This window comes from Salinarimonas sp., from assembly GCF_046292825.1.
GTDB lineage: Bacteria > Pseudomonadota > Alphaproteobacteria > Rhizobiales > Beijerinckiaceae > Salinarimonas.
Genome location: NZ_JBKBQG010000021.1, coordinates 1 through 55,602 on the forward strand (window position 1 = coordinate 1; position 55,602 = coordinate 55,602).

Below are 55,602 nucleotides of genomic sequence, written 5' to 3' on the forward strand. Positions count from 1 at the left end.
GGGGGGGGGGGCGGCCCCCCCCCCGTGCAGGAGGAACCGCGACGGTGCCGCCTCGACGACCCCCATCCGACCCGTCGCCTTCGGCGCCGGGCCACCTTCCCCCAAGGGGGAAGGACAAGAGCGGCCTCGATTCGCAGAGATCACACCGAAAGAGGTTGATATGCGCACTCCGTAGCCCCTCAGGGGAAGGAGAGGGCCCGGGTGGAGACTGTGCCTGCACGCCTCGGGCCCCACCCGACCTCGGTCGCTGCCGCTCCCGAGGCCACCCTCCCCTCCGGGGAGGGATGCACGGCGGCAAGCGGGCGCAATCAAGACGCCCCTCCCCCGCGGATGGCCGTCACCTTCACCTCGCAGACGATGCCGGGCATCGAGAAGGCGGCGACGCCGAAGCCGGTCCAGGTGGGGTAGACCGGGCCTTTGATGAAACGATCCTTCACCTGCATGAAGAGCGGCAGGTCGGCGGGGAAGTCGAGGAACCAGCTTTCGAGCTCGACGATGTCGGCGAAGCCGAAACCGGCCGCGTCGAGCACCTTGCCGATATTGAGGAAGCAGCGCTCGAACTGCCGCTCCCGGTCCTCGATCACGGCGAGGCTCTCGTCGCGGCCGACCTGGCCCGACACGTAGAGCGTGTCGCCGACGAGCACGCCGGGCGCGTAGCGGAAGCGCTCGACGATCGCCTCCATCCCCTGCGGCACGATCATCCGACGCTGCGTCATGATTGGTCTCCTCGGGTTCAGCGGGCGAGGCTCGGCAGCCAGAGCGCGATCTGCGGGAAGGCGATCACCAATGCGAGGCCGACGATCTGGAGGGCGATGAAGGGCCACATCGCCGAGAAGATCTCGTCGAGCCCGATCTCGGGGGGCGCGACGCCCTTGAGGTAGAAGGCGGCGGGCGCGAAGGGCGGCGTGAGATAGGCGATCTGCATCGCGATGTTGAAGAGGATGCCGAGCCAGATCCGGTCGTAGCCGAGCGCCTCGGCGGCCGGCACGAAGATCGGCATCGTGAGCAGCATGATGCCGATCCAGTCGAGGAAGAACCCGAGCAGGATCCACACGCCGACCATCACGAGGATCAGCGCGAGCGGCGGCAGCGGCAGGCCGGTGAGCAACGAGCGGGCGAAGTCGATGCCCCCCATGAGATTGTACACCCCGATGAGCGCGTTGGTGCCGAGGACGAGCCAGAGCACCACCCCGCAGGTCGCCATCGTCTGGAAGGCGGCCGCGCGCACGAGGGAGAGCGTCAATTGCCCCCGCACCGCGATCGCGAGCGCGACGCCGGCGACGCCGATCGCGGCCGATTCCGTCACCGAGGCGAAGCCGAGATAGATCGAGCCGAGCACGACGACGGCGATCAGGATCGGGAGCGCCACCCCGCGCAGGAGGAGGAGCTTCTGCGCGAGCGGCATCGCGAGCTCGTGCTCGGGCGGCGGCGGACCCATCTTCGGATCGAGCATGCAGCGCGCGACGATGTAGGCGACGTAGAGCGCCGCGAGCAGCAGGCCCGGCATCAGCGAGGCGAGGAAGAGATCGCCCACCGACGCGCCCGCCGTGATGCCGAAGAAGACGAGGATGACGGAGGGCGGGATCATCGTGCCGAGCGAGCCCGACGCGCAGATCGTGCCGATCGCGAGCTTGCGGTCGTAGCCGAGCCGCAGGAGCTGGGGCAGCGCGACGAGGCCGAGGAGCACGATCTCGCCGCCGATGACGCCCACCGTCGAGGCGAGGATCACCCCGACGAAGACCGTCACCACGCCGAGCCCGCCCGGCATCCGCCCCGCCCAGACATTGAGCGCGTCGTAGAGGTCCTTCGCGATCCCCGATCGCTCCATCAACGACGCCATCAGGATGAAGAACGGCACCGCGACGAGGATGTAGCTGTCGAGGAACTCGACCGAGCGGCTCGCGACGAGGAAGAGGCTCTGCGGCCCGTAGAGGATGAGGCACAGGGCGACGGCGATCGAGCCCGTCGTGAAGGCGAGCGGCACGCCCGCGACGAGGAGGATCACCATCGCCGCGACGATGATCGCGCTCCAGGTGGCTATGTCGAGCCCGCCCAGCATCAGCGCCCCCGCCCGAGCGCGAGGCGCACGAGCCGCTCGATCGCCACGAGAGCGAAGAGCGCGGTCGCCAGGACGAAAACGCCCTTGAAGAGCGCCGGCAGCGGCCAATTGGGCGGGCCGGGCGTGCGCTCCGGCGTCCAGCCCATCGGCCCGAAGCGCATGATCGCCCCCTCGGCGACGATCCACAGCCCGTAGCCGAGCCCGGCGAGGTAGAACAGGCCGACGAGGAGCGCGAGCACCTCCGCACCCATGCGCATCCGCCCGCGCAGGCGGTCGAGCACGACGGTGATGCGCACGTGCTCGCCGCGCGCCATCGCATAGGCGCCGCCGAGCGCGAAGCCGATGGCGCACAGGCTCGTCACGAGCACGTGCGCCCAGGCGGAGGGCCGCCCGAGCCCGTAGCGCATCGCCACTTCGTAGACGGAGATCGCGGCGGCCGCGACGAAAAGCATCGCCGCCGCACGCCCGATCGCCTGGGCGAGACGCCCGATCGGCCCGGAGGATTCCACGACGCGCCCTCTCCTTTTCCAGTGTCGCAGCGATCGACGACGATGACGACGCCCCTAGTTCGACCCCAGCCCCTCTCCTTCCCCTCGGGATCTGTGAATCTGCCGACGGTTGTCATCCCGGGCCGCGAAGCGGACCCGGGACCCATATGCTCCGACGATCGTCCGAGCGCGCATGCCGCGCTCGTTCCGGAAGGTCCGAGCATCAGTCGTCGGAGAAACGCAGCCTACAGGCTGCGACCGACACGTTGTGGGTATGGGTCCCGGATCGCCTTCGGCGTCCGGGATGACACCTCTGGGAAGAAATCGAGAAGTCTCGGAGTAAAGGAGAAGGACGCCGTGTAAGCTTTACGCACTCCCGTGTCGCCGCGCCCTCACAAGCCGAGTTCGGCCTGGAAGGCGCGGTGGCTTGCGACGATGCGGGCGGCGATCTCGTCCTGGCCGGCGATCTCGTCCTGCTTCTGCGAGGTGAGCGCGCGCAGCTTCGCGACCTCGTCGGCCTCCCATTCGATGATCTCGACGCCCTCGGCGCGGATGCGCTCGAGCGCGGCCTCGTCGTCGGCGCGGATCTGCTCGCGCAAGCCCGCCGACATCGCGCGGATCTCCTCCTCCAGCGCGGTGCGATGCTCGTCGGAGAGCCCCTCCCACACGCGGCGCGAGAAGGCGATCTCGGTCGCGGGCATCGAATGGGCGGCGTCGACCGAATAGCGCGCGATGCGGTAGAGGCCGACCTCGTAATTCTGCCCCGGACTCGCCCAGTCGACCGCGTCGATGACGCCCGATTGGAAGGCGTTGAAGACCTCGCCGCCCGGCAGGTTGACGACGGCTGCGCCCGCCATGCCGAAGATCTCCGAGATCATGCCCGGCGGCACGCGGATCTTGAGGTTCTCGAGATCGGACACCCCGCGCAGCGGCACCCGCGACGGGATGTGCTCGGAGGGCCAGAAGACGTTGGCGACGTAATGCATGTTCTCGCGCGCATAGAGATCGCGCCCGATCGCCTCCCCCTCCCCTTCCGCATACCAGCGGTCGCGCGTCTTGACGTCGTCGTAGGAGGCGCCGGTGTCGCCGTAGACGATGAAGGCGGGATTGCGCGCGGCGAAGAAGGAGGAGGACGAATAATGCCCGTCGAGAATGCCCGCCTGCACCGCGTTGATCGTCTCGGGCGGGCCGACGACGGCGCCCGCGGGCAGCGTCTGCAGCGCGAGCGCCCCGCCGGTGCGCTCGGAGACCTTGCCCGCCATGGCCTCGAAGGCGCGGTGGGTGGGCGAGGCGGCGGCGAGGAAGCCCTGGATGCGCAAGGTCGTCTGCGCGCGGGCGGGGCGCGTCAGGACGGCCGGCGCGGCGAGGACGAAGGGCGCGGCCGCGGCCGCCTTGAGGATGTCGCGACGTGATGGCATGGCTTGCTCCTCCCTTGGTTCGTATCCCCTCTCGGCCGCGTCAGCGCATGCCGAGGATGTGCTTGGCTTCGTCGGGGCTCGCCACCTCGCGGCCGAGCTCGCGGGCGATCTCGCGGATGCGGGCGACGAGCTCGGCATTCGTCGGCGTGCCGAGCTCGCGATAGGTGTAGTCGCCGAGCCCGATCGAGATGTGCCCGCCCAGGCTGATGACGGTGGCGGCGAGCGCGAACAGGTTTCCGCCGAAATTGCACACCGTCCATTCGACCCGCCGGTCCTGCGGCAGGAAATCGAGATGGGCCTGCAGGCCCTTGAGCGTGCCCGGATGGCCGCCGAGGAAGGTGTTGTCGGTCAGGCAGAAGCAGAGATAAGCCGGCTCGTCGAGGAGCCCCATCTCGAGGAAGGCGCTCGCATAACGCGTGAAGCCGATGTTCCAGGAGACGAGATAGGGTTTCAGCCCCGCCGCGCGGATGTTGTTCGCGAAATATTCGAGCGTGTCGGTGCCGTTCTTGTAGATCAGCCCCTTCGTCTCGAAGCGGCGCGCCTGCGCATTGTAGCGGTCGACATTGACCGAGCCCATGTCCATCGGCGCGAAATGGGGCGCGCGCTCGCGATCCTGCGCCATGCGCAGAACGTGGTCGAGCCGCGACTCGCTCGAGGCGTCGAGCGTCACGTAGCCGAGCGTCGGGTGGACGAGGATGTCGGAGGCGGCGCGGATGCGCGCGACCGTTTCGGCATAGGCCTGCGCCGCATGTTCGGGCGCGCCGTCGGGGCGCCGCGCGTGGAAATGCAGCACCGCCGCGCCCGCCTCCCGGCAGGCGACCGCGTCCGCCGCGATCTCCTCGGGCGAATAGGGAACGTTGGGGTTTCCCTCCTCGCGGAGCATGTACTCGTTGACGCGGGCCTCGATGATCAGCTTGCGCATCGCGCTCCTCCCTGATCCCGCGACGCTCTGTCGGCGCCCTTGCGCAAGGAGGCTATCGGTATATGCTCTCTGGTCAAGAGGCATATGCCATCAGGAGAGACTCGGTGCCCAAGACCCGCGCCACCCACGGTCGGGGCTCCTCGCCGCCCTCGGTCGAGGTGCTGATCGAGAACCTGCCCGGCAACGTCTATCGGCGCGTGCGCACGCCCGACGGCGCCTACCATTTCGAGTTCCTGTCGAGCGGGCTCTTCCGGCATTTCGACATCGACCACGAGCGCCTCCTCGCCGAGGAGCGGGTGCGGTTCGACTGGATCCACCCGGAGGATCGCGAGCGCTTCGTCGCCGATCTCGAAGTGAGCGCGGCGACGATGGGGCTCCTCGATCATCGCGTGCGGGTGGTGGGGATGGACGGGCGGGTGCATTGGGCGCGCGGCATCGCCCGCCCGCATCTGCGCGAGGACGGCTGCGTCGTCTGGGACGGCATCGTCATCGACGTCACCCGGGAGGTCGAGGCGGAGGCGGCGCTGCGGGTCGCCAAGGGCGAGGCCGAGCGTGCGCACGGGCTCCTCGCCCAATCGCTCGGCGCGCTCGGCGCCCGTCTGCGCGATCCGCTCGCGCGGCTCGACGCGGCCGCGCAGGCGCTCGCGCCCGGCATGCGGCTCGACGCGGCGACCTGCGCCGCGATCAAGGCGGAGATCGCCCGCCTGCGGACGCTCGCGACCGGCGCGCCGGAGGGCCGCGGCGAGGCGATCGAGAGCGCGTCCGCCCGTCTCTCCCCGCGCCAGCGCGAGATCCTCGCCCTCGTGCGTCGCGGCCTGTCGAACAAGGCGATCGCCATCGAGCTCGGCATCTCCCCCGGCACCGCCAAGCTGCACGTCTCCGCGATCCTCAAGACGCTCGGCGTGCCCAACCGCAGACGCCTCGCGGGCGGCGCCGCGTGACGCGCCCAACCGTCACCGCGCCGGCCTCATCCGCCCCGAGGCGCGCGAGCGTTCGACTTGATCCGCGCCGTGCAGGGCTCGCGTCGAGACTTGCAATGAAGGCCGTCGTTCGACGTCCCGATGATCCACCGATGCGTTCACGAGTCACGACGCGCCCGACGACTCGAGATACGACAGGCACATCGCCGTGAGCTGCTCGCGGATCGCAATCTGCTCGGACGGGGGCAGATTGCGTTCGAAGACGTTCCGAACGGTCCCGAAAACGACCGACAGGAGGGTCACGTTCACGAGCTCGAGGTCGGTGTAGTTCGCCGTCGGCGCGCTCCGAAGCATCGCCATGGTCGCCGCATCCATGCGCGCGGCGAACGCGCCGATCAGCGCCTCGTTGTCGAGCTCGACCGCAGAGGCGTAGAGCGCCCGGGTGACGTCGATGCGCTCGGTCTTGGCATCCCAATAGGCGGTGACGAGCGCTTCGACCATCTCCCTCGTCGACCTGCCGTGTTGCGCGAGACAGGCCTCTTCCACGCGCTCGGCCAGCCGATCGAGGTATCGCTCGTTGAGCGCGTAGATCAGTGCCTGCTTGTGCGGGAAGTACTGGTACATCGTGCCGACCGACACGCCGGCACGCTCGGCGACGCGCGTCGTGGTCAGCCGGTTCCTCCCCTCGCCGATCAAAACCTGAATGGTCGCTTCGAAAATCGCGTCGACCGTCGCACTCGACCGCGCCTGCCGCGGCTTCTTGCGGGCTCTCAGACGATCCGGCGGCGTCGCGTCCATATGCGAATCCCAAATGCGAGCGATCCTTCATATTGTAGTCGGCGTGGTTCGCCAACAACCGAGAACGGAAATGACCGACACGAAGAAGATCGCCCTGGTGACGGGTGCCAACAAAGGCATCGGTCTAGAGATTGCAAAACAGCTGGCGGAAGCGGGCGTCACCGTCGTGATGGGCGCCCGCGATCCGCGACGCGGGCAGACGGCCGCCATCGCGCTGACGCAAGCCGGACTGCCCGTGGAAGCGATCGAGATCGACCTCGTTCGCGACGACACGATCGCAGCCGCCGCCGCCGAGATCTCCGCGAGGCACGGCCGTCTCGACATTCTCGTGAACAATGCCGGCATCGTCGATGCCGAAGACGGTCCGCCGAGCGGCGCGAGGGTCGGCGCGGCACGAAAGCTGATGGAGACGAACTTCCTCGGCACGTTGGCGGTGACGCAGGCGATGCTGCCGTTGCTGCGCCGGTCTGCGGCCGGTCGGATCGTCAACCTCGCCACGACATTGGGATCGCTGGCCGTCAACGGCGATCCCTCCTCGCCGTATTACGAGGCGCGGCTGATCGGATACAATGCGTCCAAGGCCGCGCTGAACATGCTCACCGTGCAATTGGCCGCAGAATTGAAGGGCACGGCGATCGTCGTCAACTCGGTGGCGCCCGGCTACGTGAAGACGGACCTGACCGGCGGCAATGGCTTCATGACGCCCGCCGAGGGCGCGCGCCTGCCCGTGCGCTATGCGCTGCTCGGCCCCGATGCCCCCTCCGGACGGTTCGTCGCGCCCGACGGCGCCGTCTCCTGGTGATCTCGGCAAGGCGGCGGCGACGAGAGAACCGCGAGACCGCTCCGGGCCTCGTCTGCGGCCGGGAGCCACGAGGGTCGTGGCGATCCCGGGAGGACTCGAACCTCCGACCAACGGTTTAGGAAACCGCTGCTCTGTCCTGCTGAGCTACGGGACCGCACGAGGCGTCCATACCACGCGTGCGCCGCTCTTTCCACCCGCCGCGGAGGCCCGCTCGCCGTCAGCCGCGGACGGCGAGCGTGCGGACGACCTCGTCGAGCTGGACGGTCGCGCGCTTCATGTAGAAGCCCTGCATGAACAGGTGGTTGGCGAAGATGCTGTCCTCGCCGGGCGCGTTCATGACGACGAGGGGCTGCAGCTGCGAGGCCTTGCGCAGGCTCTCGAGCGCCTGGGCCCAGACGAGACCCGCGCCGGCGGCCGCGATCGGCTGCTCGAAGTCACGCCCCAGCTCGCGCAGCAGCATGTAATAGGCGTAGAGCATGCCCTTGTTGAAGTAGAAGATGTCGTCCGAGACGAAGTCGATCGTCCGCCGGCTCGTCTGGACATGGCGGTCGAGGAGCGCCGCGCGGGCGTTCAGATCCGCGCCGAGCCGCGTGAGCGCCAGCGCGAGCGCGTCGGCGCGGCGCGCGAACATGGCGCCGCCCTGCGCGACGCGCGCATTGTAGCTCTCGAGCGCCCGCACGCCCGCGCGGAACTGGACCTCGGCGGGCACGATGGGCAGCCAGGACTTGCCGAGATCGATCAGCCAGACGTCGCCGGGGAATTGCAGGAAGCCCGTCGCGCGCTCGAGATCGGCGTCGATTTCCGCCGTGCCGCGGGTGCGCCCGATCGTGTCCATCAGCTCGATGGAGAAGCGCCCGATGGCGCGCATCATGCCGAGCTGGAAGTTCGGCATGTTGTCGAGGAGCCCCGTCGGGAAGAACCAGGGGTCGTTCGCCGTCCAGCGGTGGGTGGTGACTTCGCGCTCGACGAGCGCCGCCGCCATCCCGACCGCATGGCTTCCGCCGGGCAGGGCGCGCGGGGGCACGAAGTCCACGTCGGCATCGACGCGATGCATCACGAGCCCGCCGAGGACCCCGTAATAGAGCACGAGAACGGTCGCCAGCGCGACGAGGATGCGCCGCGCGGCGGTCGAGGGGCGGGTGCCGAACGCCCGGCGCAGGAAGCGCCGCAGCGGACCCGGTGCGGGGACGGGCAGGTTGACGCGCGCAGGCGCGCCCTCCTCCCGCGTCTCGACGAGCCCGCTCATGGCCCCCTCGCCGAGACATGCATCGTGAAGACATGACTCGCCGAGACATGACTCGCGTGCGACATCGTGTAGGCGCCATTCGTCATCGCAAACTCCGTCTCTTTCCGAGCATCGCCGCTCGACGAGAGCGGAGAAGCTCGGCCGTTCATCGGATCATCTACGAAGACAACGGGCGGCGCGTCGGCTTAATTCACGAAAACCGCAAAGACGTGACGATCCGCCTCGCCCGCGATACTCGCGACGACGGATGCGCCACACCGCTACAGCGCGCGTGCCGATTTCGTCAATCGAAGACGAGCCCGCCGTCGACGACGAGGTTCTGGCCGGTGACCGCGCGCGCCCAGGGGGAGGCGAAGAAGAGCACCGCGTCGGCGAGCTCCTCGGGCGTCGTCACCCGGCCGAGCGGGGTCTGAGCGGCGATGATGTCGAACACCGCCTCGGGCGTCGCCGCGCTCGCGTCCGTCACCCGCAGGAGACCGCCCGAGACCATGTTGACGCTCACACCGATCGGCCCGAGTTCCTTGGCGGCGGTGCGGGTGAAGGCGAGGAGCGCGGCCTTGGCGGCGACGTATTCGTGGTAGGGCACGACCGGGTTCTGCACGAGATTGGTGCCGATCGTCACGATGCGCCCAAAATTCTGCGCGGCGAAATGCGGGCGCAGCGCCTGGACGAGGGCGAGCGCGCCGCCCACCGCGGTCTGGGTCTGCGCCGCGACGTCCGCCCAGGCGAGCCGGTCGAGGGTCTTGCGGGCGTCGCCGTCGAAGGCGAAATCGGCGAGCGCGTTGTGGACGAGGACGTCGGGCGGCCCGAGTCGCTCGGTGATCCGCGCCACCATGTCGGCGACGGCGGGCGCGTCGGTGACGTCCGCCTGGAAGGCCGCGCAACGCGGGCCGAGCTCGTCGGCGAGCGCCTCGGCCTTCTCGCGGCTGCGCCGGTAATTGATGGCCACGCGCGCGCCCTCGCGGGCGAAGGCGCGGGCGATCGCCGCCCCGAGGCCGCGGCCGGCCCCGGTGACGAGTACGGTGGTGTCGGAAATGGGCTTTGCCACGTCGTCGCTCTCCTGACGCTCGGCGCGGAGAGCGGCGACGCGTTCGGACGCGGGGAGCCCGCGCACGGTGGCATCGCGGACTCCCTACGCCGGCATGATCCGGTTCAGGTTCGAAGGGTACCTCTCAGCCCGCGCGTCGTGCGCGGACGCCCCCGTCCTGTCGGCAGCGATACGCGCTCGCCCACGACCGCGTCAACCGCCCGGACGCGCTCCGCGAGGATCGGCGCGACGCGTCACATCCCGACGGGCGGCGCGTAGAAGCAGCGGTGCTGGCCGGCGAGGACGCAGCGGTGATAGTCGCCGTCCTGGCTCGTGCGCGCCTCGTCGAAGGGCACCAGCATGCCGTCGTGGAGGAGATAGCCCGTGTCCGTCACGGTGACGTTCTCGTGCGGGTAGGGTTGGCAATCCCGATCGTTGCAGCACCACGGATCGTACCAGGAATGCGCGGCGAGCGGCGTGGAGCCGAGGAGGAGGGCGACGAGCCCCGTCGCGAGGATGGCAGCCTTCATGCGTGTCTCTTCCGTCGAGAGCGCCCCGGGGTACTCGCGTCTTTCGTGAACTCGCGACGACAACCGACCAGAGCCGGCCTTTGTTCGGGGTCGTCCGATCTGACATGCGCCGCCGCCTCCCGCTAAGCTCCCCCGCGACGCCCCCTCGCGAGCCCCGCCCGGAGAGACGATGACCGCCAGAGCCCGCATTCTCGCCGCCGCAGCGGCCCTTCTCGTCGCCGTCGCGGGCTCGTCGGGGGCGATCGCGTGCGGGGGAGAGGCGCAGAGCGACCGAATCGTGGGGATTCCGGCGCGCGGCGAATTGAGGCTCGCGAGCGGCCGGACGGTGCGTCTGTCCGGGGTGCGGCTTGCGGACGCAGGCGCGATCGGCGCCGATGCACGCGCCGCCCTCGACGCTCTGGTCCAGGCACCCGTGACGGTGCGCCTGATCGACGCCGCGCCCGATCGCTGGGGCCGCGTGCCGGGCGTCGTCGCGCTCGCCGAAGACGCGGACGGCGCCGATCTCGCCCGACGCCTCGTCGCGCTCGGTCTCGCCTTCGTGGACGCGGGCGACATGGGCCGGCTCTGCGATCCGGGCCTTCTCGAGATCGAGACCAAGGCGCGCCGGGACGGGATCGGCCTCTGGGCGGAGCCGGACGCGCAGCCGATCGCCGCCGACGACGCGCCCGCGCTCGCCGCCGCGCGCGACCGCTTCGCCCTCGTCGAGGGGCGCGTGCGCAGCGTCGGCGTGCGCGAGCGGCGGGTCTATCTCGACTTCGCCGGACCCGATGCGGAGACCTTCACCGCCATCGTGCCGGCGGAGATCTTCGCGAGGCTCGAAGCGAGCGGGCTCGACGCGCGCGCGCTTCGGGGTCGACGAATACGCGTGCGCGGTATAATTCAGGACTGGCGGGGAGCGGCCGTGACGGTCACGGCCGCGGAGACGATCGAGATCTTGGAAGCGCGGCCGAGCGTCAGATGACAGGCTCCTCGACAATCAGGCACCGGCTGCCTCGGCGCGGGGCGGCGATGCGGAGCGCGCTCCTGTCGGCCCTGCTGCTGACGGGCTGCGTCGCGGTGCCGACGCCGCCCCCGGCGCCGCCCGTGCTCGCGCCGCCGGTGACGGGCGTCGACCGCGAGCACGAGCAGCTCGTCGCGAGCTTCGGCGGCGAGTATCGCGCGCCGCGAACCCAGGCGCTGCTCGAGGAGATCACCGGCCGGCTCGTCGCCGCGACCGAGCGGCCGGAAAAGCGCTACCGCATCACCATCCTCGATTCGCCCGCGGTGAACGCCTTCGCGCTGCCGACGGGGCGGCTCTACGTCACCCGCGGACTGATCGCGCTCGCCAACGACACCTCCGAGCTCGCCGCCGTGATGGCGCACGAGATCGCCCACGTGACCCTGCGACACGCGGCGGCGCGGACCGAGCTCGAGGCGCGCTCCGCCCTCGTCACCCGCGTCGTCTCGGACGTCCTGCGCGATCAGAGCGCGAGCGCGCGCATCCGCGACGCCTCCCGCTACGAATTCGCCCGCTTCTCCCGCGCGCAGGAGCTCGAGGCGGACGCGGTGAGCGTGCGCACCCTCGATCGCGCCGGCTTCGACCCGTTCGGCGCCACCCGGTTCCTAACGGCGCTCGAGGCCTTCGGCAATCTCCAGGCGGCTCTGCCCGGAGCCGAGCGGCAGCCGACCTCGCTCGACCGGCTCGCCACCCATCCCGCCACCACCGAGCGCATCGTCGAGGCGCGCGCGGCCGCGCGGCGCATCGGCGCGCCGGGTCTGCGGGAGGGGGATCGCGAGCGCTTCCTCGCGGCGATCGACGGCATCGCCTTCGGCGACGATCCGCGCGACGGGCTCGTGGTCGGCAATTCCTACGTGAACGCGCGGCTTGCCATCGCCTTCTCGGCGCCGCCCGGCTTCACCCTCGACAATTCGAGCCGCGCGGTGCTCGGCGCCTCCGCCGACGGCGCCCGCCGGCTGATGTTCGACGCGGTCGAGGCGAGCCCCGGCCGCTCGCTCGAGGACGTCGTGCGCGCGACCTGGACGGACGACATCGAGACCCGCGACGTCGCCCCGCGCCGCGTCAACGGGCTCGACGCGGCGGTGGGGACCTCGATCGGCCGGGACTGGCATTTTCGCGTGGCCGCGATCCGGGCGCCGAGCGGCACCTATCGGCTCATCGTCGCCCATCGTCCCGGCGACGGCGGCGCGAGCGCGGCCTTCGAGGAGACGCTCGCGAGCGTGCGCAACGTGCCCCAGGCCGAGCTCGCCGCGCTGCCGCGCCTGCGCGTGCGCATCGTCACCGCGCAAGCCGGCGACACCGTCGAGACGCTCGGTCGGCGCATGCGCACGGCGAACCCCGTCGAGACCTTCCGCGTCCTCAACGGCCTCTTCGACACCGCCCGCGTCGAGCCGGGCCGGAGCTACAAGATCGTGGCGCCGTGAGGGGCCGCCCCCTCACCCCGCCGCCATCTCCGGATGGCGCTCGATCAGAACCTTCTTGAGCTTTTCCATCGCGCGGCTCTCGATCTGGCGCACGCGCTCCTTCGAGATGCCGAGCCGGTCGCCCAGCGCCTCGAGGGTCGCCTGCTCCTCGTCGAGGCGGCGGGCCTTGAGGATGCGCAATTCGCGCTCGTTGAGCACTTCGAGGGCGCCCTGGAGCCAGCCGACGCGGCGCTCGGCGTCGATGGCGCCGCCGACCGTCTCGTCCTGGAGCGGGCCGTCGTCGACGAGGAATTCCATCCGCTCGGCGGCGACGCCGCCGTCGGCGTCCGAGACCGGCGCGTTGAGCGAGGTGTCGGGGCCGGACAGGCGCGCGTCCATCGTCGCGACGTCCTTGAGCGACACGCCGATCGCCTCCGCGATCTCGGAATAGACTTCCTCCGACATCCGGTCCTCGCCGGCACGGGTGAGGCGGGCGCGCAGGCGGCGCAGGTTGAAGAACAGCGCCTTCTGCGCCGACGAGGTGCCGCCGCGCACGATCGACCAATTGCGCAGGATGTAATCCTGGATCGAGGCGCGGATCCACCAGGTGGCGTAGGTGGAGAAGCGCACGTCGCGCTCGGGCTCGAAGCGGGCGGCCGCCTCGAGGAGGCCGACATGGCCTTCCTGGATGAGGTCGGCCATCGGCAGGCCGTAATGGCGGAAGCGGGAGGCGAGCGCGATCACGAGGCGCATGTGGGCCGAGGTGAGGCGGTGGAGCGCCTCCTGATCCTGGCGGTCCTTCCATTGCTCGGCGAGCCGGCGCTCCTCCTCGCGTTCGAGAAAGGGCGCGTCCATGGCGGCGCGGACGAACTGGCGGCGGATACCGGCGATCTCGGCCATAGCGTGCCTCCTCGTCTTGTCAAGGAGGCTTACGCCGTACGGGACGTGCCGGATCACGCGAGCCCCAGCATCTGCGCCCGCAACAGCTTGCGCGCGCGCAAGAGCTCGCGCCTGCCGCGTTGACGGCGGCGCCGCCCGCGCGCACCATCGAGCGATGAGGCAGATCGAATTCCGCATCGAGCGCACGCGCATCGCGGGCGTGGTGGCCGTCCACGCGGACAGCGCCCGGACCTTCGCCCGCCACAGCCACGACCAATACGGCATCGGCATCCTGCGCCGCGGCGCGCAGGCCTCCGCGAGCGGACGCGGCCCCGTCGAGGCGGGGCCCGGCCACCTCATCACCGTCAATCCGGGCGAGGTGCACGACGGCGCGCCGATCGGCGACGGGGGCCGGGCCTGGTCGATGCTCTATCTCGATCCCGAGATCGTGGCCGCGACCCTCGCCGACATCGCCGAGGGCGCCGCCGCGCGCTCGGAATTCACCGAGCCCGCTTTGGCGGACGGGCGGGCGGCGGCGCGCTTCGAGCGGCTTCTCGCGGCGGCGACGGCGCCGGGCGCCGCGCCGATCGCGGCCGAGGAGGCGCTGATCGCGCTCCTCGCCGACCGTCTCGCCGCGGATCCCCGCCCCGCGCGCGCCGTCCCGGCGGGAATCGCGCGAGCCCGCGCCCTCGCCGACGAGGCCTTCGCGACGCCGCTCGACCTCGCCGACCTCGCGCGCGCGGCCAGCACGAGCCGCTTCGCTCTCCTGCGCGGCTTCGTCAAGGCGACGGGGCTCACGCCGCACGCCTATCTCGTGCAGAGGCGCGTCGCGGCCGCGCGCCGCGCCATCGCCGCGGGCACCGCCCTCGCGGACGCCGCGATCGCCGCCGGCTTCTGCGACCAGAGCCACATGCACCGCCATTTCGTCCGAACGCTCGGCGTCACGCCGGCGGCGTATGCGCGGGCGTGCCTTTGACATGGCGGATGGATGCGACGAGAGATCGATGTTAGTCTCCCGTCGACAGAGGGACATCGGATGCAGCGACCGGACAAGATCAGCGTGACGATGCCGCCCGACATGATGAGAGCGGTTCGGGAGAGCGTGGAATCCGGGGAATACGCTTCGACGAACGACGCAGTTCGCGATGCGGTTCGGGTTTGGCAGCGCGAGCGTGCCCAGCGCGCCACCCGCCTCGACGCGATCAAAGACCGCGTTCACCGCTCGATTTCTGATCCGCGACGAGATGTTTCAGATGAAGAGTTCGATGCACGCCTCAAGGCACTGATCGGCGAGGACGCGAGGGACGACTGACGTGCGGCGCCTGTCCGTGGTCTATCGACCTGCCGCCGTCGAAGACGCCGAGGACATTTTCCGCTACATCATACGAAAAGGCGGCAGCGCGCGGGTTGCGATGGCTTTCGTCCGCCGCATTCGAGCACGTTGTTCACGGATTGGTGACGCGCCGTGGTCGGGGCGGCCGCGCGACGATCTCGCCGTGGGACTGCGGACGATTGCCTTCGAACGCGTTGCGGTGATCGCATATCTCGTGAGCAACGATCAGATCGTCGTGACCAATATCTTCTATGGCGGGCGAGACATCGACGCGCTCTATCCGCGGGGTGAGGACGACGAGAATTCCTGACGCCGCTACCTCCCCCCGCAATCCCGTCCAAGACGCCCCCACCCCGGCCAGCGATCCTCCCCCCGGTTTCGGCAGGAGACGAGGGCGCGATGGCGGGTTCCTTGGACAGACGCACGCTCGAAGGCTACCTCCTCGTGGCGGGCGCGATGGCGCTCGTGGGCACGACGGTGATCGCGAGCAAGCTCGTGGCGGCGGATTGGCCGCCCTTCACCGCGACCGCCTTGCGCTTTTCGATCGCGCTGCCGATCTTCCTCGTCCTGATGCGAGCGACACGCACGCCCGTCCCGCGGCCCTCGCGGCGCGACGCGGCGCTCCTCGTCGTGCAGGCGGGGGCGGGCAGCGTCGGCTACACGGTGTTCCTGATCGCCGGGCTCGTCCACACCTCGGCGGCGAATGCGGGGGTGATCGTCGGCACGCTGCCGGTCGCGGCCGCCGCCTTCTCGATCCTCGCGCTCGGCGAGCGCCCGCGCCCGGCGACGCTTCTGGCGATCCTCGTCGCGACGGGCGGCGTGCTCGCGGTGAGCGTCGGGGCGAACGGAGGCGGGAGCGCGGGAGGCATCTCCGGCGCGCTCCTCGGCAACCTCCTGATCCTCGCAGCGGTCTTGTGCGAGGTGCTGTTCATCCTCCTCAACAAGCGCCTCGCGACGCCCATCCCGCCGCTCGCGCTCTCGACGATCATGACCGGCATCGGCCTCGTGCTCTCGGCCATCCCGGCCCTCCTCTTCGAGAACCCCTTCGCGCTCGAGGCGAGCGCGCCGGCCCTGTGGGCGGTGGTCTATTACGCCGTCGGCCCGACGGTGCTCGGTTTCGTGCTCTGGTATGCGGGCGCGGCGCGGGTCACGGGGGCGGAGGCCTCCCTGTTCACGGCGGTCGCGCCGGTGACGGCGGTGGCGCTCGCGGCCGCCTTGCTCGGCGAGGCGATCACCCCCGCCCAGGCGCTCGGCGTCGCCTGCGTGGTCGCGGCCGTCGCGGCGATGACGCTCGGGGCGATCCTGCGGACGCGACGGGCCGCGTGAGCGGCGACGCTCCACCGACGGGCTTGTCGGGCGGGCGCCTCTCGCGCATCATCGGCACGATCGCGATCTTCTCGGAACACGACCGATGCGCGCCCTCCTCCTCGCCGCCGCTCTCCTCCTCGCCGCACCCGCGCTCGCGCAGGACCTGCCGGGCTCCGCCGACCACCCCCTCGTCGGCCGCTACGAAGGCTCGCGGATCAACGGCTACGACGTGCGGGACTTCGACGTCTACCCCTTCCCGGAGGCGGCCGGGCGCGAGGGCTTCCGCACGATCGAAGGCCGGGTGACGCGGATCTCCTACATCATGCCGCCGGAGCTGTCCGTCGCGGCGGCGGTGCGCAATTTCGAGCGCGCACTCGAGGGACGGGGCTTCGAGATCGTCTTCCGCTGCGAGACGCGCGCCTGCGGCGACATCTTCAACGCGGTCGACCAGTTCCCGCTGCCGCGCATGGTCGTCGACCGGTTCGACTACCACGTCATCTCCGCGCGCCTGAAGCGGCCGGAGGAGGGCGACGCCTACGCAACGGTGATCGTCTCGATCGACCACAACAAGCATGCCCGCGTGATGCTCGGCGTCGTCGAGGAGGCGCCGCTCGAGATCCGCATGATCGACGCGGCCGAGATCGCGCGCAGCGTCGGCGAGACCGGGCGCATCGCGCTCTACGGCATCACCTTCGCCTTCGACAGCGCCACGATCGAGCCGCAGAGCGCCCCGACGCTCGCGGAGATGGCGGCCTTCCTGCAGGCCTCGCCGGAGCTCGAGGTCGTCATCGTCGGCCATACCGACAACCAGGGCAGCCTCGAATACAATCTCGGCCTCTCCCATCGCCGCGCCGAGGCGGTGCGCAACGCGCTCGCCCGCGATCACGGCATCGCGCCGGCGCGCATGCTGTTCGCGGGCGCGGGCTTCCTCGCCCCCGTCGCGCCCAACACCACCGAGGAGGGCCGCGCCCTCAACCGCCGCGTCGAGATCATCGCGCGCTAGAGCGTGGCGGGCCGTTCTCCTCCCCCGCGACCGGACGCGCGTGGCGTCGGGCGCGCGCTTGTGCTCATCTGCCCGCCGCCATGATCCGTCGCACGCCCCGATTCGCCCCCCTCCGCCGCCTCGCCCTCGTCTTCGCGGGAATGGCGGCGCTCGCCGGGTGCATCGCGGTGCCGCGCTCGGTCGAGGGCGTGCCGAGCGACGCGGAATGGCTCGTGCTGCCGCTGCGCTCCTGGGCGGCGATCGAGCACGGCGAACCGGAGGCCGTCGCGGCCTGCCTCGGCCCGCCCTGCGCGGAGCGGATGAAGGTCTCGATCCTGCGGCTTCGCGGCGACCAGGCCCGCGACGCGCGCGCCGTCCTCGCCGATCCCTCGCGCCTCGCGCGCGGCCTGTCCGAGCTCGCGCGCGCGGACGACAATCCCCGCCGCGCCGACGTCGCGACCCGCATCAGCGCCGAGCGGTTCTCGGCGGACGGTCTCTCGGGCTTCGTCATCGCGCTCGAGGGCGAGGGCGCGCGCACCCGCTCGGCCTTCGGCGGCGCGCTCGCCCGCGAGGAGGGCGCGGATCTGCGCGTCGCCTTCGTGGTGGGGGATTCGCGCGAAGGGGTCGAGGGCGCGCTGCGCCAGATCGCGGCGCGGGCGTTCTGACGAATTTCTGCCGGCGAAACGAAGAACGCCGCCCCCTCGGGGACGGCGTTCCCTCACCTCGCGGTGCGGATCGGCGCGATCAGGCGTCGGACTTGACGTCGAGCACCTTGCGGCCGCGATACATGCCCGTCTTCAGGTCGATGTGGTGCGGGCGGCGCAGCTCGCCGGAATCCTTGTCCTCGACATAGGTCGGCGCCTTCAGGGCGTCCGCCGAACGGCGCATGCCGCGCTTCGACGGCGACGTCTTTCTCTTGGGAACGGCCATTGTATCGTCTCCGTATCACGGCACGCGCACGAGCGCCGGCCGGCCCGGCCGCTCGCGCGAAACTCGGAATGAGGCGCGGCTTATACGCGCTCTCGCGGCCTCTGGCTAGCCCCGATTTCGCGCTCGCGCATCATCGCGCGACGCAGGTCGAGAGGTCGCCCGATTGCTGCGCGCGCGCGATCAGCCGATCGGCGAGCCGGCGGTGGCCCTGGCCGGGGGAAGCGGGGTTGCGCAGGATCGGATTCGGCAGCGCGGTCGCGAGGAGCGCCGCCTCGCGCTGGCTCAGATCCGCCGCGCTCTTGCCGAAATGGCGCTGCGCGGCCGCCTCGATGCCGAAGACGCCTTCGCCCCATTCGGCGACGTTCAGATAGATCTCGAGGAGCCGGCTCTTGCCCCAAACCGCGTCGAGATAGAGCGCGATGCCGATCTCGACCGCCTTGCGGACGACCGAACGATCCGGCCAGAGATAGACGTTCTTGGCCGTCTGCATCGGAATCGTGGACGCGCCCCGCAGCGCGCCCGCGTCGATGACGCGGCGCAGCTCGTCCCAATCGACCCCGTTGTGGCGGCAGAAGCGGGCATCCTCCGAGGTGATCACGAGGCGGATCACGTGCGGGCTGATCGCCGAGAGCGGCACCACCCGCCGATCGACCGGCTGCAGGGTCGCCCAGCGCGCGAGCATCAGGGTGGACGGCGGCGTGATCGCGTAGGCGATGACGCTCGAGGCGACGAACAGGGCGAGGAGCGCCGCGACGAGCAGGAACAGCCCGCGCACGAGCCGCGCGACGAGCCCGCGCTTGCGCCGACCCTTGCGCTTGCGCGGCAGGGTCTCGCCACCTCCGCTCTCCTCGGCGCCAGCCGGCCCCGCCATTCCGCTCTCCCCTCGCGATCGAGACGCCCGCGAACGCTTGACCCGAACCGCGCGAGAGGGCAAGCCCGAGCGGCATCATTGCGGGAGGTTCCATCACCGATGAACGAGGCGCTCACCGCATTCGAGGCGCGTCTGCGCGCTGCGGCCGACACCATCGAGGCGCGGCTCGCCGCCCTTCTCGACGATGCCGCCCGCTCGGGCGAGATCGCCCGCGTGCCGCGACTGATGGCCGCGATGCGCCACGGCGCGCTCGCCGGCGGCAAGAGGCTGCGGCCCTTCCTCGCCATCGAGGCGGCGCGGATGCTCGGGCACGAAGGCGAGGGGCCGGTGCGCGCGGGTCTCGCGATCGAGCTCGTCCATTGCTATTCCCTCGTCCACGACGACCTGCCGGCGATGGACGACGACGATCTGCGCCGCGGCAAGCCGACCGTCCACAAGGCTTTCGACGACGCGACCGCGATCCTCGCGGGCGACGCGCTCCTCACGCTCGCCTTCGAGGTCGCGGGCGATTCGCGCGGGGATGTCGAGCCGGGTGCGGCTTGCGCGCTCGTGGTGGGGCTCGCGCGCGCGGCGGGGCTCGGGGGCATGGTCGGCGGGCAGATGCTCGATCTCGCCGCCGAGGGGCGCTACGGCCCGCGCACGCTCGCCGAGGGCGAGATCCGCACCCTGCAGGCGATGAAGACCGGCGCCCTGCTCGCCTTCTCGGCCGAGGCCGGCGCGATCGTCGCCGGCGCCGATGCGGAGACCCGCGCGCGCCTCCTCGCCTATGGCCGCGCGCTCGGCGCCGCCTTCCAGATCGCCGACGACATCCTCGACCGCGAGGCCACCGCCGAGGCGCTCGGCAAGGCGGTCGGCAAGGATGCCGAGCGCGGCAAGGGCACGCTCGTCGACATCCTCGGGATCGACGCCGCCCGGGCCGAGTGCGCCCGCCTCGTCGGGGAAGCCGAGGCCGCCCTGGCGCCGTTCGGCGCGCGGGCCGACGTGCTGATGGCGGCCGCGCGGTTCACCGCCGCGCGGAAATCGTGAGGGGGGACGCTGCGATCGGAGTTCGTGACTCGTTAACCTACCTGCGACGCCGTCATTCCGGGGCGCGGAGCGAGCCCGGAACCCAGACTCCCGACGTCCGATGAGCAGCCTATAGGCTGCGTCCTTCAACGCATCCAGGGCCTTGAGCTGCGGAGCGAGCGCGCATGCGCGCTCGAACGAGCGTCATGGTTCTGGGTTCCGGGCTCGCTTCGCGCCCCGGAATGACGGGGTGGAGAAGATTTTTCGTCCCTCAACGCTGCGCCTTCATCCCCGACAGGAGCGCGAGCGGGTTGTCGGCGAGGGCGGCTTCGTCCGGGCGGTCGATGCCGGGCTCGTTGCGGAAGGCGGCCCAGAGGCTGCGGACATAGGCGGGATCGAGATCCTTGCCGATGAGGACGAGGCGGCTGCGGCGGTCCTCGTCGGGCCAGCGCTCGAGCACGGCAGGCACGTGGATCACGTGCTGGACGCCGTGGACGACGATCGGGTGCTCGGGATCCTCGGCGATCGCGACGATGCCCTTGAGCCGCAGGAGCTTGGGCCCCTGCGTCGCGCGCAGCATGTCGAGGAAGAGATCGAGCGTGCGCTGCGGCACCGGCGCGTCCGAGACGAGGCAGAAGGCGCGGATCGAGGCGTCGTGGCGGTTCACGTCGTGGTGGTGGTGGCCGTGATCGTGATCGCCGTGGCCATGGTGATGGTGGTGGTGCCCGTGGGCGCGCTCGTGCGCCGCCGCCTCGGCCGCCGCGACGGCCTCCGCCGAGAGCCAGGCGGCGACGTCCGACGGCTTGGCCGCGAGGTCGAACGGGCCGCGGCCCAGGATCTCGCGCGCGGGGATCGCGCCGGCGACCGCGCGGTGGCGCCGCGCGCCGGGGGCGAGCGCGGCGAGGCGCGCCTCGAGCGCGGCGAGGGCGTCGGCGCTCGCGATGTCGGACTTGGTGACGACGATCTCGTCGGCCACCGCCACCTGCTTGAGCGCCTCCTCGTGCGCGTCGAGCGTCGCCGCGCCGTTGACCGCGTCGACGACCGTGACCACGCCCTCGACGGGGTAGCGCAGCTTCAGATAGGGGTGGTAGAGCACCGCGTGCAGGATCGGCGCGGGATCGGCGAGGCCCGTCGTCTCGACGATCACGCGCTCGAAGGGCATGATCCGCCCGTTGTCGCGCCGCCGCAGAAGGTCCTCGAGCGTCGCCACGAGATCCCCGCGCACCGTGCAGCACAGACACCCCGCCGAGAGCAGCACCATGCCCTCGTCCACCGTCTCGACGAGGAGGTGATCGAGCCCGATCTCGCCGAACTCGTTCATGATCACGACGGTGTTCGACAGCCCCTCGTCCTTCAGGAGCGCATTGAGCAGCGTCGTCTTCCCCGCGCCGAGGAAGCCGGTGAGGATCGTGAGCGGGATCGGGTCCGGTCGGGCGTTCATGGGCGGCTCCTCGAAGGTCGAGGAGAAGTAGCGCCGCGGGGAGAATGTTACAAGGTCACATCCCTCCCCGGAGGGGAGGGTGGACACGGGAGCGCTAGCGACCGTGGCCGGGTGGGGCCCGGGTCGAGACTATCCTGCAAACCTCGGGCCCCACCCGACCCCTTCGCTGCGCTCAGGGGCCACCCTCCCCTGCGGGGAGGGATCACAGCGAGGTGCGCAGGCGCCACAGTTCGGGGAAGAACGGCTTCTCCAGCACGCCCTTGAGGTAGGACACGCCCGGCGAGCCGCCGGTGCCGCGGCGGAAGCCGATGATGCGCTCGACGGTGGTCACGTGGCGGAAGCGCCATTGGCGCATCAGGTCCTCGAGATCGACGAGCTCCTCGGCGAGCTCGTAGAGATCGAACAGCTCCTCCGAGCGGCGGTAGACGGCGCCCCAGGCGGCCTCGAGCCCCTCGTCGTAGGCGTGCGGCTCGCGCACGTCGCGGGCGAGCAGAGGCTCGGGCACGGGCAGGCCGCGCCGCGCGAGGAGGCGGATCGCCTCGTCGTAGATCGAGGGCGCCTCGAAGGCGGCGAGAAGCGGCTCGTGGCGGGCGGGCGCGTGGGCATGCGGTTTCAGCATGCCCGCCGACTTGGCGCCGAGCTTGAACTCGATCATCCGATATTGAAACGATTGAAAGCCCGACGAGGCCCCGAGCCGCTCGCGGAAGGCGAGGTAATCGGCCGGCGTCATCGTCGAGAGCACGTCCCAGGCGCGCACGAGCTGCTCCTGGATGCGCCCGCAGCGCGCGAGCGCCTTGAAGGCGGGGCGCAGGCGGTCCTCGCGGATCGCGCCCATCGCGGAATCGAGCTCGTGGATGAAGAGCTTCATCCACAATTCCTGCACCTGGTGGATGACGACGAAGAGCGTCTCGTCGTGCTGGCCCGAGAGCGGCTCCTGCGCCGAGAGGAGCACGTCGAGGCGCAGATAGTCGCCATAGGACATGTCGTTCGAGAAATCGGTCTTGACCCCGTCCGTCGCCATGGCGCCCTCCCCTGAATGATTGAAGCTTGAAATATCTCGCGCCCCGACACAAGCTGCATGCCGCTCCTCGTCATGGCGGTACACATCGATGCTCGACCTGCGCGCCCATTTCAGCCGATTCCGCGAGGCCGACCCCGATCGCCTCCACCTCGCCGCCCATTCGCACCATTATTGGCCGGACGTTGCGGGCGAGGCGCAGATCGCCGCCTTCGACGACGCCGCGCGGCTCGCGGACGGCAAGTGGGGCCACGTGCTCGGGCCGCTCTGGCAGGCCTGCCAGGCTCATGTCGCCCGCGTCCTCTCGCTGCCCGATACGGGGAGCGTCGTCTTCGCGCAGAACACCTTCGAATTGTGGCTGCGGCTCCTCTCCTGCCTGCCGACGGACCGCCCCTTACGCATCCTCGCGACCGACGGCGAGTTCCACTCCTTCAACCGGCTCTCGCGGCGGCTCGCGGAAGACGGCCTCGTCGCCCTCGAGACGGTGCCCGTCGAGCCCTTCGCGACCTTCGCCGAGCGCTTCGCGGACGCGGCGCGGGAGGGCGGGCACGATCTCGTGCTGTTCAGCCAGGTCCTGTTCGGATCGGGATTCGTGGTCGACCCGCTGGAGGAGGTGGTCGCCGCGGTGCGCGACGCCGAGACCTTCGTCGTGATCGACGGCTATCACGGCTTCATGGCGCGGCCGACGGACCTCTCGCGGCTCGCCGGGCGCGTGTTCTACATGTCGGGCGGCTACAAATACGTGATGGCGGGCGAGGGCGCGGCCTTCATGCATTGCCCGCCCGGTTACGGCGAGCGCCCCCGCGCCACCGGCTGGTACGCCGCCTTCGGGGCGCTGACGCAGCGTCAGGCCGGCACGGTGCCCTATGCTCGAGACGGCTTCCGCTTCATGGGCGCGACCTTCGATCCCACCGCGCTCTACCGCTTCGACGCGGTGATGGCCTGGCTCGACGGGCTCGGAATCGATGCGGGCCGCGTGCATGCCCATGCGATCGCCTGCCAGGAGGCGTTCTGCGAAGGCCTCGCTGAGGCCGACGCGCCGATCGGCGAGCGCGATCTGGTCCTGCCGCTCTCCGAGACGCGACGCGGCAATTTCCTCGGCTTCCGCCGCGCGGACGCGGCCGCCCTTCAGGAACGGCTCGCCGCCGCGCGCATCGTCACGGATTCGCGCGGCGACGTGCTGCGCATCGGCTTCGGGCTCTACCACGTGGCGGACGAAGCGCGAGAAGCCGCCCACCGCGTCGCCCGCGCGCTCGCGGCGTGAGAGGTCCCTCGATCTGTTCGAGGGGTGTCATCCGGACGCCGAAGGCGATCCGGGACCCATGCCCACGACGTGCGAGTCGCAGCCTATAGGCTGCGTTTCGCCGACATGCCCTGCTGAAATGTCTTGGAGCGAGCGCGGCATGCGCGCTCGGACGATCGTCGGAGCGTATGGGTCCCGGGTCCGCTTCGCGGCCCGGGATGACAGCCTTCGCATCGTCGACGAACGGCGGCTCACGCCTTCCCGTACCCTCCGCCCGTCGGCGTGATCACGGTCACCGCCTCGCCGGGCTCCAGCACCGTCTGATCGGAGCCCGCGAGCTCCTCGATGCGGCCGTCGAGGCGGCGCACGATGGTGCGGCCTAGCTCGCCCGGCTCGCCGCCCTCGAGCCCGAAGGGGCGGACCTTGCGGTGGGAGGCGAGGATCGCGCAATCCATCCGCTCGCGGAAGCGGATCGTGCGCGCGGTGCCGTCGCCCGCGTTCCACTTGCCCTTGCCGCCCGAGCCGCGGCGGATGTGGAAGTCCTCGAGCACGACGGGGAAACGGCTCTCGAGGATCTCCGGGTCGGTCAGGCGCGAATTCGTCATGTGGACGTGGACGCCCGGCGTGCCGTGCCAGCCGGGACCGGCGGGAGAGCCCGAGCAGATCGTCTCGTAATATTGGTAGACGTCGTTGCCGAAGGTGAGGTTGTTCATGGTGCCCTGCGAGGCGCCCATCGCGCCGAGCGCGCCGAACAGGCAATTCGTCACCGCCTGGCTCACCTCGACATTGCCGGCGACCACCGCCGCGGGGAAGCGCGGGGAGAGCATCGAGCCCTCCGGGATCACGATGTCGATCGGCCGCAGGCAGCCGGCATTCATCGGGATCGCATCGTCGACCATCACGCGGAACACGTAGAGCACCGCGGCGCGGGTGACGGGGGCGGGGGCGTTGAAATTGTCGGGCTGCTGCTCGGAGGTGCCGGTGAAGTCCACCGTCAGCCGGCGCGCCTCCCGGTCGACCCTGATCGCGAGGCGGATCGCGCAGCCCTGGTCCATCGGATAGTCGAAGGAGCAGTCCTTCAGCCGCTCGATCAGGCGGCGCACGCTCTCGGCGGCGTTGTCCTGGACGTGGCCCATATAGGCGCGCACCACGTCGAGGCCGAACTGGGCGACCATCTTCTTGAGCTCGGAGACGCCCTTCTCGTTCGCCGCGATCTGCGCCTTGAGGTCGTTGACGTTCTGGACGACGTTGCGCACGGGGAAGCGCGCGCCGGTGAGCAGCGCGACGAGCGCCTCCTCGCGGAAGACGCCCTGATCGACGAGCTTGAAATTGTCGATATAGACGCCCTCCTCCTCGATATGGGTCGCGCGCGGCGACATCGAGCCGGGCGCCACGCCGCCGACATCCGCATGGTGCCCGCGCGAGGCGACCCAGAACAGGATCTCCTCGTCGCGCCCGTCGAAGACCGGCGTGCAGACCGTGATGTCGGGCAGGTGCGTGCCGCCATTGTAGGGGGCGTTGAGCACGAAGACGTCGCCGGGGCGGATCGTCTCGTTCATGCGGATGACCGTCTCGACCGACTTGTCCATCGAGCCGAGATGGACGGGCATGTGCGGCGCGTTCGCCACGAGATTGCCGGCCGCGTCGAAGACCGCGCAGGAGAAATCGAGCCGCTCCTTGATGTTGACCGAGTAGGCCGTGTTCTGGAGCGTCACGCCCATCTGCTCGGCGATCGACATGAACAGGTTGTTGAAGATCTCGAGCATCACGGGATCGGCCTGCGTGCCGATCGCGACGCGCGCGGGCAGCGCCTTCACGCGGGTGAGGACGAGGTGGTCCTTCTCGGTGAGCCGCGCCTGCCAGCCGTCCTCGACGACGATGGTCTGGTTCGGCTCGATCACGATGGCGGGCCCGGGCATCGTCTGGCCGGGGCGCACGGCCTCGCGCAGATAGACCTTCGCCTCCCGCCAGCCCGCGGAATAGAAGCGGGTCGTGCGCGCGGGCTCGGGCTCGCCGGAGACGGTCTCGACCCCGGCGCTCTCGGCGAACTGGGCGCCGCCGCCCACCGCCTCGACCTCGACCGCCTCGATCACGAGCGGCTTGCCGGCATCGACGAAGCCGAAACGGCGCTTGTGCTGCTCCTCGAAGGCGGCGCGCATCGCGCTCGCGGTGGCGGGCGCGATCGGCGCGTCGAGCGCATCGCCCGTGAGTGCCGCCGCCTCGACGATCAGCGGCGTGTCGGTGCCGGCGTAGCGGATATGCGCGCGCACCGCGACCGCGATGTCCGCGCGCGGCACGCCCTGGCCGAGAAGCTCCTCGACCGCCTCCGCCACGAGCGGCGCCGCGCCCATCGCCAGCGCCTTGCGGGCATCGACGTCGAGGGTCACGTCGATCGCGCCCTGGCGCGTCGCGCGGATGTCGGCGAGGCCCATGCCGTAGGCCGACAGGAGGCCCGAGAGCGGGTGGACGAGCACCGTCTTCATGCCGAGCGCGTCGGCGACGAGGCAGGCGTGCTGGCCGCCGGCGCCGCCGAAGCAGTTGAGCGCGTAGCGCGTGACGTCGTAGCCGCGCTGGACGGAGATCTTCTTGATCGCTTCCGCCATGTTGGCGACCGCGATCTGCAGGAAGCCGTCGGCGACCTCCTCCGGCGAGCGCCCGTCGCCGATCTTCTCCGCGAGCGCGGCGAAGGCGGCGCGCACGGCGTCCGCGTCGAGCGGCTCGTTCTGCGCGGGGCCGAAGATCGCGGGGAAGAAGTCCGGCAGGAGCTTGCCGACCATTACGTTCGCGTCCGTCACCGCGAGCGGGCCGCCCCGGCGATAGCAGGCGGGGCCCGGATGGGCGCCGGCCGAATCCGGGCCGACGCGGAAGCGCGTGCCGTCGTAGAACAGCATCGAGCCGCCGCCCGCCGCCACCGTGTGGATGAGCATCATCGGCGCGCGCATGCGCACGCCCGCGACCTCGGTCTCGAAGGCGCGCTCGTAGGCGCCGTCGAAATGGGCGACGTCCGTCGAGGTGCCGCCCATGTCGAAGCCGATCACGCGCTCGAAGCCCGCCGCGCGCCCGGTCTCGGCGAGGCCGACCACGCCGCCGGCAGGGCCCGACAGGATCGCGTCCTTGCCCTGGAACAGATCGGCGGCCGTGAGCCCGCCCGACGACATCATGAACATCAGCCGCGCGCCGGTGCGGGCGACGTCGAGCTCCTCCGACACCTGCGCGACGTAGCGCGCGAGGATCGGCGAGAGATAGGCGTCGACGACGGTGGTGTCGCCGCGCCCGACGAGCTTCACGAGCGGCGAGACCTCGTGCGAGACGGAGACCTGCGGGAAGCCCATCTCGCGCGCGATCGCCGCGAGGCGGCGCTCGTGCTCGGGATATTTGTAGGCGTGCATCAGGACGATGGCGAGCGCCTGCCAGCCGGCCGCGCGCGCCGCCTCCAGCGCCGCGCGCGCGGCGGCCTCGTCGAGCGCCGTCTCGACCGTGCCGTCGGCGAGGACGCGCTCGTCGATCTCGACGACGTCCTCGTAGAGCTCGTCGGGCTTGACGATGGCGCGGGCGAAGATGTCGGGGCGGGCCTGATAGCCGATGCGCAGCGCGTCGCGGAAGCCGCGGGTGGTGAGGAGCAGCGTGCGCTCGCCCTTGCGCTCGAGGAGCGCGTTCGTCGCGACCGTGGTGCCCATCCGCACCTCGCCGACGAGCCCCGCGGGGATCGGCTCGCCGGTCTTCAGCCCGAGATGGTCGCGGATGCCCTGCACGGCGGCGTCGCGATAGGCGCCGGGATTCTCCGACAGGAGCTTGCGGGCGTGGAGCCGCCCTCCCGGGTCGCGCCCGATCACGTCGGTGAAGGTGCCGCCGCGGTCGATCCAGAAATCCCAGCGGCGGGCGGAATCGGCGGATTGCGACGTATCGGGGGAGGCTGCCGAGGTCATCTGATGGGCCCTTTTCGCGAAAGCGCTCTCGAGGCGCGGGCAGGGTCCGGCCTCATCGAGAAAATGTCAACATTTTTTCGATGAACCGCGAGCGGATTATTGACAACGCTACGGCTGGCGTTCACGCTCAGGAAATCGCGCGAGAACCGGAGGGGACCGCGCGGGAGACGCCGCGCCTGGGGAGGCGCACGTCTCCGCAACGGGAGAGACCATCATGAACCTCATCGCAAAGAGCCTCGTCGGCGCAAGCTTCGCCGCGATCCTGGCCGGCCCGGCGCTCGCCCAGACCTGGGACATGCCGACCCCCTATCCGGACGCGAATTTCCACACGGTCAACATCCGCCAATTCGCCGAGGACGTGTCGGCCGCGACCAACGGCGCGCTGACGATCACCGTCCATTCGAACGGCTCGCTGATCCGCCACCCCGAGATCCGCCGCACGGTGCGCGCCGGCACGGTGCCGATCGGCGAGGTGCTGATCTCGCTCGCCGCCAACGAGAACCCGCTCTACGGCCTCGACAGCGTGCCCTTCCTCGCCACCTCCTACGAGGACGCCTTCGCCCTCTATCAGGCGCAGAAACCCGCGCTCGAAGAGGCGCTCGCCGGCGAGGGGCTCACCCTCCTGTTCTCCGTGCCGTGGCCGCCGCAGGGCATCTACGCGAAGAACGAGATCACCCGCATCGAGGACCTGCAGGGCCTGCGCTTCCGCACCTACAATCCCGGCACCGGCCGCATCGCCGAGATCTCCGGCGCGACGCCGGTCCAGGTCGAGGTCGCCGACCTGCCGACCGCCTTCGCCACGGGCCGCGTCGAGGCGACGATCACCTCGACGTCGACGGGCGTGAACTCCACCTTCTGGGACTTCGTCGACTATTACCACGATACCCAGGCCTGGCTGCCGCGCAACATGGTCTTCGTCAACACGGCCGCCTTCGAAGCTCTCGACGAGGCGACCCGCGCCGCGATCCGCGAGGCCGCCGCCGCCGCCGAGGAGCGCGGCTGGCAGCTCTCGCAGGAGGACAACGCGAAGTCCCGCGCGATCCTCGAGGAGAACGGCATCAACGTGATCGAGCCCTCCGAGGAGCTGCGGGCAGGCTTCGCGGCGATCGGCGAGCAGATCGCCGGCGAGTGGGCCGAGCAGATGGGCCCGACGGGCACCGAGATCCTCGAGCGCTTCCGGGCTCGGTGAGAGGCGACAAGAGAGGGGCTCCCGCCGCAAGCGGGGGCCCTTCTCGCATGGACCCCGCTCGCTCGGGAACCCTCGCGCGTTCCCGCCCCGCCGCTCCTCCCTTCTCGGACGCCTCGTCATGCGCCGCGCACTCGACGCCCTTTACGGGACGGCCCTCTGGCTGTCCGCCATCTGCATCATGATCATCGCGACGCTCGTCGGCCTCCAGGTCGCCGCGCGGATCTACGACGCGATCATGCGCCTCTTCGGCCTGCCGCGCGGGGGATTCGTGATCCTCTCGCTCGCCGAGATCTCGGGCTATCTTTTCGCGGCGGCGAGCTTCCTCGCGCTCGCGGGCACGCTCAAGAGCGGCGCGCATATCCGCGTGACCATGCTCGTCAACGCGTTGCCGGCGCGGGTGCGCACGCTCGTCGAGGGGGCGGCGCTCGCCTTCGCGGCGGCGGCCGCGGCCTACGGCACCTGGCACGTCGGCTCCTACGCCTGGCAGAGCCTCGCCTTCAACGCCGTCTCGGCCGGCATGCTGCCGGTGCCGCTCGTCTATCCGCAGGCGGCGATGGCGGCGGGCGCGGCGATCCTGACGGTCGCCTTTCTCGACGAGCTCGTGATCACGATCCGAACCGGGCGGCCGAGCTTCTCGGCGCACGAGGACGCGGTCAATCTGGGCCGGGAGGGCTGAGCCGTGGAACCGACCACCCTGATGCTCGCCTTGATCGGCTTCCTCTTCGTGATCCTCGGGCTCGGCGTCTGGATCGCCGTCGCGCTCGCGACCGTCGGCTTCGTGGCGATCGTCGTCACGCTGACCTTGCCGCCGGGCGCGATCCTCGCGACCTCGATGTGGCAGCAGCTCAATTCCTGGGACCTGACCGCGCTGCCGATGTTCATCCTGATGGGGGACATCCTGTTCCGCACGCGGCTGTCGCAGGACATGTTCGAGGGCCTCGCGCCCTGGCTCGCGCGCCTGCCGGGGCGGCTCCTCCACGTCAACGTGGTCGGCTGCACCATCTTCGCGGCGGTCTCCGGCTCGTCGGCGGCGACCTGCGCGACGATCGGGCGGATCTCGCTCGGCGAGTTGAAGAAGCGCGGCTATTCGGACGCGCTCGCGATCGGCACGCTCGCGGGGTCGGGCACGATCGGCCTGATGATCCCGCCCTCGATCATCCTGATCGTCTACGCCACGGCGACGGAGCAATCGGTGGCGCGGCTCTTCATCGCCGGCATCGTGCCGGGGCTGATGCTGACCGCGCTCTTCATGGCCTACGTGATCGTCTGGGCGCTCCTCAACCGCCATCGGATGCCCCCGCCCGAGCCGAAACTGCCGCTGCGCGAGCGCATCGCCAAGCTGCGCCGCCTCGCGCCGGTCGTCCTCCTCATCGTGGGCGTGATCGGCTCGATCTATGGCGGCCTCGCCTCGGCGACGGAGGCCGCGGCGGTCGGCGTGTTCCTCGCGCTCGCGGTCTCCTGGCGGGCGGGGACGCTCGACCGCGAGACCTTCTCGGCGGCCCTGATCGCGGCGACGAAGACCTCCTGCATGATCGCCTTCATCCTCGCGGGCGCCGCCTTCCTGACGACGGCGATGGGCTTCACGGGCATCCCGCGCATGCTCGCGGAATGGATCGGCACGATGGGGCTCTCGCAGGGCATGCTGCTCTTGGCACTGACCCTGTTCTTCATCGTGCTCGGCTGCTTCCTCGACGGCATCTCGCTCGTGGTGCTGACCACCTCGATCATCATGCCGCTGGTGGGCGCCGCCGGCATCGACCTGATCTGGTTCGGCATCTTCATCGTGCTCGTCGTCGAGATGGCGCAGATCACGCCGCCGGTCGGCTTCAACCTCTACGTCCTGCAATCGCTGACGGGGCGCGACATCTTCCGGCTCGGCTGGTACACGGCGCCCTTCTTCCTGATCATGTGCTTCGCCGCCTTCCTGCTCGCGCTGTTCCCCGACATCGCGCTGTGGCTGCCGCGCACGATGCTGCAATGAGAGGCGCCTCCCCTCTCCCTCTCCTTCTCCTCAGGGGAAGGTGGCTCCGACCCCGAACAGGGGTCGGAGACGGATGGGGTCTTTCGACCCGCAGGGTCGAAGGGGCGTCGGGAGCCGCCGAACGTAAGCAGCTCTACGACGACGCCCCTTCGCAGCTTCGCTGCGAATGACCACATCCGACCCGGCGGCTTCTCGCCTCGATCCGATTTCGCGGATCACGATGTGCGGATGTCGCAGCCCTTTCGGGAGAGGGGTTCTCGCGGGCGACCGGCGAGACAAGAGGCGCCGCGCTCCGCTATAGCGTCGCGGGGATGGAACCAGAGAGCGAGGGCACCGCCATGAACGAGGATGTGGGCAAGCGCACGGTCGGACCGGTCGTCTCCTCGGCCCATCTCGCGGAATCGGGCTTTCCGTCGCTGTCCGAGTTCGAGTTCGGTCTCATCCTGGCGAGCCACGCCTTCCACCGCTGGATGATGCGCTGCATGGCGGCGGCGGGGGTGGCGGACGCGTCGGTGCTCGACGTGCTGATCCTGCACACCGTCAATCATCGCGGGCGGCCCAAGAAGCTCGCCGACATCTGCCTCGTCCTCTCGATCGAGGACACGCACACCGTGTCCTACTCGATCAAGAAGCTCGAGGGGGCCGGGCTCGTCGCGTCGGGGCGCGCGGGCAAGGAGAAGACGGTCGAGATCACGAAGGCCGGGCGCGAGGTCTGCGCGCGCTATCGCGAGATCCGCGACGCGCTCCTCGTCAAGCCGGTCGGCGCCACCGGGCTCGACCGCGAGCGGCTCTCCGAGCTCGCCGCGATGCTGCGCGCGCTCTCGGGGCATTACGACCAGGCGGCGCGCGCGGCGGCGTCCCTCTGAGATTTCGGACGTCGTAACGAGAACGGGCGCCCACCGGGGCGCCCGTCGTCGTTTTCGGACCGCGCGAGGCGCGCGCCTCAGGCCTTGCCGGGGGCGTTCGGCTCCGGCTCGCCGCCGACGCGGGCCCAGATCCGCTTCTTGACGAAGTAGAGTAGGCCGGCGAACACGATCAGGAACGCCATCACGTTGAAGCCGATGCGCTTGCGCTGCTCGAGATGGGGCTCGGCCGTCCACATCAGGAAGGCCGTGACGTCCTTGGCGTATTGCGCGACCGTCTCCGGCACCACGGGGCGACCGTTCGCGTCGCGCGGATACTCGACCAGCTCGTCGAAGAGCACGTTCGGCATCGCGACGATGTTGCCGGGGTAGTAGTAATTGTAATGGCCGCCGAGCGACAGATCGACGTCCTCGGGCGGGTCGATATAGCCCTGCAGGAAGGCGGCGACGTAGTTCACGCCCTGGTGGTCGTACTGGGTGAAGACGTCCGTGATCCAGAACGGGAAGCCGCGCTCGTAGGTGCGCGCCTTGACGATGACCGAGAGGTCCGGCGGCGCCTTGCCGCCGTTGGCCGCCGCCGCGGCGACCTTGTTGGGGAACGGCGAGGGCCAGCGATCGGCGAGGGTCGCGGGACGCATCACCGGCTCGCCGAACTCGTCGTAGCCGCCGGGCACCATGAATTCGGCCGCGAAGGCCTCCACCTGCTCGACGGTGTATTCCGGTCCGCCCCGCTCGGTGAGGTTCCGGAAGGAGACCTTGTCGAGGCCGTGGCAGGCGGCGCAGGCGGTCTTGAAGACCTGGAAGCCGCGCTGGATCTGCGCCCGGTCGAAGGTGCCGAACGGACCCGCGAAGCTCCAGGTCTGCCGGGGCGGCGTGGCGCCGCCGCCGGCCGCGTGGGCCGCGCCCGCCGAGACCGAGAGGGCGGCGGCGAGAACGCCGGCGATGCCGAGGATCTTCTTCATCATCGAAATCCTTGTCCTTGTCCTGTCCGACCTCGCCTCAGCCCTTCGACTGAGGCTCGGCGGCCGCGCCGGCGGGAATGCCCGAGCCACCCTTCTTGCCCAGCACCGCCTCGGCGATCGAGTTCGGCAGCGGCCGCGGCTTCTCGAAGAGGCCGAGCAGCGGCAACGCGATCAGGAAGTAGGCGAAGTAGAGGAAGGTGAAGATCTGCGTGAGGAACACGTAGATGCCCTCGGCCGGACGCGAGCCGAGCCAGCCGAGCACCAGGCAGGTCACGACGAACACCCAGAACACCACCTGGAAGACCGGGCGGTAGGATCCCGAGCGGACGCGGGAGGTGTCGAGCCAGGGCAGCAGCGCGAGCACCGCGATCGACGCGAACATCAGGATGACGCCGCCGAGCGCGTCCGGGACGGCGCGCAGGATCGCGTAGAAGGGCAGGAAGTACCATTCCGGCACGATGTGCGCGGGCGTCGCGGCCGGGTCGGCCGGGATGTAGTTGTCCGCGTGGCCGAGATAGTTCGGCAGGTAGAACACGAACCACATGAAGAAGATCGTGAAGAGCACCAGCGAGAAGGTGTCCTTCACCGTCATGTAGGGGTGGAACGGCACCGCGTCCTTGCCGGACTTGATCGGCACGCCGGTCGGGTTGTTGTTGCCCGGAACGTGCAGCGCCCAGACGTGGAGCAGGGCCACGCCGAGGATCATGAAGGGCAGGAGGTAGTGCAGCGAGAAGAAGCGGTTCAGCGTCGGATTGCCGACCGAGTAGCCGCCCCACAGGAACGAGACCACCACGTCGCCGACGACCGGGATGACCGAGAACAGGTTCGTGATCACGGTCGCGCCCCAGAAGGACATCTGGCCCCAGGGCAGCACGTAGCCCATGAAGGCGGTGGCCATCATGAGGAGCAGGATGATCACGCCGAGGATCCAGAGCACCTCGCGCGGCGCCTTGTAGGACCCGTAATAGAGGCCGCGGAAGATGTGGATGTAGACCGCGATGAAGAACATCGAGGCGCCGTTGGCGTGCAGGTAGCGCAGCAGCCACCCGTACTCGACGTTGCGCATGATGTGCTCGACCGACGCGAAGGCGTGGTCCGCATGCGGCGTGTAATGCATGGCGAGCACGATGCCCGTCACGATCTGCAGCATGAGGATGACCATCAGGATCGCCCCAAAGGTCCACATGTAGTTCAGATTGCGCGGGACGGGGAAGGCCACGAAGGACGAGTGCACCAGGCCGATGATCGGCAGGCGGCTCTCCAGCCACTTCGCGGCGCGGGTCTTCGGAACGTAGGTGGTGGGATGTGCGCTCATGGGTCTCGCCTGATCTCGGATCTCGCGGGAGGTCTCGATCGAGGCCGGGCGGCGCGCCGTCCGACCTCTCCGCCGGACGGCCTCAGGCCTCGCCGATGACGATGCGGGTGTCTTCGACGAAGCGGTAGGGCGGAACCGGCAGGTTGATGGGCGCCGGACCCTGGCGGATGCGGCCGGACGTGTCGAAGACCGAGCCGTGGCAGGGGCAGAACCAACCGCCGTACGCCCCCTGGAAATCGAGCGGGATGCACCCCAGATGCGTGCAGCTGCCGTACAGGATGAGCCATTGCTCGCGGCCGGCCTGGACGCGCTCGGAATCGGGCTGCGGGTCCTTGAGCGCCGACAGCGGCGTGTCCACGGCCGCGGCGATCTCGGCCTGCGTGCGGTGACGCACGAAGATCAGCGCGCCGCGCCAGAACAGGCGGACGATCTGCCCCTCGGCGATCGGCGCGAGGTCGACCTCGATGGGAGCGCCCTGGGCGACCGTCTCCCGGTCGGGGGCGAGCTGGGCGATGAAGGGCCAAGCCGCGGCGGCGACGCCGACGGCGCCCATGGCGCCGGTCGCGATGAACAGGAAGTCCCGCCGCGTCGGCTCTTGCGATGTGGTGGTCTCGGCCACGTCACTCTCCCGCAATGGGTTTCTAACAAGGTCGTACGCCACCCGGGGGACCCGCGAGGGGCACCGAGCGACGTCGCACGCGATAGCGAGGCGCGGACCTTGGCGGGAAATGCCGCAGGACCCACGCGCGCGCAATGCGACCGGGCGTCGCCCGCGCGTCGGTGCTCTCGCACGGCGGCGCTTCCGTGTCCAGATGTGGAAAGCTCCAATGCGACCTCCCGCGCCTTCTACCTTATGACGAAAGCGCCTTTTCCGCGCCTCCCGGACGACGCCGCGCGCGAGGGCCCCCCAGGGCGGGACGCGCGGGCGGGCACAGGACGCGCAGAGGCGAATCGCCGCGGCAGGGCCTGCCGGGACGACGGGGGAGACGCGCGCGGGCGCGCCACATTACCAAATCGTCATGCGGCGGCATTGGACGCGCAACCCGCGCCGCCCCATCTCGGAGGTACGAGGCGCGTCCAGCGTCCACCCCCCTCCCCCGCGCGGACCGACATGCGCACACACATGCGGACACACATGCTCCGGAGCCTGCAGCCGATGAATCCGATCCCCTCCCGCCGCCCGCGCGCCGGGCTCCTCGCCACCGCCTTCACCGCCGCCGGCGTCGCGCTCGGCACGAGCGGCGCCGTCCTCTTCGGCAGCGGCGTCCTGCCGCCCGCCCCCGCCGCCGCGGCGCCGCTGACGCTGCAGGCGCCCGTCGAGATGCCGAGCTTCGCGGACGTCGTCGAGCGCGTGCGCCCCGCCGTCGTCTCGGTGCGCGTGCGCGGCCAGGCGGTCGCCGCCCGCGATGGCGAGGGCGGCGCGCGTCCCGGCGCCGGGCGCATGCCCGACATCTCCCCCGATCACCCGCTCTACGAGTTCTTCCGCGGCTTCGGCGACATCGATCCGCGCGAGAACCGGCCCGGCCCGCGCGGTCCCCGCGGCCCCCGAGGCGCCGCCTCGCAGGGCTCGGGCTTCTTCGTCAGCGCCGACGGGCTGATCGTCACCAACAACCACGTCGTCCAGGGCGCGCGCGAGGTCGAGATCCTCACCGACGACGGGCGCACCCTCTCCGCGCGCGTCGTCGGCACCGACCCGCGCACCGATCTCGCGGTGCTGCGCGTCGATAGCGACGAGGTGTTCCCCTACGTCGCCTTCGCGTCCGGCCGCTCGCGCATCGGCGATTGGGTGGTGGCGATCGGCAATCCGTTCGGGCTCGGCGGCTCGGTGACGGCGGGCATCGTCTCGGCCGAGAGCCGCGACATCGGCGCGGGCCCCTACGACGACTTCATCCAGATCGACGCCCCGATCAATCGCGGCAATTCCGGCGGGCCGACCTTCAACCTGCGCGGCGAGGTGGTCGGCGTGAACACGGCGATCTACTCGCCGTCGGGCGGCAATGTCGGCATCGCCTTCGCGATCCCCGCCCATGTCGCCGTCGACGTCGCGGGCCAGCTCGCGGAGGCGGGCGAGGTGACGCGCGGCTTCCTCGGCGTCCAGGTCCAGGCGGTGACGCGCGAGATCGCGGAGGCGATCGGGCTGCCCTCCGCCCGCGGCGCGCTCATCGCCGAGCCCCAGCGCGGCACGCCCGCCGATCGCGCCGGCCTGCGCTCGGGCGACGTGATCGTCGCCGTCGACGGCGCGCCGATCGCCGACCATCGCGAGCTCACCCGCCGCATCGCCGCGATCGCGCCCGGCACCCGCGTGCCGATCACGATCGTGCGCCGCGGCGGCCCGCGCGACGTCGCCGTGGAGATCGGCCGCCTGCCGGGGAATTGAGCGCTCCGCGTCGCGCGCGGCGCCGAGAGCGGCTAGAAGAGACCCATGAAGATCCTCATCGTCGAAGACGATCGCGAGGCGGCGCGCTTCCTCGCCAAGGGGCTGACCGAGGCGGGGCACGTCGTCGACCATGCCGCCGACGGGCTCGACGGCTACGCGCTCGCCGAAGCGGGCGGCTACGACGTGCTCGTGGTCGACCGCATGCTGCCCAAGCTCGAGGGCCTGTCGCTGATCCGCTCGCTGCGCGAGCAGGGCGACACCACGCCCGTCCTCATCCTCTCCGCGCTCGGCCAGGTCGACGACCGGGTGAAGGGCCTGCGCGCGGGCGGGGACGACTACCTGACGAAGCCCTACGCCTTCTCCGAGCTCCTCGCGCGCGTCGAGGTGCTCGCCCGCCGGCGGGGCGCCGGGGCGGGGGGCGAGGACACCGTCTACCGCGTCGGCGATCTCGAGCTCGATCGGCTCTCGCGCCGGGTGACGCGGGCGGGCCGCGAGATCGAGCTGCAGCCGCGCGAGTTCCGTCTGCTCGAATACCTGATGAAGAACGCCGGGCAGGTCGTCACCCGCACGATGCTGCTCGAGCACGTCTGGGACTACCATTTCGACCCGCAGACGAACGTCATCGACGTCCACGTCTCGCGCCTGCGCGCCAAGATCGACAAGGGCTTCGAGACCGCCCTCATCCAGACGGTCCGCGGCGCGGGATACCGCATAAGGGGGAGCGGGGGGTGAGCGCGCTGGGCAAGCTCCTGCGCACGACCGCCTTCAAGCTGTCGCTGTTCTATCTCGGCTTCTTCGCGCTCTCGCTCGTGGTCGCGCTCGGCTGGGTCGCGATCTCGGCCGAGCGGCTGATGACGCGTCAGATGACGGATCAGATCGAGGCCGAGATCCGCACGCTCGAGGCCGTCTACCGGCGCGCGGGCCTGCGCGGCCTCGCCGCGAGCGTCGACCGCCGGGCGCAGGCGCCGGACGCGCCGCTCTACCTGTTCACGACGCCGATCGGCGAGCGCATCACGGGCAACGTCGTCTGGGTGACGCCGGGCACGCTCGACGAGCCGGGCGAGCGGGAGATCGACTACGCCCGGCTCGGCGACGACGGCGAGACCATGGAGCACCGCGCGCTCGTGCGCGTCTACGTCCTGCCGGGCGGCTTCCGGCTCCTCGTCGGGCGCGACATGGGCGAGCGCGACCGCCTCGTCGCCATCGTCTGGACGGCGATCGGCTGGTCGCTCCTCCTCGTGGTGCTGCTCGGCTTCGTCGGCGGCTGGGTCCTGTCGAAGCGCGTCCTCAAGCGCGTCGAGGCGATGGGAGCGACGACGCGGGCGATCATGGCGGGCGATCTCTCGGGACGCCTCGCCGTCTCGGGCTCGGGCGACGAACTCGATCGGCTCGCCGAGAGCCTCAACGCGATGCTCGACCGCATCGTCGCCCTGATGGAGGGGATGCGGCAGGTCTCCGACAACATCGCCCACGACCTCAAGAGCCCGCTCGCGCGCCTGCGCGCCAAGGCCGACGAGGCGCTGCGGACGGCGGACGGCCCCGACGCCCTGCGCGCGGCGCTCGAGGAGACGATCGCCGACACCGACGACCTGATCCGGATCTTCAACGCGCTCCTGATGATCGCCCGGCTCGAGGCGGGCAGCGCGCCGGAGAGCCTCGATCCGGTCGACGCCGCCGAGATCGCGCGCGGGGTCGGCGAGCTCTACGAGGCGCTCGCGGAGGAGGCGGGCGTGCGCCTGTCGATCGAGGCCGAGCCGAGCCTGCCGGTGCGCGGCAATCGCGAGCTCCTCGGCCAGGCGCTCGCCAATCTCCTCGAGAACGCGCTGAAATACGGGGTCGAGCCGGACGGCGCGCGGGAGATCCGGCTCCTCGCCCGCCGCGCGGGCGGCGTCGTGACGCTCGCCGTCGAGGATCGCGGCCCCGGCATCCCGGAGGCCGAGCGCGGGCGCGTGCTCGAGCGCTTCGTGCGGCTCGAGGACGCGCGCTCGCGGCCGGGCTTCGGGCTCGGCCTCGCCCTCGTCGCGGCGGTCGCGCACCTGCACGGCGGGAGCCTCGCGCTGGAGGATGCGCGACCGGGCCTGCGCGCGAGCCTGCGCCTGCCCGCGCCGCCGGGTCCCGCGGTCGGCGAGCCGGCGCTCACCGCACGACGTTGAGCACCTCTCGGATCATGTCCTGAGCCGTCGAGATCACCCGCGTATTGGCGGTGTAGGCCTGCTGGGTGACGATCATCTTGGCGAATTCCTCCGAGATGTCGGTGTTGGAGCTCTCGACGCCGCCGGAGGTCAGCGTCGAGCGGGCGAGCGCGACGGAGGGATCGCCCGATTCGCGCGTCGCCTCGAAGGCGCCGCCATCGACGCGCCGCAGGGCGTTGGGCGCGAAGAAGCCGACGATGGAGATCTCCGCCACCGGGCGCACCTGGCCGTTCGAATAGGCGATCGAGACGACGCCGTCCTCGGACACGCTGACGCTCTCGTAGCGGCCGACGCCGAACCCGTCCTGCTCGATGAAGGTCGGGATCACCGAGCCGCCGGTGTCGTTGTTCGTCATGCCCGTGATGTCGAGCGTGATGTCCTGGAAGACGACGTTGTTGATCTCGACCGCGCTCGCGTTCAGCTGCGGGGCGCTGGAGAGCTGGCCCTGCGCGTTGAAGGTCACCGCGGGGTCGACGCGCCGCCAGGCGTCGAGCGGCGTGCCGGAGCGGGATTCGTAATAGAGCGCCCATTCGCTCGCCGGCCCCGCCGTCGCCGGCCCGGTGCGCACCCAGCGCAGGTTCATGCTGCCGATCGCGCCGATGCCGTTGTAGACCGTGACGCTGCCGCCCGGCACGCTGTTGCGCAGGAAGTCCTCCTCTGCAGCGCCGGCGCCGATGGTGAGGGGCGCCGTCGCGGGAGGGGCGGGCCATTGGATGTCGCCCGAGACGTTGCCGGGCGTCGTCGGCAGCTGTGCCTGATAGGTGACCTGGGCGGTCGGGCGCGGATCGAGACGGCCGAGCAGCTCCTGCGTGATCTGGATGAAGCCCGAGCCCTGGTTGGGCATCGGCGCGCCGGTATTGCGGTCGAGCATCGTCCCGCGCAGGGCGTAGCCCGCGCCGTTGACGAGATAGCCGCGCCGGTCGAGCTCGAAATCGCCGCGCCGCGTGTAGAGCTCCGGGCCCTGGCGGTTGACGCCCGAGGTCTGGCCCGGCGGCTGGCCGACGACGAAGAAGCCGTTGCCGGAGATCGCGACGTTGGTGTCGCGATTGGTCGCCAGGAACTCGCCCGCGAGCGAGTTCGTCGCGCGCGAGAACGACGTCACCGAGCCGGACACCTGCCGCGTCAGCGGCTGCTGGGGCACGAGGTCGACGAAGCTCGTCTCGACGCGCTTGAAGCCCGGCGTCTGCGAATTGGCGATGTTGCCGGAGATGTTCTGCATCGCGGACGATTGCGCCCGCAGGCCCGCCACGGCCGTGAGCAAGGACCCGAAGCTACCCATACGCTAACTCCCCTCGAGACAGGTCGCGCGGGCCCGTCTCGCCCGCTCTCGGCAGGGACGGGGCAACGGGCGTGCCAGCCGCGTCGCCGACGCGAAATCCTTCGTCCGCAACGATTCTCGCCGCGAGGGCGCCCGCAGCGCGACGGCAACATCCGCCGCTTCCTCGGCAAGATCTGCCGGTCGGGCCCGCGCCGTTAACGGGGCGTTAACCGTGGCCGGTGTCCGATCGCCGCCGACGGGCGCATCCGCACCCGCACGAATGCGAGACGAAGACCGAACATGGCAGCCGGCGCCCTTCCCAACGCGACGCAAGGCCTCGAATCGGGGGAGTTCGAGGGGCTGACCGGCCCGCAGCGCGCCGCGCTCTTCCTGCTTCTCCTCGGCGAGACGCACGGGCGCCCGATCTGGGCGATGCTCGACGAGGAGGAGGTGCGCACCGTCTCGCACGCGATGGTGCAGCTCGGCACGGTGGACGCCTCGACGGTGGAGCGGCTGATCGTCGACTTCATCCAGCGCCTGTCGAACTCGAGCGTCTCGGGCTCCGTCGAGCGCACCGAGCAGCTCCTCATGAAGGTGTTCCCGCCCGACCAGGTGGCGATCATCATGGCGGAGATCTACAACACCTCCGGCAAGCGCATCTGGACGCGCCTGTCGCAGATCGACGCCGAGATCCTGGCCAATTACCTCCGCTCGGAATATCCGCAGACGGTCGCGGTGATCCTCTCGCGCGTGCGCCCCGACCACGCCGCGCGGGTGCTGACCATGCTGCCGGACGATTTCGCCCTCGACGTCGTCAACCGCATGCTCAAGCTCGAGGCCGTCCAGAAGGAGGCGCTCCACCACATCGAGGAGACGCTGCGGCTCGAATTCGTCGGCGCCGTCGCCCAGACCGCCAAGCGCGACGCCCACGAGGCGATGGCGGAGGTGTTCAACGCCTTCGACCGCCAGACCGAGACCCGCTTCCTCTCGGCCCTCGACGACCTCAACCGCGAGGCGGCCAAGCGCATCCGCCAGCTGATGTTCACCTTCGAGGACCTGACGAAGCTCGATCCGGGCTCGGCCCAGACGCTGATCCGTCAGGTCGACCGCAACGTGCTCTGCAAGGCGCTCAAGGGCGCGCCCGAGCCGGTGCGGACCTTCTTCCTGTCGAACATGTCGAGCCGCGCCGCCAAGAACCTCAACGAGGAAATGCAGTCGCTCGGTCCGATCCGCATCAAGGACGTGGACGAGGCCCAGCTCGCCATGGTCAACCTCGCCAAGGAGCTCGCCGACAAGGGCGAGATCATGATTTCGAAGAACCGCGCCGAGGAAGAGCTGATCTATTGACGATCGGCCGTCGCTCGACCGCGCGCAGGATCTGCAGGCGCAGCATCGCGTGCGAGGCGAGGAGCGCGAAGGCGGCGCCGAGCGTCCAGCCGCCCAGCACGTCCGTCGGCCAGTGGACGCCGAGATAGACCCGGCTCACGCCGACGAGCAGCGTCACCGCGATCCCGAGCCCGATCACGTAGACCCGCAGCCGCCGCCGCGTCAGCACGCGCGCGAGGAGCGCCGCCAGCGTGAGGTAGACCACCGCCGACATCATCGAGTGGCCCGACGGAAAGCTCGCCGTGTAGACGCGTGCGCCATAGGGCACGAGCTCGGGGCGCGGGCGGTCGTAGCCGAGCTTGAGGAGCGTCGACAGGATGATCCCGGTCGCGATCGCGATCCCCACCGCGAGCGCGGCGCGCGGGCGGCGCGCGATCGCGAGGAAGCCGATCGCGGCGAGGGTCACCATGGTGAGCACGGCGGTGCCGCCGAGCGCGGTGAGATCGCGCATCACCTCCTCGAGCCATGGCGGCCCGAGCGGATCGGCCGGCTGCAGAGGGTCGCGCAGGAGGAGCATGAAGGCGGTGTCGAACGCCCCCGTCGACCCCGCCTGCACCCGCCCGGCCACGAGCAGGAACACCCACAGCCCCCCGGCCGCGACGGCCATCGCGAGGAGCGTGCCGCGATTCTCGTGGAAGGCGGGAAGAAGGCGGTTCTCGGCTCGGTGAGGGGGGATCTCGTGCTTCATCGTCTCGCGGCGCGGTGGGACTGTCCGTCGGTGAACGTGCACCGCGACGCGATCGATCCGCAAGCGGGACGCGCGAGAACCCCTCTCCCCGAGCGTGCGACCGCAAAGGCGCTCCCTCTCCTTCCCCTGGGAGCTTGAAACCTTACCCCGCCCGTCATTCCGGGGCGCGAAGCGAGCCCGGAACCCAGAACCCCGACGTTGGCTCGAGCGCGCATGCGCGCTCGCTCCGCAACCCGAGACAACGGATACCTCGAAGGACGCAGCCTACAGGCTGCTCATCAGAGGTCGGGAGTCTGGATTCCGGGCTCGCTTCGCGCCCCGGAATGACGGCGTGGAGGTTCTAGAAGAGAGATTTTCAAACTCAAAGGGGAAGGAGAGACCCGCCGAAACGCGAAAAGCGCCCGGTTCTCACCGAGCGCTTCGCGACAGGCGCAGACCCGACCGGGCCTGGCCTCACCGGACCTCGCCTCACTTGGCGAGGGGCTTCGCCATCATCGACTCGACGGGCTTCATCGCGTCCTTGACGAGGGAGGCGTAGAGCTCGCCCATCTTGGTGGCCTGCGCCACGAAGCCCTCGTAGGCCGACTTCACGTAGTCGGTCTGGATCTCGATCGCCTTGTCGAGCGTCTTGGCGCCGACGAGCTTCTCGAGGGTGGCGGTGGAGTGCTCGAAGGACTTCTTCGCGTAGTCCGCGGTCTCGACCGCGATCTGCTGGGCGCTCATGGAGACGGCACCGAACGCCTTCATCGTGGCGTCCATGTTCTCCTTGCCGAGCTTCTGGAAATCGTCGAACTGGTTCATCATGGTGCTTCCCTCCGACGCTGCCGCGCCGCTTGACTTCGTGGTATGGCTCGGACCGCGTCGCATCCGCCGACCCGATCCCTCGCTCTCGACGCCCTTATTATGTGCACTGCAACATGCGTGTCAAGCTTTATGTTGCACCGCACAAAGTCCGGACGATTCCCGATCAGCCCCTTAACCGCTCCGTAACCTCGGCGGGCTCAACATGCCGGGCGTGGCGCTGATGCAACGCGCCTGGGGGCGGGCTGACTTTCGAAACGACCGGAAGACACGGGGACGGTCCAAATGTTCGAGTATCGCGTAGCGGCCCGTGGGCGCGGGCCTCTGTCCGCGCTTGCGGTGATCCTTTGCGGCCTCCTGGCCGCGACGATCGGAGCGGGGCCGGCGAGCGCCTACAATCCGCCTTTCGCCGCCCTGGTGGTGGACGTCAAGACCGGCCAGGTGCTGCACGAGGAGAACGCGGACGCCCGGCGCTTCCCCGCCTCGCTCACCAAGGTGATGACCCTCTACATGCTGTTCGAGCAGCTCGAAGCCGGGCGCCTGCGGCTCGATTCGCCCTTGCGCGTCTCCGCCCGCGCCGCCGCCGAGCCGCCCTCGAAGCTCGGCGTGCGCGCGGGCTCGACGATCTCCGTCGAGAACGCCATCCTCGCGCTCGTCACCCGCTCGGCGAACGACGTCGCGGCCGTGATCGCGGAGAATGTCGGCGGCAGCGTCGACGAGTTCGCCCGGCTGATGACGCGGCGGGCGCGCGAGCTCGGCATGGCGAACACGACCTTCCGCAACGCCTCGGGCCTGCCCAACGCCCAGCAGGTGACGACCGCGCGCGATCTCGCCCGTCTCGCGATCGCCCTGCAGGATCGCTTCCCCCAATATTATCACTATTTCCAACGCCGCTCGTTCAACTACAACGGCGCCACGATCGGCAACCACAACCGCCTTCTCGGCCGCGTCACGGGCGTCGACGGCATCAAGACGGGCTTCATCCGCGCCTCGGGCTTCAATCTGATGACGAACGCCCAGCACAATGGGCGCCACATCGTCACGATCGTGCTCGGCGGCCGCTCGGGCGCGCATCGCGACCAGATCGTGCAGCGCCTCGTCGAGCGGCACCTGCCGCGCGCCTATGCCGGGGCGCGGCGCACGCCGCTGATCGGGCGCCCGTCGGGGGCGACCACGCCGATGGTCGCCATGGCCGCGCCCGTTCCGCCCGCGCCGCCGGCCCGCCCGGCCGATCTCGGTCCGCGCCCCGTGGCGACGGCGCCGCTCGATCTCGCCGGCATGCGGCCGGCGGTGGCGAGCGCGCCGGACGCGAACACCGTCACGCCGGGCTCGCTGCGCGCGGCGCCCGCTTCGGCGCCCGCCTCGGCCTCCGCCTTCGCCGCGGTGTCGCCCGCGCTCGACGTGCCGCTGCCGCCCGCGCCGATCCCGGACGTGCAGCAGACGGCCGCGCTCGTGCAGCCGGAGCCGGCCCGCCCCGTCGCCGCGACGCCGACCCCGATCCCGCCCTCGCCGATCCGCGAGCTCGCGCTCGAAGTCACCGCCGCGCCCAGCGAGGATCCCGAGCCGGTCATCGAGACGCTCGCCGTCGCGGCGCTTTCGACCGACATCCCGCTCGAGATCGACGTCGAGGCGGAGGGCGTCGCGGAAGGCTCGGTGTCGCCCTGGGTCATCCAGATCGCGGCGGTGCCCTCCGAGGACGCGGCCTTCGACATGCTGCAGCGGGCGCAATCGCGCGTCGGGCGCATCCTGATCAACGCGGTGCCCTTCACCGAGGAGGTGCAGACGCGGGGCGCGACGCTCTATCGGGCGCGCTTCTCGGGCTTCGACGAGGCGGGCGACGCCCGCGACGCCTGCGAGAAGCTGAAGAGCGAAGGCTTCGACTGCTTCGCCGTGCGCAGCTGAGGCCCTTCGCCCCTTGGCGCACTCGTCCTCTTCCAAAGAACGCCATCGGCGGACGCTCGCGCCCGCCGCTCGTCGAACCGACCCGGTCGAGCCGTATCCTCGATCGATCGCGCGTGGAGTATCAGCGATGTCGGCTCAGAAGAACGTCCTTGGCCTCGTTGACGCGGGCCGCGAGATAGGTCGATCCCCCCTGGTCGGGGTGCAGCTTCTTCATCAGGAGCCGGTGCGCGCGCCGGACGTCGTCGGCGGACGCGCCCGGCTCAAGCCCCAGGATCTGGTGGGCCTCCTCTTCCGTCATCGCGCCGCCCTTCGTCTCTCGGCGCGTCCCCGCGTCTGCGTCTCCCTGCGCGTGCTGACGCCATCCGGCAAACCGGCGGTCGAAATACGCCTCTAGCAGGCGCACCCCTTCGGGGTCGGCGCCGCGGCAGGCCTCGTAGAGATCCTTGAGGGCCTTCTCGTCGAGATCGGCGAGCCGCCGCCCGGCATAGGCGCCCGCGAGCACCGTGCCCGCGAGCTCGCCCGTGTCGTGGGAGAGCTCCATCTCGATCATCGCGGAGCGCACGCGCGAGACCTGCCCCGGCGATTTCGCGCCGCCGAAGCCGGGGATGCGCGCGAAGGGCGTCGACCAGCCGAGCAGCCAGGCGCCGGCGCAGCCGAGGAGGAGCGCCATGTCGATGCGCCCGCGCACCGCGAGGAGCGCCGCGAGGCCGATCAGCGCGAAGCCGCCGACGCGCTTGACGAGCTTGGCGACGTCGGCCGGGTTGGCGCGCTGGAAGGCGCGCATCAGCCACCAGAAGGCGAAAACCGCCGCGATCCCGTAGAGAAGCGAAACCATCCGCCGATCACCCCTTGCGCCGCATGGCCGTCAGCAGGGCCTGCGCCTGCGGCTCGTGGGCCGCGAGACGCTCGAGCCCGTTCGCACCGGCGCTCGCATAGGTCGCGGCCGCGCGCAAGAGGCCGGCGAGCGCGCCGGGGGCGCCCGCGTCGAACCGGGCATAGGCGCCCCCCGTCAGGCGCGCCATCTCGCGGAAGGCGCGCTCGGCATTCGGCTCCCCGCCCTCCTGGAAGAAGAAGCCTTTGGCGTTGAGGAGGCCGAGCTCGCCCGCCTTGGCGCAGACCGCGTCGATGTCCTCCTCGAAGGCGTCGCCGACGAGGACGAACGCGTCGACCCCCTCCCCCCGCGCCTCGTTGCGGACATGGGAGAGCACGCGGCCGATCTGGGTGTGGCCGCCGCGGCAATCGATCTTGACCATCATCGCGGTGAGCGCGGCCGGATCGACGACCCAGCGCGACGCGCGGCATTCCGAGAAGCCGCGGAAATAGACGAGCTGGACCGCGAGCCCGCCGATCTGCGCCGTCGTCTCGAACATCTGCGCCTGCAGCGAGCAGGCGAGATCCCAGGTCGGCTGGCGGCTCATGGTCGCATCGAGCGCGAAGACGAGCCGCCCGCGCCGCGCCCCCGAAGCGCTCGCCGGCCCGAGCGCCGAGGCCTTGGCGACAAACGCGTCGATCGCCGAGGCTCCGCTCGTCGCCGGTGGCGCGTGGTCCGGGCGCGGACGGGCCGTCGTCGAGGGGCGGGCGACAGCGTCGCGCTTCTTCTCGTCGGTCATCTCGTTCTACTCGCGTTCGCCTCTGGATTCTTCTCTGCGTCGCTCGGCCTGCCCAGAAGATGTGGCGGAGGCACGGCCCCGATGCAATCGCCGGCTCGGCCGTTCGTCTACGGGTGCGACGATTTCGACTGTATGGCGACACGTTCCGTCCCTAATGTGGACACGCCGGTCGGCTCTCTCCATATTCTGTTCTTCACCCTGGGAACCAAACGCGAGGAACCCGCTTGCAGCCACGCTTCGCCGCTCTCGCCTTCGCCGTCGCTCTCCCGCTCGCGCTCGTCGCGCCGGGAGCCGCCGCTCTCGCCGCCGAAGAGGGGCCGGCCTGGCGCCACGGCGCGGCCTTGATGGGCGAGCCGCGCTACGAGCCGGGCTTCCCGCATTTCGACTACGTGAACCCCGATGCGCCGAAGGGCGGCCTCCTGCGGCTCGGCGCGCTCGGCTCCTTCGACAATTTCAACCCGATCGTGGCCGGCATCCGCGGCGACCTCGCGGCCGGGATCGGGCTCGTCTACGAGACGCTGACCACCTCCGCGCTCGACGAGCCGGCGACGGAATACGGGCTGATCGCGGAGGCGATGCATTATCCGGAGGATTATTCCTCCGTCACCTTCCGCCTGAACCCGAACGCGCGCTGGCACGACGGCGAGCCGATCAGGGTGTCCGACGTGATCTGGTCCTTCGAGGTGCAGAAGGAGGCGAACCCGATGTACGCCTTCTACTACCGCAACGTGGTGGGCGCGGAGGAGACCGGCGAGCGCGAGGTGACCTTCCGCTTCGACCAGGCGAACAATCGCGAGCTGCCGAAGATCATGGGCCAGCTCCTCGTCCTGCCCGAGCATTGGTGGACGGCGCCGGGCCGCTCCCCGTCCGCGACGACGCTCGAGCCGCCGCTCGGCTCCGGGCCCTATCGGCTCGCGACGCACGTCGCCGGGCGCAGCGTCGTCTACGAGCGCGTGCCCGACGCCTGGGCGAACGATCTCAACGTGAATGTCGGCAAGAACAATTTCGGCACGATCCGCTACGAGTATTTCCGCGACGCGACGGTCCTGCTCGAGGCCTTCAAGGCCGACCAGGTCGATTTCCGCAACGAGAACGTCGCGCGCAATTGGGCCACCGCCTACGACTTCCCCGCCCGCGCCGAGGGGCGGGTGGTGCTCGAGAGCTTTCCGATCAACAGCACGGGGATCATGCAGGCCTACGTCCTGAACCTGCGCCAGGAGCGCTTCCAGGACCCGCGGGTGCGCCGCGCCTTCAATCTCGCCTTCGATTTCGACGACATCAACCGGACGATCTTCTTCTCCGCCTACGAGCGCGTGTCGTCCTTCTTCCACGGCACCGAGCTCGCGTCGTCGGGCCTGCCGGAGGGGTTGGAGCTCGAGATCCTCGAGGAATTCCGCGGGCAGATCCCCGACAGCGTCTTCGAGGTGGAATACCGCAATCCCGACCACACGACGCCGCAGGCCAAGCGCGACAACCTGCGCGAGGCCGTGCGCCTCCTGCAGGAAGCGGGCTACGAGCTGCGCGGCCGGCAGATGGTCGACACGCGCACGGGCCGCCCGCTCACCCTCGAATTCCTAGGCTTCCAGTCCACGGACGAGCGCCACGCGCTGCCGTATTCCCAGGCACTCGCGCGGATCGGCGTGACCATGAACGTGCGCATCGTCGACCCGGCGCAATACCAGAACCGCCTGCGCAGCTTCGATTTCGACATGATCACCTCTCTGTGGGCGCAATCGCTTTCGCCGGGCAACGAGCAGCGCAATTACTGGGGCTCGGAGGCGGCGAACCGGCCGGGCTCGGACAATCACATCGGCGTGCAGGATCCCGCGATCGACGCGCTGATCGAGCGGGTGATCTTCGCGCGCGACCGCGAGGAGCTCGTCGCGGCGACGCGTGCGCTCGACAGGGTGTTGTTGCACAAGGAGCTCGTCGTTCCGCAATGGACGCTGCGCGAGCAGCGCATCGCCCGGTGGGACCGCTTCTCGCGGCCCGACGAGCTGCCGGAATACGGGGCCTCGGCGTTCCCCACCGTGTGGTGGTTCGACGAGGAGAAGGCGCGGCGCGCGGGGAGGGCGCAATGATCGATCGCACGAGACTTCTGCATCCCACCCGCCGCGGGCTCCTGATGGGAGCGGGCGCGATCGGCGTCGCCGCGGCGATCGGCCTGCCGCGCGCCGCGCGCGCCCACGATCACGCGGTCGCCGCCTACGGCCCCGTCGACGAGGATTTCGTCGAGCGCCACGGGCTGTCGCTGTTCGGCGACCTGAAGCACGGGCCGGATTTCGAGCGCTTCGACTACGTGAATCCGGCCGCGCCGAAGGGCGGGCGCATCTCGCTGCAATTGTCCTCCGCCGCCTACAATCAGAACTTCAGCACCTTCAACACGCTCAACATCTTCGTCCTCCAGGGCGACGGCGCGGCGGGCATGGGGCTGACCTTCGACAGCCTGATGCGCGGCTCCGGCGACGAGCCGGACGCGATGTACGGCCTCGTCGCGCAATCGGTCTCGCGCTCCGCCGACGGGCTCGCCTTCCGCTTCCGGCTGCGTCCGGAGGCGCGCTTCCACGACGGGACGCCGATCACGGCCGACGACGTCGCCTTCACGATCGAAATCCTGCGCACGCAAGGCCACCCGCGGCTCGTCCAGGTGCTGCGCGAGGTCGAGGGCGTCGAGGCGCTCGAGGAGCGGCTCGTCGAGGTGCGCTTCATCCCCCAACGCACGCGCGACATCCCCCTCGTGGTCGCCGGCCTGCCGATCTTCTCGCGCGCCTATTGGGAGGGGCGCGATTTCCAGGCCTCGACGCTCGAGGCGCCGCTCGGCTCGGGGCCCTACCGGGTCGGGCGCTTCGAGGTTGGGCGCTGGATCGCCTTCCAACGCGTGCCCGATTACTGGGCGGCGGACCTGCCCGTGAATGTCGGCCAGTGGAATTTCGACGAGATCCGCTACGAGTATTTCCGCGATCGCCAGGTCGCCTTCGAGGCCTTCCGCGCAGGGCAGTTCTCCTGGCGCGAGGAATTCACCTCCCGCGATTGGGCGCGGGGCTACGACTTTCCGGCCCGCCGCGAGGGACGCGTCGTCCAGGACGAGGTCGAGCTCGGCCTGCCGCGCGGCCCGCAGGGCTGGTGGTTCAACACGCGCCGCGCCAAGTTCGCCGACCCGCGCATCCGCGAGGCGATCTCGCTCGCCTTCGATTTCCCCTGGACGAACCAGAACATCATGTTCGGATTGCTCCAGCGGCTGACCTCGTTCTTCCAGAACTCGCCGATGCAGGCGCAGGGGCTGCCCTCTCCCGCCGAGCTCGCGCTGCTCGAGCCCTTCCGCGCGGGGCTGCCCGAGGAGGTGTTCGGCGAGCCCTACGAAGTGCCGCTCGCCGACGGGTCGGGCCAGGACCGCCAGCTCATGCGCCGCGCCAACGAGCTCCTGCTGGCGGCGGGCTGCGAGCGCCGGGGCGGCACGCTGCATCTGCCCTCGGGCGAGCCCTTCACGATCGAGTTCCTCGACTTCTCCCAGGCGCTGCAGCCGCACACGCAGCCCTTCCAGGCCAATCTCGGCCGGCTCGGAATCAACGCCACCTCGCGCATCGTCGACCCCGCCCAATACGAGCGGCGGATGAACGAGTTCGATTTCGACATGACCTCGCGCGCCTTCGGCGCCTCCCTCACGCCCGGAGCGGGCCTGAGGGTCGTCTACGGATCGGAGGCGGCGGCGACGCCCGGCTCGGCCAATCTCGCCGGCATCCAGGACGCGGCCGTCGACGCGCTGATCGAGGCGATCGCCTCGGCGACGACGCGCGAGGAGATCCACGTCGCCGCCTCCGCGCTCGATCGCGTCCTGCGCGCGGGCCGCTACATCGTCTTCCACTGGTATCGCACCACGAGCTGGCTCGCCTTCTGGGACGAGTTCTCGTGGCCCGAGCGGCGGCCGAACTTCGCGCTCGGCGTGCTCGACACCTGGTGGTTCGATCCGGAGAAGGCCGCCCGCGCGCGGCGCGTCTGAGCGGTCCCTATTCCGCGCGGGCTCCTCCGTGCGGTACGCGTTGCAGGCCCTGTGCGGCCCCGAGAAAGTCCGAGGACAGCGATGTTCGCCTATGTCGCCCGCCGCCTCCTGCTCATGATCCCGACCCTGATCGGGATCATGCTGATCTCCTTCGTCATCATCCAGTTCGCGCCGGGCGGGCCCGTCGAGCGCGTGCTCGCGCAGCTTCAGGGCACCGATGTCGGCGCGACCGCGCGCATCTCCGGCGGCGGGGGCGATTTCGGCGGCCAGCAGCTCGGCGGCGGCGCCGAGCCGACCTCGACCTATCGCGGCGCGCAGGGGCTCGACCCGGCCTTCATCGCCGAGCTCGAGCGGCAATTCGGCTTCGACCGGCCGGCGCACGAGCGCTTCTTCATGATGATGTGGAACTACATCCGCTTCGATTTCGGCAACAGCTACTTTCGAGACGTGGCGGTGATCGACCTCATCGTCGAGAAGCTGCCCGTCTCGATCACGCTCGGCCTGTGGATGACGGTCCTGTCCTACGCCATCTCGATCCCGCTCGGGATCAAGAAGGCGGTGCGCGACGGCACGCCCTTCGACTGGTGGACCTCCGCGGTCGTCATCGTCGGCTACGCCATCCCGAGCTTCCTGTTCGCGGTGCTCCTGATCGTGCTCTTCGCCGGCGGCTCGTTCTGGCAGATCTTCCCCTTGCGGGGGCTCACATCGGACAATTGGGAGCAATTGTCGCTCGCGGGCAAGGTGCTCGACTATCTGTGGCACATCACGCTGCCGGTGACCGCCATGGCGCTCGGCGCCTTTGCGACCGCGACGCTGCTCACCAAGAACTCGTTCCTCGACGAGATCCGCAAGCAATACGTCATGACCGCGCGGATGAAGGGCCTCTCCGAGCGGCAGGTGCTCTACGGCCACGTCTTCCGCAACGCGATGCTGATCGTGATCGCCGGCTTCCCCGGGGCCTTCATCGGCGCCTTCTTCGCGGGCTCGCTCCTCATCGAGACGATCTTCTCGCTCGACGGGCTCGGGCTCCTCTCCTTCGAATCGATCGTCAACCGGGACTACCCCGTCGTGTTCGCGACGCTGTACATCTTCTCGCTCCTGGGCCTCGTGGTGAACCTGATCTCGGATCTGACCTATGTCTGGATCGATCCGCGGATCGATTTCGAGACGCGGGAGGTCTGATCGATGAACGCGCCCCTCGATCTCCGCAAGCCGCTCGACGGCGAGCGTCTGGCGCCGCCGCTCGCCAAGCGCGGGCTCGTCAACCTCTCGCCGATCAACCGGCGCAGGCTGGACAATTTCAAGAAGAACAAGCGCGGCTATTGGTCGTTCTGGATCTTCCTGGTGCTCTTCGTCCTGACGATGTTCGCCGAGTTCATCGCCAACGATCGTCCGATCCTGGCGATGTATCGCGGCGAGCTGCTCGTGCCCGTGCTCGTCGACTATCCGGAGGAGAAGTTCGGCGGCTTCCTGGCGGTGACGGATTACCGCGATCCGATGATCCAGGAGGAGATCGAGGCGCATGGCTGGATGCTGTGGCCGCCGATCCGCTTCCACTTCACCACCCACAACCTGAACCTCCCCGTCCCCGCGCCGGCGCCGCCGACCTGGATGCTCGACGAGGAGGTGTGCGAGAGCGCGGCCGCGCGGCTCGGGCTCGGCGGCTGCGCGGATCTCGAGACGAACTGGCTCGGCACCGACGACCAGGGCCGCGACGTGCTCGCGCGGCTCATCTACGGCTTCCGGATCTCGGTCCTGTTCGGCCTCGTGCTCGCGGCCTTCTCCTCGGTGATCGGCGTCTTCGCCGGCGCGGTGCAGGGCTATTTCGGCGGCTGGACGGATCTCGCCTTCCAGCGCGTGATCGAGGTGTGGACGGCGATCCCCTCGCTCTACCTCCTGATCATCCTCGCCTCGGTGATCACGCCGACATTCTGGATCCTGCTCTTCATCCTGCTCCTGTTCTCGTGGGTGTCGCTGGTGGGCGTGGTGCGCGCCGAATTTCTGCGCGCGCGCAATTTCGAATATGTCCGCGCCGCGCGCGCGCTCGGCGTCGCCGACGCGACGATCATGTGGAAGCACGTCCTGCCCAACGCCATGGTCGCGACGCTGACCTTCCTGCCCTTCATCCTCAACGGCTCGATCACGACGCTGACCTCGCTCGACTTCCTCGGCTTCGGCCTGCCGCCCGGCTCGCCCTCGCTCGGCGAGCTCCTCGCGCAGGGCAAGGCGAACCTGCAGGCGCCCTGGCTCGGGCTCACCGGCTTCTTCGTGATCGCGCTGATGCTCTCGCTGCTCATCTTCGTCGGCGAAGCCGTCCGCGACGCCTTCGACCCGCGCAAGACCTTCACGTGAGGGTGGGCTATGATGGGCACAAGGAGGGCTTCGGCATGAACAGGATCGTGCGGCATCACGTGCCGGTGAGCGAATTGCCCGAGAGCCTTCGCGAAGGGCTCGACCCGGGCGCGCTCGCGACGGTGGAGGTGACGGTGGAGACCGCCGCCGCCGCCGAGGGAGAGGCGCCGATGACGCTGGAGGAGATCCTGGCGTTCGAACAGGAGAATTTCCGATCGCTGGACGAGGTCGACGCGCACGTGAGAGCGCTGCGCGAGGAATGGGCGCATCCGAGTCTGGAGGACTATCTGCGCGCGGTCGATCGAGCGCCGGCTCCGGACCTCGCGCCGGAGGAGGTCGCGCACCGTGCAGCCTTGTTCGGTCGCTTTTTCGGAGCCGCCGCGGATGGGAGAACGACCGTTCGGGACGCAGTCACGCGGATCCGCGAATTGCGCGATCAAGACGACTGACGGCGCATGTCTTCGCCTGCCTACGAAAAGCTGGACGGCAGCCGCGTTTACCTTGACGCGAACATCGTCATAACTCTCGTCGAGATCGCCGACACTCGCCTCGCTCGCGTGCTCGAACGGGCGATGGTCGGACGACTTCGACTCGTCACCAGCGAACTGACGCTTGCGGAAGTTCTGGTGCGCCCCCTTCGTGATGGTGACCAGAACCTATCCGCAATTTATCGGGACCTATTCTCGCGCCCTCAAGTCATCGAGTGCGTCCCAGTTGCGCGTGAGGTGCTCGAATTGAGTTGTACGATTCGCGCTGAGGAAGGCGGGAAGTTGGCAGACTCGATTCACGTCGCTACCGCCGAAGCTTCGAATTGTGCTGTGTTCCTCTCGTCGGACCGACGGATCAAGACAAGAAAGCCGATGATCCGCATCGGTATCGACGACATTCCGGATACGCCATGACCCCCACCCCCCTCCTCTCCATCCGCGATCTCTCCGTCGCCTTCGCGCAGGGCGGGCGGGAGACGCTCGCGGTCGATCGCGTCTCCTTCGATATCGCCAAGGGCGAGACGGTGGCGCTCGTCGGCGAATCCGGGTCGGGCAAGTCGGTGACGGCGCTCTCGATCCTCAAGCTCCTCAACTACCCGCCGGCCTCGCACCCCTCCGGAGAGATCTGGTTCAAGGGCAAGAATCTCACCGCCGCAAGCGAGCTCGAGATGATGCAGGTGCGCGGCAACGACATCACGATGGTGTTCCAGGAGCCGATGACCTCGCTCAACCCGCTGCACGTGATCTCGCGGCAGATCGGGGAAATCCTGCGTCTGCACCAGCCGATCTCGGAGAAGGACGCGCGCGCGCGTACCCTCGCGCTGCTCGAGCGGGTCGGCATCCGCGAGGCCGCCAACCGCCTCGACGCCTATCCCCACCAGCTCTCGGGCGGGCAGCGCCAGCGCGTGATGATCGCGATGGCGCTCGCCAACAATCCCGATCTCCTCATCGCCGACGAGCCGACGACGGCGCTCGACGTCACCGTCCAGGCGCAGATCCTGGGCCTGCTCGCCGAGCTCAAGCGCGATACCGGCATGGGTATGCTGTTCATCACCCACGATCTCGGCATCGTCCGCAAGGTCGCCGACCGCGTCTGCGTGATGCTGCGCGGCAGAATCGTCGAGCACGGGCCCGTGGCCGAGGTCTTCGAGAATCCGCAGCACGAATACACCCGCCGCCTCCTCTCCGCCGAGCCGAAGGGGCGCCCGCAGCCGATCCCGGCTTCCGCGCAGCCGATCGTCGAGGCGGGGCCGATCAAGGTGCATTTCCCGATCAAGCGGGGCTTCTTCGGCCGCACCGTCTCGCACGTGAAGGCGGTCGACGGCGTCTCGATCCGCATCCGCGAGGGCGAGACCGTCGGGGTGGTGGGCGAATCGGGGTCGGGCAAGACGACGCTCGGGCTCGCCATCCTGCGGCTCATCTCCTCGCAGGGGCCTGTGGTCTTCCTCGGCAACCGCATCGACGGCCTGAAATCCAACGACATCCGCCCCTTCCGGCGCGACATGCAGGTCGTCTTCCAGGACCCCTACGGCTCGCTCTCGCCGCGCCTGTCCGTCTCGCAGATCGTCGAGGAGGGGCTCCTCGTCCTGCAGAAGGGGCTCTCCCTCGAGGATCGGCGCGAGATCGTCGCCCGCGCGCTCCTCGACGTCGGCCTCGATCCGCAGGCGATGGACCGCTATCCGCACGAATTCTCCGGCGGCCAGCGCCAGCGCATCGCGATCGCCCGCGCCATGGCGCTCGAGCCCCGCTTCGTCGTGCTCGACGAGCCGACCTCGGCGCTCGACATGTCGGTCCAGGCGCAGATCGTCGACCTCCTGCGCGATCTTCAGACGAAGCGTGGCCTCGCCTACATGTTCATCAGCCACGATCTGAAGGTCGTGCGCGCTCTGGCCAATCACCTCCTCGTGATGCAGAACGGCGTGGTGGTGGAGGAGGGGCCGGCCGAGGAGATCTTCTCGGGCCCCAAGACCGCCTATACCCGCGCGCTCTTCTCCGCCGCCTTCGATCTCGAGGCGGCCGGGGAGGTGGTGCGGGAGTGATCCCGTTCGCTCGAAGAGGAAGGCCCATGCCCCGCGCGCTCCTGATCGTCCTCGATTCGGTCGGCATCGGCGGCGCCGCGGATGCGGGCGCCTACGGCGATGCGGGCGCGGACACGCTCGGCCATATCGCGATCGCCTGCCGCGAGGGGCGCGGGCGTCGCGAGGGCCTCCGCGCGGGGCCGCTCGCGCTGCCGAACCTCGCGCGCCTCGGGATCGGGCTCGCCCATGCCGCCTCGATCGGCGCGCGCGCGCCCGATCCGGATCTCGCCCCGCCGCCCGGCGGACCGACGGGGGCCTACGGCCATGCGGTCGAGACCTCGAAGGGCAAGGACACGCCGTCGGGCCATTGGGAGATCATGGGCTGCCCCGTCGCCTTCGATTGGGGCTATTTCCCCGACACGCAGCCCGCCTTCCCGCCCGCCCTCGTCGAGGCGCTCGTCGCGCGCGCGGATCTGCCGGGCATCCTCGGCGACAAGCACGCCAACGGCATGGCGATCATCGAGGAATGCGCGGCCGCCCACATCGCGACGGGCAAGCCGATCGCCTACACCTCCGCCGATTCCGTCTTCCAGATCGCCGCGCACGAGGAGCATTTCGGCCTCGAGCGGCTCTACCGCGTCTGCGCGATCGCGCGCGAGATCTGCGACGAGTACAAG

The 55,602-nt window shown here is 70.1% G+C and carries 52 protein-coding genes, 1 tRNA gene and 1 riboswitch (1 of these 54 only partly in view); of the genes, 29 read left to right on the top strand and 24 right to left on the bottom strand.

Features of this window, described 5'->3' with window-relative positions; translation table 11 throughout:
- Positions 1-308: 308 nt before the first annotated feature.
- From ACK4UM_RS11655 to ACK4UM_RS11675, 5 genes are all read right to left on the bottom strand, one after another.
- Positions 309-716 (bottom strand): RidA family protein, encoded by a 408-nt coding sequence (locus tag ACK4UM_RS11655; RefSeq protein WP_409798954.1) that lies wholly within the window; start codon positions 714-716, stop codon positions 309-311.
- A 17-nt stretch (positions 717-733) separates the two neighbouring features.
- Positions 734-2,059, bottom strand: a complete 1,326-nt coding sequence (locus tag ACK4UM_RS11660; protein WP_409798955.1) for a TRAP transporter large permease subunit — start codon at positions 2,057-2,059, stop codon at positions 734-736.
- On the bottom strand, positions 2,059-2,568 hold the full coding sequence (locus ACK4UM_RS11665; protein ID WP_409798957.1) for a TRAP transporter small permease subunit: 510 nt from the start codon (positions 2,566-2,568) through the stop codon (positions 2,059-2,061). Before ACK4UM_RS11665 ends, ACK4UM_RS11660 begins: the two co-directional genes overlap by 1 nt.
- A gap of 371 nt (positions 2,569-2,939) precedes the next feature.
- Positions 2,940-3,965, bottom strand: coding sequence for a TRAP transporter substrate-binding protein DctP (gene dctP / locus ACK4UM_RS11670; protein WP_409798959.1), 1,026 nt, complete (start codon positions 3,963-3,965; stop codon positions 2,940-2,942).
- A gap of 40 nt (positions 3,966-4,005) precedes the next feature.
- A complete protein-coding gene (locus tag ACK4UM_RS11675; RefSeq protein WP_409798961.1) occupies positions 4,006-4,887 on the bottom strand; it encodes a 3-keto-5-aminohexanoate cleavage protein in 882 nt (293 codons plus the stop codon).
- A gap of 104 nt (positions 4,888-4,991) precedes the next feature.
- Here ACK4UM_RS11675 and ACK4UM_RS11680 point away from each other — a divergent pair, with 104 nt between their 5' ends.
- Positions 4,992-5,828: a LuxR C-terminal-related transcriptional regulator gene (locus ACK4UM_RS11680; protein WP_409798963.1), complete on the top strand. Its 837-nt coding sequence runs from the start codon at positions 4,992-4,994 to the stop codon at positions 5,826-5,828.
- A 144-nt stretch (positions 5,829-5,972) separates the two neighbouring features.
- On the opposite strand, the gene ACK4UM_RS11685 is transcribed toward ACK4UM_RS11680, so the two are convergent.
- Positions 5,973-6,605 carry a TetR/AcrR family transcriptional regulator gene (locus ACK4UM_RS11685; RefSeq protein WP_409798965.1) on the bottom strand — a complete coding sequence of 211 codons (633 nt, stop codon included), beginning with the start codon at positions 6,603-6,605 and terminating at the stop codon, positions 5,973-5,975.
- Between the two features lie 70 nt (positions 6,606-6,675).
- Between ACK4UM_RS11685 and ACK4UM_RS11690 the strand changes: the two genes are divergently transcribed.
- Positions 6,676-7,407 carry an SDR family oxidoreductase gene (locus tag ACK4UM_RS11690; RefSeq protein ID WP_409798967.1) on the top strand — a complete coding sequence of 244 codons (732 nt, stop codon included), beginning with the start codon at positions 6,676-6,678 and terminating at the stop codon, positions 7,405-7,407.
- 77 nt (positions 7,408-7,484) lie between these two features.
- Here ACK4UM_RS11690 and ACK4UM_RS11695 read toward each other — a convergent pair.
- The 4 genes from ACK4UM_RS11695 to ACK4UM_RS11710 form a co-directional block, all read right to left on the bottom strand.
- Positions 7,485-7,561, bottom strand: a tRNA-Arg gene (locus ACK4UM_RS11695).
- Between the two features lie 63 nt (positions 7,562-7,624).
- Positions 7,625-8,653: a DUF2333 family protein gene (locus tag ACK4UM_RS11700; RefSeq protein ID WP_409798969.1), complete on the bottom strand. Its 1,029-nt coding sequence runs from the start codon at positions 8,651-8,653 to the stop codon at positions 7,625-7,627.
- Positions 8,654-8,936: 283 nt separating this feature from the next.
- Entirely contained in the window at positions 8,937-9,701 is a 765-nt protein-coding gene (locus ACK4UM_RS11705; protein ID WP_409798971.1) for a 3-oxoacyl-ACP reductase, read from the bottom strand.
- A 64-nt stretch (positions 9,702-9,765) separates the two neighbouring features.
- Positions 9,766-9,865, bottom strand: a riboswitch (TPP riboswitch).
- 69 nt (positions 9,866-9,934) lie between these two features.
- Entirely contained in the window at positions 9,935-10,210 is a 276-nt protein-coding gene (locus tag ACK4UM_RS11710; protein ID WP_409798973.1) for a hypothetical protein, read from the bottom strand.
- 169 nt (positions 10,211-10,379) lie between these two features.
- Between ACK4UM_RS11710 and ACK4UM_RS11715 the strand changes: the two genes are divergently transcribed.
- Positions 10,380-11,171 carry a thermonuclease family protein gene (locus ACK4UM_RS11715; RefSeq protein WP_409798975.1) on the top strand — a complete coding sequence of 264 codons (792 nt, stop codon included), beginning with the start codon at positions 10,380-10,382 and terminating at the stop codon, positions 11,169-11,171.
- A gap of 47 nt (positions 11,172-11,218) precedes the next feature.
- Complete coding sequence (locus tag ACK4UM_RS11720) at positions 11,219-12,631, top strand: M48 family metalloprotease (protein ID WP_409798976.1); 1,413 nt, start codon at positions 11,219-11,221, stop codon at positions 12,629-12,631.
- Between the two features lie 12 nt (positions 12,632-12,643).
- On the opposite strand, the gene ACK4UM_RS11725 is transcribed toward ACK4UM_RS11720, so the two are convergent.
- Positions 12,644-13,510 carry an RNA polymerase factor sigma-32 gene (locus ACK4UM_RS11725; protein WP_409798978.1) on the bottom strand — a complete coding sequence of 289 codons (867 nt, stop codon included), beginning with the start codon at positions 13,508-13,510 and terminating at the stop codon, positions 12,644-12,646.
- Positions 13,511-13,664: 154 nt separating this feature from the next.
- Between ACK4UM_RS11725 and ACK4UM_RS11730 the strand changes: the two genes are divergently transcribed.
- The 6 genes from ACK4UM_RS11730 (at position 13,665) to ACK4UM_RS11755 (ending at position 17,777) form a co-directional block, all read left to right on the top strand.
- On the top strand, positions 13,665-14,465 hold the full coding sequence (locus tag ACK4UM_RS11730) for an AraC family ligand binding domain-containing protein (protein WP_409798980.1): 801 nt from the start codon (positions 13,665-13,667) through the stop codon (positions 14,463-14,465).
- A gap of 60 nt (positions 14,466-14,525) precedes the next feature.
- Positions 14,526-14,801: a type II toxin-antitoxin system ParD family antitoxin gene (locus tag ACK4UM_RS11735; RefSeq protein WP_409798982.1), complete on the top strand. Its 276-nt coding sequence runs from the start codon at positions 14,526-14,528 to the stop codon at positions 14,799-14,801.
- A gap of 1 nt (position 14,802) precedes the next feature.
- Positions 14,803-15,132, top strand: coding sequence for a type II toxin-antitoxin system RelE/ParE family toxin (locus ACK4UM_RS11740; protein WP_409798984.1), 330 nt, complete (start codon positions 14,803-14,805; stop codon positions 15,130-15,132).
- 89 nt (positions 15,133-15,221) lie between these two features.
- Positions 15,222-16,148 carry a DMT family transporter gene (locus ACK4UM_RS11745; RefSeq protein WP_409798986.1) on the top strand — a complete coding sequence of 309 codons (927 nt, stop codon included), beginning with the start codon at positions 15,222-15,224 and terminating at the stop codon, positions 16,146-16,148.
- An 85-nt stretch (positions 16,149-16,233) separates the two neighbouring features.
- Positions 16,234-17,133 (top strand): OmpA family protein, encoded by a 900-nt coding sequence (locus ACK4UM_RS11750; protein ID WP_409798987.1) that lies wholly within the window; start codon positions 16,234-16,236, stop codon positions 17,131-17,133.
- A 140-nt stretch (positions 17,134-17,273) separates the two neighbouring features.
- Complete coding sequence (locus ACK4UM_RS11755) at positions 17,274-17,777, top strand: hypothetical protein (protein ID WP_409798989.1); 504 nt, start codon at positions 17,274-17,276, stop codon at positions 17,775-17,777.
- Between the two features lie 79 nt (positions 17,778-17,856).
- On the opposite strand, the gene rpmF is transcribed toward ACK4UM_RS11755, so the two are convergent.
- Together rpmF and ACK4UM_RS11765 are read right to left on the bottom strand one after the other, a co-directional pair.
- Positions 17,857-18,042, bottom strand: coding sequence for a 50S ribosomal protein L32 (rpmF, locus tag ACK4UM_RS11760; RefSeq protein ID WP_409798991.1), 186 nt, complete (start codon positions 18,040-18,042; stop codon positions 17,857-17,859).
- 130 nt (positions 18,043-18,172) lie between these two features.
- A complete protein-coding gene (locus tag ACK4UM_RS11765; RefSeq protein ID WP_409798992.1) occupies positions 18,173-18,913 on the bottom strand; it encodes a biosynthetic peptidoglycan transglycosylase in 741 nt (246 codons plus the stop codon).
- A 99-nt stretch (positions 18,914-19,012) separates the two neighbouring features.
- On the opposite strand from ACK4UM_RS11765, the gene ACK4UM_RS11770 reads away from it, so the two are divergent.
- Entirely contained in the window at positions 19,013-19,939 is a 927-nt protein-coding gene (locus tag ACK4UM_RS11770) for a polyprenyl synthetase family protein (RefSeq protein ID WP_409798994.1), read from the top strand.
- Between the two features lie 250 nt (positions 19,940-20,189).
- Here the strand turns inward: ACK4UM_RS11770 and ACK4UM_RS11775 are convergent, their stop codons facing one another.
- Together ACK4UM_RS11775 and kynA are read right to left on the bottom strand one after the other, a co-directional pair.
- Positions 20,190-21,359, bottom strand: a complete 1,170-nt coding sequence (locus ACK4UM_RS11775) for a CobW family GTP-binding protein (RefSeq protein ID WP_409798996.1) — start codon at positions 21,357-21,359, stop codon at positions 20,190-20,192.
- A 202-nt stretch (positions 21,360-21,561) separates the two neighbouring features.
- Positions 21,562-22,380, bottom strand: coding sequence for a tryptophan 2,3-dioxygenase (gene kynA / locus ACK4UM_RS11780; RefSeq protein ID WP_409798998.1), 819 nt, complete (start codon positions 22,378-22,380; stop codon positions 21,562-21,564).
- 88 nt (positions 22,381-22,468) lie between these two features.
- Between kynA and ACK4UM_RS11785 the strand changes: the two genes are divergently transcribed.
- Positions 22,469-23,641 (top strand): aminotransferase class V-fold PLP-dependent enzyme, encoded by a 1,173-nt coding sequence (locus ACK4UM_RS11785; RefSeq protein WP_409799000.1) that lies wholly within the window; start codon positions 22,469-22,471, stop codon positions 23,639-23,641.
- 230 nt (positions 23,642-23,871) lie between these two features.
- On the opposite strand, the gene ACK4UM_RS11790 is transcribed toward ACK4UM_RS11785, so the two are convergent.
- Entirely contained in the window at positions 23,872-27,546 is a 3,675-nt protein-coding gene (locus tag ACK4UM_RS11790) for a hydantoinase B/oxoprolinase family protein (RefSeq protein WP_409799002.1), read from the bottom strand.
- A gap of 214 nt (positions 27,547-27,760) precedes the next feature.
- Here ACK4UM_RS11790 and ACK4UM_RS11795 point away from each other — a divergent pair, with 214 nt between their 5' ends.
- The 4 genes from ACK4UM_RS11795 (at position 27,761) to ACK4UM_RS11810 (ending at position 31,582) form a co-directional block, all read left to right on the top strand.
- Positions 27,761-28,735 (top strand): TRAP transporter substrate-binding protein, encoded by a 975-nt coding sequence (locus ACK4UM_RS11795; protein WP_409799004.1) that lies wholly within the window; start codon positions 27,761-27,763, stop codon positions 28,733-28,735.
- A gap of 118 nt (positions 28,736-28,853) precedes the next feature.
- Positions 28,854-29,411 (top strand): TRAP transporter small permease, encoded by a 558-nt coding sequence (locus tag ACK4UM_RS11800; RefSeq protein WP_409799006.1) that lies wholly within the window; start codon positions 28,854-28,856, stop codon positions 29,409-29,411.
- Between the two features lie 3 nt (positions 29,412-29,414).
- Positions 29,415-30,716, top strand: a complete 1,302-nt coding sequence (locus ACK4UM_RS11805; RefSeq protein WP_409799008.1) for a TRAP transporter large permease — start codon at positions 29,415-29,417, stop codon at positions 30,714-30,716.
- Between the two features lie 338 nt (positions 30,717-31,054).
- The gene (locus ACK4UM_RS11810) at positions 31,055-31,582 is read left to right on the top strand and encodes a winged helix DNA-binding protein (protein ID WP_409799010.1); all 528 of its coding nucleotides are present in this window, start codon (positions 31,055-31,057) and stop codon (positions 31,580-31,582) included.
- A gap of 77 nt (positions 31,583-31,659) precedes the next feature.
- On the opposite strand, the gene ACK4UM_RS11815 is transcribed toward ACK4UM_RS11810, so the two are convergent.
- The 3 genes from ACK4UM_RS11815 to petA all read right to left on the bottom strand — a co-directional run bounded on the left by ACK4UM_RS11815 (position 31,660) and on the right by petA (position 34,475).
- Positions 31,660-32,544 (bottom strand): cytochrome c1, encoded by an 885-nt coding sequence (locus ACK4UM_RS11815; RefSeq protein ID WP_409799012.1) that lies wholly within the window; start codon positions 32,542-32,544, stop codon positions 31,660-31,662.
- A gap of 34 nt (positions 32,545-32,578) precedes the next feature.
- Positions 32,579-33,856 carry a cytochrome b gene (locus ACK4UM_RS11820; RefSeq protein ID WP_409799014.1) on the bottom strand — a complete coding sequence of 426 codons (1,278 nt, stop codon included), beginning with the start codon at positions 33,854-33,856 and terminating at the stop codon, positions 32,579-32,581.
- 82 nt (positions 33,857-33,938) lie between these two features.
- The gene (gene petA, locus ACK4UM_RS11825) at positions 33,939-34,475 is read right to left on the bottom strand and encodes a ubiquinol-cytochrome c reductase iron-sulfur subunit (RefSeq protein WP_409799016.1); all 537 of its coding nucleotides are present in this window, start codon (positions 34,473-34,475) and stop codon (positions 33,939-33,941) included.
- 537 nt (positions 34,476-35,012) lie between these two features.
- Here petA and ACK4UM_RS11830 point away from each other — a divergent pair.
- The 3 genes from ACK4UM_RS11830 to ACK4UM_RS11840 are packed head-to-tail and all read left to right on the top strand — an operon-like array spanning position 35,013 to position 38,386.
- A complete protein-coding gene (locus ACK4UM_RS11830; protein ID WP_409799018.1) occupies positions 35,013-36,233 on the top strand; it encodes a trypsin-like peptidase domain-containing protein in 1,221 nt (406 codons plus the stop codon).
- A 45-nt stretch (positions 36,234-36,278) separates the two neighbouring features.
- Positions 36,279-36,965: a winged helix-turn-helix domain-containing protein gene (locus tag ACK4UM_RS11835; protein WP_409799020.1), complete on the top strand. Its 687-nt coding sequence runs from the start codon at positions 36,279-36,281 to the stop codon at positions 36,963-36,965.
- The gene (locus tag ACK4UM_RS11840) at positions 36,962-38,386 is read left to right on the top strand and encodes an ATP-binding protein (RefSeq protein WP_409799022.1); all 1,425 of its coding nucleotides are present in this window, start codon (positions 36,962-36,964) and stop codon (positions 38,384-38,386) included. The genes ACK4UM_RS11835 and ACK4UM_RS11840 overlap by 4 nt, the downstream gene beginning before the upstream one ends.
- On the opposite strand, the gene ACK4UM_RS11845 is transcribed toward ACK4UM_RS11840, so the two are convergent.
- Positions 38,370-39,704: a flagellar hook protein FlgE gene (locus ACK4UM_RS11845; RefSeq protein WP_409799024.1), complete on the bottom strand. Its 1,335-nt coding sequence runs from the start codon at positions 39,702-39,704 to the stop codon at positions 38,370-38,372. The two genes, ACK4UM_RS11840 and ACK4UM_RS11845, sit on opposite strands and share 17 nt — an antisense overlap.
- A gap of 279 nt (positions 39,705-39,983) precedes the next feature.
- On the opposite strand from ACK4UM_RS11845, the gene fliG reads away from it, so the two are divergent.
- Complete coding sequence (fliG, locus tag ACK4UM_RS11850) at positions 39,984-41,030, top strand: flagellar motor switch protein FliG (RefSeq protein ID WP_409799026.1); 1,047 nt, start codon at positions 39,984-39,986, stop codon at positions 41,028-41,030.
- Here the strand turns inward: fliG and ACK4UM_RS11855 are convergent.
- Positions 40,987-41,757, bottom strand: a complete 771-nt coding sequence (locus ACK4UM_RS11855) for a phosphatase PAP2 family protein (protein ID WP_409799027.1) — start codon at positions 41,755-41,757, stop codon at positions 40,987-40,989. The genes fliG and ACK4UM_RS11855 overlap by 44 nt on opposite strands.
- Before the next feature lie 468 nt (positions 41,758-42,225).
- Positions 42,226-42,561 (bottom strand): phasin family protein, encoded by a 336-nt coding sequence (locus ACK4UM_RS11860; protein ID WP_409799029.1) that lies wholly within the window; start codon positions 42,559-42,561, stop codon positions 42,226-42,228.
- A 282-nt stretch (positions 42,562-42,843) separates the two neighbouring features.
- On the opposite strand from ACK4UM_RS11860, the gene ACK4UM_RS11865 reads away from it, so the two are divergent.
- Positions 42,844-44,460 carry a serine hydrolase gene (locus tag ACK4UM_RS11865; protein ID WP_409799031.1) on the top strand — a complete coding sequence of 539 codons (1,617 nt, stop codon included), beginning with the start codon at positions 42,844-42,846 and terminating at the stop codon, positions 44,458-44,460.
- Between the two features lie 121 nt (positions 44,461-44,581).
- On the opposite strand, the gene ACK4UM_RS11870 is transcribed toward ACK4UM_RS11865, so the two are convergent.
- A complete protein-coding gene (locus ACK4UM_RS11870) occupies positions 44,582-45,295 on the bottom strand; it encodes a DnaJ domain-containing protein (RefSeq protein WP_409799033.1) in 714 nt (237 codons plus the stop codon).
- A gap of 7 nt (positions 45,296-45,302) precedes the next feature.
- A complete protein-coding gene (locus ACK4UM_RS11875) occupies positions 45,303-46,070 on the bottom strand; it encodes a VWA domain-containing protein (protein ID WP_409799035.1) in 768 nt (255 codons plus the stop codon).
- Between the two features lie 224 nt (positions 46,071-46,294).
- On the opposite strand from ACK4UM_RS11875, the gene ACK4UM_RS11880 reads away from it, so the two are divergent.
- The 8 genes from ACK4UM_RS11880 to ACK4UM_RS11915 form a co-directional block, all read left to right on the top strand.
- A complete protein-coding gene (locus tag ACK4UM_RS11880; protein WP_409799037.1) occupies positions 46,295-48,151 on the top strand; it encodes an extracellular solute-binding protein in 1,857 nt (618 codons plus the stop codon).
- Positions 48,148-50,067 (top strand): extracellular solute-binding protein, encoded by a 1,920-nt coding sequence (locus ACK4UM_RS11885; RefSeq protein ID WP_409799039.1) that lies wholly within the window; start codon positions 48,148-48,150, stop codon positions 50,065-50,067. The genes ACK4UM_RS11880 and ACK4UM_RS11885 overlap by 4 nt, the downstream gene beginning before the upstream one ends.
- A gap of 81 nt (positions 50,068-50,148) precedes the next feature.
- Entirely contained in the window at positions 50,149-51,249 is a 1,101-nt protein-coding gene (locus ACK4UM_RS11890; RefSeq protein ID WP_409799041.1) for a microcin C ABC transporter permease YejB, read from the top strand.
- Between the two features lie 3 nt (positions 51,250-51,252).
- The gene (locus ACK4UM_RS11895; protein WP_409799043.1) at positions 51,253-52,419 is read left to right on the top strand and encodes an ABC transporter permease; all 1,167 of its coding nucleotides are present in this window, start codon (positions 51,253-51,255) and stop codon (positions 52,417-52,419) included.
- Positions 52,420-52,478: 59 nt separating this feature from the next.
- Positions 52,479-52,868 (top strand): hypothetical protein, encoded by a 390-nt coding sequence (locus tag ACK4UM_RS11900; RefSeq protein WP_409799044.1) that lies wholly within the window; start codon positions 52,479-52,481, stop codon positions 52,866-52,868.
- Between the two features lie 6 nt (positions 52,869-52,874).
- Positions 52,875-53,321, top strand: a complete 447-nt coding sequence (locus tag ACK4UM_RS11905) for a type II toxin-antitoxin system VapC family toxin (protein WP_409799046.1) — start codon at positions 52,875-52,877, stop codon at positions 53,319-53,321.
- Positions 53,318-54,946, top strand: coding sequence for an ABC transporter ATP-binding protein (locus ACK4UM_RS11910; RefSeq protein WP_409799048.1), 1,629 nt, complete (start codon positions 53,318-53,320; stop codon positions 54,944-54,946). Before ACK4UM_RS11905 ends, ACK4UM_RS11910 begins: the two co-directional genes overlap by 4 nt.
- A gap of 26 nt (positions 54,947-54,972) precedes the next feature.
- Positions 54,973-55,602: the 5' portion of a phosphopentomutase gene (locus tag ACK4UM_RS11915; RefSeq protein WP_409799049.1), read on the top strand. It continues 615 nt past the right edge of the window; only the first 630 of its 1,245 coding nucleotides appear in the window; it begins with the start codon at positions 54,973-54,975; its stop codon lies beyond the right edge, outside the window.

What these genes read in the sequence shown, in the direction of transcription:
- ACK4UM_RS11655 (WP_409798954.1), bottom strand. Translation starts at nt 716, where the DNA reads ATGACGCAGCGTCGGATGATCGTGCCGCAGGGGATGGAGGCGATCGTC.
- ACK4UM_RS11660 (WP_409798955.1), bottom strand. Translation starts at nt 2,059, where the DNA reads ATGCTGGGCGGGCTCGACATAGCCACCTGGAGCGCGATCATCGTCGCG.
- dctP (WP_409798959.1), bottom strand. Translation starts at nt 3,965, where the DNA reads ATGCCATCACGTCGCGACATCCTCAAGGCGGCCGCGGCCGCGCCCTTC.
- ACK4UM_RS11675 (WP_409798961.1), bottom strand. Translation starts at nt 4,887, where the DNA reads ATGCGCAAGCTGATCATCGAGGCCCGCGTCAACGAGTACATGCTCCGC.
- ACK4UM_RS11685 (WP_409798965.1), bottom strand. Translation starts at nt 6,605, where the DNA reads ATGGACGCGACGCCGCCGGATCGTCTGAGAGCCCGCAAGAAGCCGCGG.
- ACK4UM_RS11690 (WP_409798967.1), top strand. Translation starts at nt 6,676, where the DNA reads ATGACCGACACGAAGAAGATCGCCCTGGTGACGGGTGCCAACAAAGGC.
- ACK4UM_RS11700 (WP_409798969.1), bottom strand. Translation starts at nt 8,653, where the DNA reads ATGAGCGGGCTCGTCGAGACGCGGGAGGAGGGCGCGCCTGCGCGCGTC.
- ACK4UM_RS11710 (WP_409798973.1), bottom strand. Translation starts at nt 10,210, where the DNA reads ATGAAGGCTGCCATCCTCGCGACGGGGCTCGTCGCCCTCCTCCTCGGC.
- ACK4UM_RS11715 (WP_409798975.1), top strand. Translation starts at nt 10,380, where the DNA reads ATGACCGCCAGAGCCCGCATTCTCGCCGCCGCAGCGGCCCTTCTCGTC.
- ACK4UM_RS11720 (WP_409798976.1), top strand. Translation starts at nt 11,219, where the DNA reads ATGCGGAGCGCGCTCCTGTCGGCCCTGCTGCTGACGGGCTGCGTCGCG.
- ACK4UM_RS11725 (WP_409798978.1), bottom strand. Translation starts at nt 13,510, where the DNA reads ATGGCCGAGATCGCCGGTATCCGCCGCCAGTTCGTCCGCGCCGCCATG.
- ACK4UM_RS11730 (WP_409798980.1), top strand. Translation starts at nt 13,665, where the DNA reads ATGAGGCAGATCGAATTCCGCATCGAGCGCACGCGCATCGCGGGCGTG.
- ACK4UM_RS11735 (WP_409798982.1), top strand. Translation starts at nt 14,526, where the DNA reads ATGCAGCGACCGGACAAGATCAGCGTGACGATGCCGCCCGACATGATG.
- ACK4UM_RS11745 (WP_409798986.1), top strand. Translation starts at nt 15,222, where the DNA reads ATGGCGGGTTCCTTGGACAGACGCACGCTCGAAGGCTACCTCCTCGTG.
- ACK4UM_RS11750 (WP_409798987.1), top strand. Translation starts at nt 16,234, where the DNA reads ATGCGCGCCCTCCTCCTCGCCGCCGCTCTCCTCCTCGCCGCACCCGCG.
- ACK4UM_RS11755 (WP_409798989.1), top strand. Translation starts at nt 17,274, where the DNA reads ATGGCGGCGCTCGCCGGGTGCATCGCGGTGCCGCGCTCGGTCGAGGGC.
- rpmF (WP_409798991.1), bottom strand. Translation starts at nt 18,042, where the DNA reads ATGGCCGTTCCCAAGAGAAAGACGTCGCCGTCGAAGCGCGGCATGCGC.
- ACK4UM_RS11765 (WP_409798992.1), bottom strand. Translation starts at nt 18,913, where the DNA reads ATGGCGGGGCCGGCTGGCGCCGAGGAGAGCGGAGGTGGCGAGACCCTG.
- ACK4UM_RS11770 (WP_409798994.1), top strand. Translation starts at nt 19,013, where the DNA reads ATGAACGAGGCGCTCACCGCATTCGAGGCGCGTCTGCGCGCTGCGGCC.
- ACK4UM_RS11775 (WP_409798996.1), bottom strand. Translation starts at nt 21,359, where the DNA reads ATGAACGCCCGACCGGACCCGATCCCGCTCACGATCCTCACCGGCTTC.
- kynA (WP_409798998.1), bottom strand. Translation starts at nt 22,380, where the DNA reads ATGGCGACGGACGGGGTCAAGACCGATTTCTCGAACGACATGTCCTAT.
- ACK4UM_RS11785 (WP_409799000.1), top strand. Translation starts at nt 22,469, where the DNA reads ATGCTCGACCTGCGCGCCCATTTCAGCCGATTCCGCGAGGCCGACCCC.
- ACK4UM_RS11790 (WP_409799002.1), bottom strand. Translation starts at nt 27,546, where the DNA reads ATGACCTCGGCAGCCTCCCCCGATACGTCGCAATCCGCCGATTCCGCC.
- ACK4UM_RS11795 (WP_409799004.1), top strand. Translation starts at nt 27,761, where the DNA reads ATGAACCTCATCGCAAAGAGCCTCGTCGGCGCAAGCTTCGCCGCGATC.
- ACK4UM_RS11800 (WP_409799006.1), top strand. Translation starts at nt 28,854, where the DNA reads ATGCGCCGCGCACTCGACGCCCTTTACGGGACGGCCCTCTGGCTGTCC.
- ACK4UM_RS11810 (WP_409799010.1), top strand. Translation starts at nt 31,055, where the DNA reads ATGAACGAGGATGTGGGCAAGCGCACGGTCGGACCGGTCGTCTCCTCG.
- ACK4UM_RS11815 (WP_409799012.1), bottom strand. Translation starts at nt 32,544, where the DNA reads ATGATGAAGAAGATCCTCGGCATCGCCGGCGTTCTCGCCGCCGCCCTC.
- ACK4UM_RS11820 (WP_409799014.1), bottom strand. Translation starts at nt 33,856, where the DNA reads ATGAGCGCACATCCCACCACCTACGTTCCGAAGACCCGCGCCGCGAAG.
- ACK4UM_RS11830 (WP_409799018.1), top strand. Translation starts at nt 35,013, where the DNA reads ATGAATCCGATCCCCTCCCGCCGCCCGCGCGCCGGGCTCCTCGCCACC.
- ACK4UM_RS11835 (WP_409799020.1), top strand. Translation starts at nt 36,279, where the DNA reads ATGAAGATCCTCATCGTCGAAGACGATCGCGAGGCGGCGCGCTTCCTC.
- ACK4UM_RS11845 (WP_409799024.1), bottom strand. Translation starts at nt 39,704, where the DNA reads ATGGGTAGCTTCGGGTCCTTGCTCACGGCCGTGGCGGGCCTGCGGGCG.
- fliG (WP_409799026.1), top strand. Translation starts at nt 39,984, where the DNA reads ATGGCAGCCGGCGCCCTTCCCAACGCGACGCAAGGCCTCGAATCGGGG.
- ACK4UM_RS11855 (WP_409799027.1), bottom strand. Translation starts at nt 41,757, where the DNA reads ATGAAGCACGAGATCCCCCCTCACCGAGCCGAGAACCGCCTTCTTCCC.
- ACK4UM_RS11860 (WP_409799029.1), bottom strand. Translation starts at nt 42,561, where the DNA reads ATGATGAACCAGTTCGACGATTTCCAGAAGCTCGGCAAGGAGAACATG.
- ACK4UM_RS11865 (WP_409799031.1), top strand. Translation starts at nt 42,844, where the DNA reads ATGTTCGAGTATCGCGTAGCGGCCCGTGGGCGCGGGCCTCTGTCCGCG.
- ACK4UM_RS11870 (WP_409799033.1), bottom strand. Translation starts at nt 45,295, where the DNA reads ATGGTTTCGCTTCTCTACGGGATCGCGGCGGTTTTCGCCTTCTGGTGG.
- ACK4UM_RS11875 (WP_409799035.1), bottom strand. Translation starts at nt 46,070, where the DNA reads ATGACCGACGAGAAGAAGCGCGACGCTGTCGCCCGCCCCTCGACGACG.
- ACK4UM_RS11885 (WP_409799039.1), top strand. Translation starts at nt 48,148, where the DNA reads ATGATCGATCGCACGAGACTTCTGCATCCCACCCGCCGCGGGCTCCTG.
- ACK4UM_RS11890 (WP_409799041.1), top strand. Translation starts at nt 50,149, where the DNA reads ATGTTCGCCTATGTCGCCCGCCGCCTCCTGCTCATGATCCCGACCCTG.
- ACK4UM_RS11895 (WP_409799043.1), top strand. Translation starts at nt 51,253, where the DNA reads ATGAACGCGCCCCTCGATCTCCGCAAGCCGCTCGACGGCGAGCGTCTG.
- ACK4UM_RS11905 (WP_409799046.1), top strand. Translation starts at nt 52,875, where the DNA reads ATGTCTTCGCCTGCCTACGAAAAGCTGGACGGCAGCCGCGTTTACCTT.
- ACK4UM_RS11910 (WP_409799048.1), top strand. Translation starts at nt 53,318, where the DNA reads ATGACCCCCACCCCCCTCCTCTCCATCCGCGATCTCTCCGTCGCCTTC.